Raw genomic sequence first — 56313 nt, forward strand, 5'->3', positions numbered from 1 at the left:
CCCCGGCGCCCCCCGCCCCGGGTCTTGCCCCCCCCCCCCCCCCCCCCCCCCCGGCCCCACCGCGGGCGGGGGCGCACCCCGTTGGGGGGGCGCCGCCCCGTCCTCGTCCTCAGGGGGTGCCCCAGTTCCCCGGGGGCCAGATCGTCGCGAACACCTCGCCGACGATCTCTTCATGCGGGACGAACCGGGCACAGTCCCCGGCTGCAGCCAGGCCCCGGCACGCGATCACCGAGTCCGCGGAGTTGGAGCGGTGATCACCGAGCACCAGGTGGTTGCCCTCCGGCACCGTCAGCGCCGGAAAGCACCGCGGGGACCGCGGCTCGGTGGTGCAGTCAAGGGAGCCGGGGAGGAAGGGGAGGTCCTGGTGGATGTAGGGCTCGTCCAGGGGGGTGCCGTCCACCACGACCGCGCCGTTCGTGGAGCAGCACTCCACGGTCTGCCCGGGGGTGCCGATGACCCGCTTCACGAGGGCCTGCTCGTGCGAGACGCCGATGCCGGTGATGTCCCCGAAGGTTTTCACCACGGCCTCCAGCGGCCCGTCTGGGCCCGTGGGCTGCGCCCAGGCCTCATCCGCCGTGAACACGACGACATCCTGGGAACCGGCCAGTCCGTCCGGGTAGGCCATGCGGTTCACCAGCATGCGGTCGCCCACATTGAGGGTCTGCTCCATCGAGCCCGAGGGCACCGAGTACACCTTCACGAAGAAGGCCTGCACCACGGAGACCACCACGAGGGCGACCACCACGTTCAGGAGCACGGACGCCCAGCCGGGCAGGCCCCGACGGGCCCCTCCCACGGCGCGCGAACCGGTGCCGCCCACCGTGGCGGTGCCGGCGTCGTCAGCGGTCTCCGGGCGACCCCCGGGAAGCTGGTGCGCCACCGCTCAGGCGTCCCCGTCGAACAGGCTCGTCACGGAGCCGTCCTCGAACACCTCGCGGATGGCGCGGGCGATCAGCGGGGCGATGGAGAGCACCGTGAGGTTTTCGAAGCGCTTCTCGACAGGGATCGGCAGGGTGTTGGTGACCACCACCTCGCGGGCACCGGAGTCGCCCAGACGCTGGGCGGCCGGGTCGGAGAACACCGCGTGGGTGGCGGCGATGATGACGTCCTTCGCGCCAGCCTCCTTGAGGATCCGCACCGCACCGGAGATCGTGCCGCCGGTGTCGATCATGTCGTCGATCAGCACGCAGACACGGCCCTCGATGTCCCCGACGACGGTCTTGGACTCCGCCTTGTTCGGCACCGTGAGGTCACGCGACTTGTGCACGAACGCCAGCGGCACACCGCCCAGGCGGTCCGCCCACTGCTCGGCCACGCGGACGCGGCCGGTGTCCGGGGAGACCACGGTGACGGGCTCGCCGTCGACCCGCCCACGGATGTAGTCCGCCAGCAGCGGGATGGCGAACAGGTGGTCCACGGGGCCGTCGAAGAAGCCCTGGATCTGCGCGGTGTGCAGGTCCACGCTCATCACACGGGAGGCACCGGCGGTCTTGTAGAGGTCCGCGACGAGGCGCGCCGAGATCGGCTCACGGCCGCGTCCCTTCTTGTCCTGGCGCGCATACGGGTAGAACGGGGACACAACCGTGATGCGGCGGGCCGAGGCACGCTTCATGGAGTCGATCATGATCAGCTGCTCCATGAGGTGGTTGTTCAGCGGAGCGGGGTGGGACTGGATCACGAACACGTCCTTGCCGCGCACGGACTCGCCCGAGCGGACGTAGATCTCCCCATTCGCGAAGTCGTACGCGCTCATGGGCAGCAGCTCGGTGCCGAGCGCTTCCGCGATCTCCTGCGCAAGCTCCGGGTGTGCCCGGCCTGCGGCCAGCACCAGTCGCTTGTCCTCGCTGCGGCTCAGCTCCGTCATGAGGTGGTCCCCTGTCCTCGGTTCTCTGACACGTGGCCCCCGCCATGTCGGGTGGGGCACATCCATCCTAGGGGCAGAACGGGCCTCAGTCCCGCCCTGCACCGGCGGCGTCGGCGGCCGCCGCGGACCCGGTGCCCGCACGTCGGGAGCCCACCCAGCCCTCCACGGTCCGCTGGTCCGCGGCGCTCACGGCCAGCGCACCGGCCGGCACGTCCTCGCGCACGGTCACGCCAGCGCCGGTGTAGGCACCGTCCCCGACGGTCACGGGGGCCACGAACACGGTGTTGGAGCCGGTGCGCACGTGGGCGCCGATCACGGTGCGGTGCTTGTTCACGCCGTCGTAGTTGGCGGTGATGTTGCCGCAGCCGATGTTCGTGTACTCGCCGATCTCGGCGTCCCCGGCGTAGCCGAGGTGGGAGAGCTTGGCGCCGCGGCCCACGGTGACCTTCTTGGTCTCATAGAACGCGCCGATCTTGCCCTCCTCGCCCAGTACGGTGCCCGGGCGCAGGTAGGTGAACGGACCCACGGTCGCGTCCGCACCGATCACGGCCTCGGTGGCGTCGGTGCGCTTGACGACGGCGCGCTCACCCACCCGGGTGTCCGTCAGGGTGGAATCCGGGCCGACGACGGCGCCGGAGGCCACCTGCGTGGTGCCGTGGAGCTGGGTGCCGGGCTTGAGCGTGACGTCCGGGGCGAGCTCGACGGTGACGTCCACCCAGGTGGTGGCCGGGTCCACGACCGTCACGCCCTCCTTCATCCAGTGGCGCAGCACGCGGTCGTTGAGGCGGCGGCCGAGGTCGGAGAGCTGGCGGCGGTCGTTGGCGCCCTCGACCTCCCAGACGTCCTCGGTGCCCACGGAGGCCACCCGGCCGCCTTCGGCCCGGGCCAGGGCGAGCACATCCGTGAGGTACTTCTCTCCCTGCACGTTGTCCGTGGACAGCTGCGGCAGGGTGCGGCGCAGCAGCGCGGCGTCGAAGGCATAGATGCCGGAGTTGACCTCGGCGATGTCCACGAAGGCACGGTCGCCGGTGGTCTCTGCGTGGGCGAGTGCGTCCTTGTGCTCCATGATGCGCTCCACGAGGCCCTCCTCGTCCCGGACGATGCGCCCGTAGCCGGTGGCGTCCTCCAGGGTGGCGGTGAGCACGGTGACGGCGTTCGCCTCGCCTTCGTGGACCGCGACGAGGCGGGCGAGGGTCTCGGGGGTGAGCAGCGGGACGTCCCCGTAGGTGACGACCACGGTGCCGTCGAGGTCCTCCGGCAGGGCGGCCAGACCCAGCTCCACGGCACGGCCGGTGCCCGGAACCTCGTCCTGGTCCGCGATGGCCAGACCGGTGATGCCCAGGCCCTGTGCGGCCTGTTCGATGTGCGTGGCCACACGGTCCCGCTCGTGGCGCACCACGGCCACGAGGTGCTCGGGCGCGAGCGACCAGGCGGCGGCGAGGGCATGGCCCACGAGGGAGCGGCCTCCGATGGCATGCATGATCTTCGGGGTGGCCGACTTCATGCGCGTGCCCTGACCGGCGGCCAGCACGATCACGGCGGAGGGACGGGCATCGGGCTGCTGCATGAGGGCTCCTCGGAGGGGTCGACGTGGCACCGGGCATCCGGCGGGCGGCAGTTCCGCCCCTAGGACTCGAACCTAGACTGCACGGCTCCAAAGGCCGGCGTGCTGCCATTACACCAGGGCGGAGGGTGCCGGGGCGGGAGCCGCACGGCGACGCCCCATTCTTCCACAGGCTTCCAGCATCCCTGTCGGGGCCGGGAGGCCGGATTGGAGGGAGGTCAGTAGGCGCCTTCGGCGGCGGTCACCGCGCGGACGGTGCGCGCGAGGATCACGAGGTCGCCGAGGATGGACCAGTTCTCCACGTAGTAGAGGTCCAGACGCACCGCGTCCTCCCAGGAGAGATCGGAGCGGCCGGAGACCTGCCACAGCCCCGTGATGCCCGGCTGCACGAGGAAGCGACGGTTGACGTAGGCGCCGTACTGCTCCACCTCGTGGGGCAGGTGCGGGCGCGGCCCCACGAGGGACATGTCCCCCCGGAGCACGTTGAACAGCTGGGGCAGCTCGTCGATGCTCGTGCGGCGGATGAGCTTGCCCACCCGGGTGACGCGCGGATCGTCCTTCATCTTGAACAGGACGTTCTCCTCACCGCTGTCGGAGACCAGCTGCTGCTTGATCTGCTCGGCATTGACCACCATCGAGCGGAACTTGAGCATGGTGAAGTGCTCGCCGTGCAGACCCACGCGCTCCTGCCGGAACAGCACCGGACCCGGGCTCGAGACCTTCACGGCCACCGCCACGGCGAGCAGCAGCGGGGAGATCAGCACGATGCCGACCCCGGCAGCCACCAGGTCGAAGACGCGCTTGGTGAGCGCCTTGGAGCGGGACAGCCGCGGCGTGGACAGGTGGATGAGAGGCAGACCGGCCAGCGGCTGGGTGTGCAGGCGCGGCCCGGCCACGTCCACGAGGGCGGGCACCATGATCAGCGAGATCTCCCGCTCTTGGAGCTCCCAGCCGAGGCGGCGCACCTCGTCCGGCACGAACGGGTGGCCGGAGGTGATCACGACCGCCTCGATGTCCATGGCGTCCACCTCGGCCACGAGCTGATCGACGTCCTCGACGGAAGTGTCCACGGGGATAGGCAGGAAGTCTTCCCCGCGCGGCCGGTATCCGGGCAGCACGGCGGCGACAGGCGCATAGGCCGCGCCACCCTCGGAGTCCAGGGCCTGGTGCACATGGACCACAGCCTTGGGGCCTCCCACGATCAGCAGCCGACGCCGGAAGTCTCCACTTGCACGTCGACGCCGGGCCACCCAGCCGCGCACGAGGAAGCGCCCGAGCAGCAGAAGGACCACACCCAAGGGGAGTGCGAGGCCGATGTAGCCGCGGGCCACCTCGATGCCGAAGGCGAAGGAGACGATGGCGACGAATCCGAAGAGGTACAGGGTGGCTCGCAGCACACGCTTGTACTCCTCGGCGCCGACACCGAGGATGCGGATGTCACGGGACCCGTCGATCGCGAGGGCTCCCACCCAAGCGATGCTGAGCAGGGCGCTGACCATGCCGTAGTCGAGGAAGTCGACTCCCGGCAGCTCGGCGAAACCAGTGCCGCCGAAGCGCAGCGAAGCCGAGAGAAAGGTAGCGGCCAGCACCGCGAGCACGTCTGCGGTGAGTACGAGCCGCGGAAGGCCCCGCTCCCAGGAAGCTCCCATGAGGCGCGTGCGCCGATGCGACCCACGCCGCATTCCTGCGCCGAGGTCTCCGCCTGCTGCCGACATGCGCGCGCTCTCCTCATCCGACTCCACACGACCCCCGCCGCAGGCCGTCCGCCGAGTGAGGCCTCACGGGCCACCCTACCCGCCGGTTCAAAAGCGGACGGCTACCGACCGGTATGTCACAGACGACGGCTTTCTCACCCCTCGAGCTCGGCCGCAGCCAGCCATTCCTCCTCAAGCCCCTCCAGGTCAGCGGCCACGGCGGCGGCCTCGGACGTCACCGCCGTCAGCTCCTCGAACCGCCCGGCCTGGCCCAGCTCGGCCATCTGCGCCTCGAGCCCTGCGTGGCGTTCGCGCAGCCGCTCCATCTGCCGTTCAATACGAGCCATGTCCTTGCGGGCCTGGCGGCGTTCGGCCTCGCTGACCGTCGGCCCGGCGGCGTCCGTGGAGCCAGAGGCGGCCGCCGTCGTCGTCGCCACACTTCGACCCCGCGAGGCTCCAACGGCCGGGGCTGCGCCGGCGTCCATGGCCTCCCGCAGTGCGAGGTACTGGTCCACACCCCCGGGCAGGCCGCGCACGGCGCCGTCGCCGAGCAGGGCCACCTGATGGTCCGTGACGCGCTCGAGGAGGTAGCGGTCGTGGGAGACGACCACGAGCGTGCCCGGCCAGCCGTCGAGCACATCCTCCACCGCTGCGAGAGTGTCGGTGTCGAGGTCGTTGGTGGGCTCGTCGAGCATGAGCACGTTCGGCTCCCCCACCAGCAGACGCAGCAGCTGCAGCCGCCGCCGCTCGCCGCCGGAGAGTTCGGACACCTGCGTCCACTGCCGGGAGGTCCCGAAACCGAGCATCTCCAGCAGCTGCCCCGCGGACATCTCCCGGCCACCCACCTGGAACGAGCTGCCCTCCCGGGCCATCACCTCGGCCACGCGCAGGTGAGCGACCTCCTCGAGCTCCTTGACGTCCTGGGTGAGAGTGGCCGAGACCACCGTCTTGCCGCGGCGCACCCGCCCGGAGTCCGGCTCCACCTGCCCGTCGAGCAGGCGCAGCAGCGTGGACTTGCCCGCACCGTTGACGCCCACCACACCCAGGCGCTCGCCGGGGGCCAGGCGCAGGGTGACATCCCTGAGGATCGGCTTCTCCCCCAGGGTGAGACTGACGCCCTCGAGGTCGATCACGTCCTTGCCGAGGCGGGCGGTGGCCATTCGCGCCAGGGAGACGGTATCTCGGGGCTCTGGCACGTCCGCGATGATCGCGTTGGCTGCCTCGATGCGGAACTTCGGCTTGGAGGTGCGGGCGGGGGCGCCGCGCCGCAACCAGGCCAGCTCCTTCTTCATGAGCTGCTGCCGCTTCTGCTCGGTCACCTGCGCCTGCCGGGCACGTTCGGCGCGGGCGAGGATCCAGGCCGCGTAGCCGCCGTCGAAGGGGTCCACCGTGGCATCGTGGACCTCCCAGGTGCGGGTGCACACGGCGTCGAGGAACCAACGGTCGTGGGTGACCACCACGAGGCCCCCCTCACCGGCCCGCCAACGGGAGCCCAGGTGGCGGGCCAGCCAGGCGACGCCCTCGACGTCGAGGTGGTTGGTGGGCTCGTCGAGGAAGAGGACGTCGTCGTCGCCGGCGAGCAGGCGCGCCAGGGCCACCCGTCGGCGCTGACCACCCGAGAGACCGGCGACCTGTCGGTCCAGGTCCAGCCCGTCCAACAGACCGCCGAGCACGTCCCGGACCTTCGGGTTGGACGCCCAGATGTGATCGTCCACGTCCCCGACGACGGCCCGGCGCACGGTGTCCTCCGGGTCCAGCACGTCCTGCTGGTCGAGCACCCCCACCCGGACGCCGCCGCGGCGGGTGACCCGGCCTGTGTCCGGCTCCTGGCGGCCGGCAAGGATCCGCAGCAGTGTGGACTTGCCGTCGCCGTTGCGGCCGACCAGGCCGATCCGGTCCCCCTCGTCCACTCCGAGGGAGAGCCCCTCAAGGACGGTGCGGGTGCCGAAGGAGATGCCGATGTTCTCGGCTCCGAGCAGGTGGGCCATGGGGGTCCTTTCAGGGTGGCCGCGCGGGGCGGTCCGGGAGTCGTGGGGCGGCGCCGGGCAGGTCAGAGCGGGCGGATCAGAGCACGTGGGCTCCGGGCACGGGGCCGTGGACGGGCAGGGCGGTCACACCGGCGCGCTCCTCGATGGCGGTGGCCAGGCGGAGGGCATTCTGCTCCGAATGCGCCACGAACAGCAGGGTGGGCCCGGAGCCGGAGACCATCGCCCGCAGAGCGCCCTCGTCCATGCCGAGGTCCATGACGTCCGAGAGCTCCGGGAACAGGTGCACGGCGGGGGCCTGGAGGTCGTTCTCCATGGACAGGGCCAGGGCGCGGGGGTCCGCGCGGGTGAGGGCACGCACCACGTCCTCGTCCACCGCAGGGGGTGTGGAGCCCTCGGGCAGGCGGCCGTCCCGCCGCAACTCGTCCAGGGTGCGGAACACCACGGGGGTGGACAGGCCCGCCGAGGCGGGCACGAGCACCAGGTGTACCCGGTGGCGGGCAGCGACAGGGGTGAGCTCGGTTCCGGTGCCCAGCCCCACGGCGGCCCCTCCCACGACGGCGAACGGTACGTCCGCGCCCAGAGGCGCGGCCAGCTCGGCGAGCTCTGAACGGCTCAGACCCGTCTCCCACAGGGCGGCGCAGGCCAGGAGCGCGGCGGCCGCGTCCGCGGAGCCCCCGCCCATTCCCCCGGCCACGGGCACCTGCTTGGCGACCTCGAGGTCCACCCCGTGGGTGGCCGGATCCAGGCGGAGGGTCTCCCGCAGGTGGACGGCAGCACGATGGGCGAGGTTGCGCTCGTCCCAGGGGACGAGGGCGTCGTCCACGGTGGAGACCTGCCGTGGGGAAGGCCCCACGGTGATCCGGTCGTCCTGACGGGCGACCGCAGTGACGGTCTCGGACAGGTTCACAGCCAGGTACACGCTGGTCACCGGGTGGTAGCCGTCCGCACGGGGCGGACCCACCCTCAGGGAGAGGTTCACCTTGCCGGGGGCGCAGGCAGTGACGTGCCGGAGGGGCAGAGCGCTCATACCCGGGGCTCCGTGCCCTCGATACCTGCCGCGCGGCCGTGCTCGGCAATCCTCGCGAAGGCGGCGATGTCCAGGGCCTCGCCACGGGTCCGGGGATCCACACCGGCGGCCCTCAGGGCCTCCTCAGCCGCTGGGGCGGAGCCGGCCCAGCCGGCCAGGGCAGCTCGCAGCGTCTTGCGGCGCTGGGCGAAGGCAGCATCCACCACCGCGAACACCTCTGCCCGGCTGACGGCCTGAGTGGGGGGCTCCCGCCGGGTGAAGGCCACCAGACCGGAGTGGATCCGGGGGGCTGGCCAGAACACCTGGGTGCCGATCACACCGGCCTTGCGGACCTCCGCATACCAGGCGGCCTTGGCCGAGGGCACACCGTAGGTCCGGGAGCCAGGAGGCGCGGCGAGCCGGTCCGCGACCTCGTCCTGCACCATCACGAGCCCGTGGCGCAGCTCGGGCAGCTCCGCGAGCGCGTGCAGCAGCACGGGCACAGCCACGTTGTAGGGCAGGTTGGCCACGAGGGCCGTGGGCCCGCCCTGGGCCGCCGCGGGACGCACGGCGTCGAGGGACTGGGCGGTGATCGTCATGGCGTCCCCGTGGAGCACGCCGAGGGCGGACTCGCGGCCGGGGCGGTGCTCGGCGACGGTGCGCGGCAGGCGGGCAGCGGTCACCGGGTCGATCTCCACAGCGGTGACGGCACCGGCGGCGTCGAGCAGGCCGAGGGTGAGCGAGCCCAACCCGGGACCGATCTCGAGGACGTGCTCCTCGGGGCCGACCTCCGCAGCGGCCACGATGCGCCGGATGGTGTTGGGGTCGATCACGAAGTTCTGGCCCCACTGTTTGGTGGGGCGCAGGTCCAGCTCGGCGGCGAGCCGGCGCACGTCGGCGGCACTGAGCAGGGGCGCGGGCACGGCGGCGTCGAAGGGCTGGACCATGCCCGGGAGTCTACCGGCGGCCCGGACGCGACAAACGGGCCGGCCCAGTCAGGAGGAGAGGTCCCCGAGGCGCACGAGCTCCCGGAACTCCGGGCTGGTCTGCTGCAGGCCCTGGAAGGTGCCCTCCCCCACGATCCGCCCCTGGTCCATGAGGACGATCCGGTCCGCGTGCTTCACCGTGGAGAGGCGGTGCGCCACGATGATCACCGTGATGCGCCCCTTCAGGCTCTCGATCACGTCGGTCACCCTCCGCTCGGTGGCGTTGTCCAGGGCCGAGGTGGCCTCGTCCATCACGAGCAGGCGGGGGTTGCGGTGCAGGGCGCGTGCGATGCCCAGGCGCTGGCGCTGCCCTCCGGAGACGCCCACGGCGCCCTCGCCGATCACGGTGTCCAGCCCGTCCTCGAGGCTGTCGAGCCATTCGCCGAGCTGGGCGTCTCGCAGGGCCTGCTCCACATGGGCACGGTCGGCGTCCCGGGCCGCCGCCACGTCCAGCAGGACGTTCTCCAGGACGGTGCCGTTGACCACGGTGACGGACTGGGGAACGAAGGCCACATTGTCCCACCAGCCTCGAGGGTCGTCGCCCAGTGCGGTGCCGTCCACCAGCACGGCCCCGGTCTCCGCCTGGTGGAAGCCGATGATCAGGTCCACGAGGGTGGTCTTGCCGGCACCCGAGCCGCCGACGAAGGCGATGGTCGCGCCGAAGGGGATCTCCAGGGTGATGTCGTGCAGCACGGGTGCCTCAGCTCCCGGGTAGGAGAAGCTCGCATGGTCCACACGGACGGACTCGGTGAAGGGCAGCGTCTCATAGGGGGTGTCCGCCCGGGCCAGCACCGGCTGGGCATCACGGAGCTCGGCCACGGTGCGTTCGAAGGCCGGCCAGGAGGTCTTGATCTCGTTGCTCGTGGCCATGATGGCCGCCATGGACGGCAACACGCGGAAGCCGGCCATCGCCAGCAGAGCGAGTGACCCGAACGCCTCCGCACCACGGCCCGAGAGGAACGCAACGGCTACGAGCAGCGCGATCGCCAGGACGAAGGCCACCTCCAGCACATAGCGAGGCATCATCGTCAGCAGCATCTTCAGGCGGGTGGCCGCAGCCGCTTCGGTGCGTGCAGCCCGGTACTCGCCGGTGAAGGCCGAGTCGTTGCCACGGATCCGCACGTCCTTGTAGTTCTCCAGCCCCTGTAAGGCGGCGGTGTTCGAGCGCTCCCCCGTGGTCACCAGAGCCCAGCCCAGACGCGAGGCCGGGCGGCGGATGAAGTGCCGCAGAACGAGGGCGATCACCGCGAAGTACGCGGCCATTCCGAGAGCGGTCAGCGGCATGCTCACCCCGAGCACGATTGCCACCGCCACGAGAGTCACCGCCTCGGTGAGGAGGGTGACGGAGCCGTTCACCACCCCGGTGTAGGCCATCGCGGAAGTGCCGGTCACATTGTTCACGAGCGTGCCGACCGTACGCGTCAGGTGCACACCGTAGTCGGCCCGCAGGTAGTAGCGAAGCAGTCGGGTGGAGGTGCGGATCAGGTTCCGGTTGGTGAAGCCGAGTGTCCACCAGCGGAAGGCGAGCACCAGCACGGCCTTGAGCAGGAACGCGACCACGATGACCACGGAGAACGCCACGGCCTGGCCCTCCGTGGAGCCCGCCCCCCAGGAGGTCAGCAGGTCCTCCAGGAAGGGAACCCCCGCGCTGCCCGTGGTCAGGATGTTCACAAGCGGGACGATGGAGGCCAGGGCCACCATCTCCAGCAGGGCCACGAGGACGGAGCCGACCACCACGAGGGCGAGGCGGATCCGCATCCCCCGGTCGATGAGGTACTGGGTACCCTCGGGCAGGCGGGACGACAGGAATCGGGTGAGCACGTCCCCCATCGTAGGGTGCACCGGGTCCCGGCAATTCTGCCCGCCTCAGAATTCCCCGTACACCCGCCGGGTGCTCTCCCCCACACATCGGCCCAGGTCGTCGAGCCCCTGACCACGGGTCTCGGCCATGGCCCGCAAGGTCAGCGGCACCAGATAGGGGGCATTCGGGCGGCCCCGGTGGGGGTGGGGGGTGAGGAACGGGGCGTCGGTCTCCACGAGGAGCAAGTCGTTCGGCAGCAGACGCAGAGCCTCGCGCAGGGCGTCATTGGCTTTGAATGTGACCGGCCCGGCGAAGGAGGCGAGCCATCCGTGCTCGGCGCAGATGCGGGCCAGCTCGGGGCCTCCGGAGAAGCAGTGGAACACCACGTGCGGGGGCAGACCGTCGTCGGCCTCCTCCTCCAGCAGCACCCGGACGACGTCGTCATGGGCATCCCTGTCGTGGATCTGCAGGGCTTTGCCCAGCCTCCGGGCGAGCCGGATGTGCCGCCGGAAGGACGCCTCCTGCGCGGCGTGGCCGGCCTCGTCCCTTGTGCGGAAGTGGTCCAGTCCGGTCTCCCCCACCGCCCGCACCCGCGGGTGCTCCGCGAGGCGGGCGATCTCCTCGAACGCCTCCTCGAAGCGTCCGCACTCGCTCAGGCGGGCGGCCTCGTTGGGGTGCAGGGCGACCGCTCCGAGCAGGCGCGGTTCGGTCTCGATCGCCTCCACCGTGAACCGGGCGGAGGGTAGGTCGCAGCCCACCTGCACCGCCCCGACGACGCCCACCGCCTCCGCAGCGTCCATCGCCCGGTGCACGTCCACCGCCACGAGGCCGTCGCGCATGTCGAGGTGGGTGTGGTTGTCCACCACGGGAACGGGCAACGGCTCGGGCGCCGGCGGGTACTCGAGGCGGCGCGTGCGGCCGGAGCCCTCCTCACGGGCGTCCCGGCGGGGTCCGCCGTCGTCCATGGCCGGTTCAGCGGGGGTGCGGTAGGCGGCCGGGGCGAGCCCGGCGTCAGCAGCGTCGGTGCGCATGGGACCGATCCGGGGCCGCTCAGGAGGCCGGGGCCGAGGGCGCGGCCCAGGGGTCGGCGATGCCGATGTACTGCACGGAGGTGTACTCCTCGATGCCCTCGGCGGCACCCTCACGACCCAGACCGGACTGCTTCACGCCGCCGAATGGGGCGGCCGCGTTGGAGATGACGCCCGCGTTGAACCCGATCATCCCGTACTCGAGGCGCTCGGTCACCCGGAACATGCGGGTGAAGCCCTGCGTGAACAGGTAGGCGGCGAGCCCGTACTCGGTGTCGTTCGCCAGGCGCACGGCCTCCTCCTCGTCAGCGAAGGTGGTCACGGGAGCCACCGGACCGAAGATCTCCTGGCCCAGGATGGGGTTGTCGTTGCCCACGGTCAGCACGGTCGGCCGGTAGAAGTAGCCCTCGCCCTCGACCTTCTCACCACCGGTGACGACCTCGCCGCCGGCGGCCACCGCCTCGGTGACGAGCTCGTGGATGCCCTCGCGCGCGTCGGCGTCGATGATCGGGCCGACATCCACGCCGTCCTCGGTGCCGCGCCCGGGAGTGAGGCCGGCCATCCGCTCGGCGAACCTCCGGGTGAACTCCTCAGCCACGGACTCGTGCACGAGGAAGCGGTTGGCGGCGGTGCACGCCTCACCCATGTTGCGCATCTTGGCCTGCACCGCACCCTTGACGGCGGCGTCCAGGTCCGCGTCCTCGAAGACGAGGAACGGGGCGTTGCCGCCGAGCTCCATGGAGGTGCGCAACACGTTGTCCGCGGCGTCCTTGAGCAGGCGCCGGCCCACCCCCGTGGAGCCCGTGAAGGACATCTTGCGCAGGCGGGAGTCCTGCAGGAGCGGTCCGGAGATCTCAGAGGCAGCGGAGCTCGCCACCACGTTCAACACACCGGCGGGCAGCCCGGCCTCCTCAAGCACCTGAGCGAAGAGCAGGGTGGTCAGCGGGGTGAGCTTGGCGGGCTTGACCACCATGGTGCAGCCGGCGGCGATCGCCGGGGCGATCTTGCGGGTGGCCATGGCCAGCGGGAAGTTCCAGGGGGTGATCAGCAGGCAGGGGCCGACCGGCCGGTGTTGCACGAGGATCTTGTTCTTGCCCTCGGGAGTGGTCACGTAGCGCCCGTAGTGGCGCACGGTCTCCTCGGAGAACCAGCGCAGGAACTCGGCCCCGTAGACCACCTCGCCGCGGGACTCCACCAGGGGCTTGCCCATCTCGAGGGTCATCAGCAGGGCGAAGTCCTCGGCACGCTCGTTCACGAGGTCGAAGGCCCGGCGCAGGATCTCGGCGCGCTCGCGCGGGGCCGTGCGCGCCCAGTCCGCCTGTGCGCGGTCGGCGGCATCGAGGGCCGCCAGAGCGTCCTCCGTGCCGGCGTCCTGGACGGAGGTCAGAACCTTCCCGGTGGACGGGTCGACGACGTCGAAGGTCCTGCCGGTGGAGGCCTCACGCCACTGGCCGTCGATCAGCACGCCGGTGTTCAGGGAGTCCAGCAGAGCCTTCTCGCGCTCGGGGGTCACGGTCATGAGTGGGCACCTCTCTCCGGAAGGGGACGGTGCCGATCCTAATCACACGCCCCGGACATGACACGGGCAGATCCTCGCCGCCGGTGGACTGTCGACTGCTGCGGCGGCGCGGACGCTCAAGCCCGACGGGCCGCCAGTACGGCGTCATACAGGGCGCGGCTACGCAGCCCGTGCGCGCTCGCGACGGCGGCCACCGCCTCCTTCAGGCGGGTCCCCGAGGAGGCGAGGGCCTCGACCTCGGCGACCGGGTCGGCGTCGTCGTCCACGGACTCCTCGCCCGAGGCGGGGCCGACCACGAGCACGACCTCCCCGCGCAGCCCCTCCCCCGCGGTCCGCTCCTCGGCCCACGCCAGGACCTCCTCGGCGGTGCCGCGCACGACCTCCTCGTGCAGCTTGGTCAGCTCCCGCGCCACGCACACCGGCCGGGACGGGCCGAGCACGTCCACGACCGCCGCGAGCGCCGCGACGGTCCGCTGGGGTGACTCGAAGTAGACCACCGTGCGCGGATCCGTGCGAATCTCCTCGAGGCGCCGCCGGCGTTCCCCGTCTCGGCGCGGCAGGAAGCCGTCGAACGCGAAGCGGTCGGTGGGCAGGCCGGAGAGGGCCAGGGCGGTGGTGACCGCCGAGGCCCCGGGGGCGCAGGTGACGGGCACCCCCGCCTCCACCGCTGTGGCCACAAGGCGGAACCCCGGGTCGGAGACCGTGGGCATCCCGGCGTCTGAGACCATCACCACGGTGGCCCCCTCCCGCACCTGCTCCAGCAGGCCCTGGGCGGAGGCGGCCTCGTTGTGCTCGTGGTGGGCCATGAGGCGGCCGGCGGGGGTGATCCCCAGCCCCTGGCAGAGACGCCGGGCAGTGCGGGTGTCCTCGGCTGCGATGACGTCCGCGGTGGCCAGCAGCTCCCGCAGGCGTGCGGTGGCGTCACCGAGGTTGCCGATGGGGGTGGCGGCGAGCACGATGCGGCCGGCGTGCCCGGCGTTGCCGTTCTCCGTGAAGTTCATGGGCCGACCCTAGTCCGAACCCGTCGAAGCCCCCTGTGGGAGGATCGGACCATGACCACCATCCCCCGCATCGGAATCGTCTCCGGCGGAGACGAGATCCGCCTCCGCTCCTACGTCAACCATGCGATCTACGCCCGCGAGCATGGTCTCGACTACCGCGTAGAGACGGGGATTGATCCCCACATCATCACCAAGTTCGACTACAAGATCTCCATTATCCGCCGCCTCCTCCCTCACTATGAGTGGCTGGTATGGATGGACGACGACGCCTTCTTCACGGATTTCGAGGCCACCAACATCACTGACCTGGTGGCGGCGGCCGAGGAGGATGGCAAGGACCTGGTCATCGCCGAGGGCCCCCTGGAACCCAACGGCTTCTGGTCCCGCATCAACACCGGCGTCATGATCATCCGCAACTCGGACGTAGGCCGGGCGTTGGTGGAGGCCATGGCCACGGCCGACCTCGCCACAGTGCGCGCTTGGTGGGACGACGACCGGGACGGACTGTTCACAAACGGTGACCAGGACCAGTTGTGGTGGGCCATCCGCACCGGCGGATTCGAGGACCGCGTGCGGGTCGTCGGGCACCGTGAGCTGAACTCCCGCGGGCACTACTACGAGAATGACCTCTCAGACGCGTTCGTCATGCATTTCACCGGCTACCCGGACAAAGAGCTCGGGGTGGCCCGGTTCGCTGACCGCTTCGGTGTGGGCCAGGAACTGGTGCCCGAAGCCCTGCTGGACAAGTACCACGTCCGCACCCGCAGTCCGCTCACCGGGGCCGCGCGGCGCCGTCGTGAACTCACCACCGATACCGTGAGCGCGGTGAAGTACCGGCTGCGCCCGCACAAGGAGCGCATCCTCGCGGTGGTCAACCGCCTGCCCGCCGGGGTGCGACGCCGACTGCCGATCGCATCGTGAGGCGGGTGTCTTCCCCGACCCGCCCGGACGCCCCCGCGCGGGGGCCCCGCCCACACCCGTTCTCCGTGGAGGGGCTGCGGCTGCGCCTGGGGGTGGAGCCGACGCTGTGGACGCGGTGGCATTGGATCGTCCCGTTGGCGGTCACACTGGTGGCCGGAGTGCTGCGCTTCTGGAACCTCGGCCACCCGGAGCAGCTGATCTTCGACGAGACCTACTACCCCAAGGACGCCTACGCGCTCCTGGACTCCGGCTACGAGCGCCAGTGGGGCGAGGGAGTGGACGAGGCCTTCGCCCGAGGTGAGGCCGAGCCACTGCCCGAGGCCGCGTATGTGGTGCATCCGCCGCTGGGCAAGTGGATGATCGCTGTGGGCATGCTGGTCTTCGGGCCGGACAACGGCTTCGGGTGGCGGTCGAGCGCAGCCCTGACGGGCACGCTGTCCGTGCTGCTGGTGGCGTTGATCGCCCAGCACCTGTTCCGCTCCGTGAGCCTGGGCGCGCTGGCGGGTCTGCTCACGGCCACGGAGGGCCACCACCTGGTGATGTCCCGCATCGGGCTGCTGGACATGCACCTCTCGTTCTTCATGATCGCCGCGTTCGGGGCGCTGCTGCTGGACCGCGCCCAGGGCCGGCGACTGCTGGCTGAACGCCTGGGCGCACAGGTGACCGCGTACGACGCCGGCACACGCCGCGCGGATCCCCTCACCTTGGGCCCGTGGCTGGGCTGGCGGCCCTGGCGGGTGCTCGCCGGGGTGCTGCTGGGCGCCGGCTGCGCCGTGAAGCTCTCCGGGCTGGCGTTCATGGCCGTATTCGGCCTTCTCACCGTGCTGTGGGACATGGAGGCCCGGCGGACGGCGGGCATTCGGCGTTGGCTGCGGGCCGGCGTCGTGCGGGACGGGCTGCCGGCCTTCGTGGCCGTGGTGGGTGTGGGGGCCGCGGTGTACCTGGCCACGTGGACGGGCTGGTTCCTCTCCGACTCCGCCTACTACCGGCAGTGGCACCGGGACAACCCGCCGGAGGGGCCCCTGGGGGCCCTCGTGCCTGGGCCGCTGCGCTCGCTGTGGCACTACCACTCCGAGTCCTTCGCGTTCCACGAGAGCCTCACCAGCCCGCACGACTACGCCTCGAGCCCGTGGACCTGGCCGTTCATGGGCCGCCCGGTGAGCTACTACTACGAGGGCGGGGACCCCGGGCAGAACGGGTGCCCGGCCGACGCCGTCGAAGCGTGCTCGTCCGCCATCACGGACATCGCCAACCCGTTCGTGTGGTGGACGGGACTGATCGCCGTGCTCGTGTGCGTGGCCGTGCTGCTGCGCCACCGGGACTGGCGGGCCGGGGCCCTGCTGGGCGCCTATGTGGCCGGGCAGGTCGTGTGGTTCCGCTGGCCGGACCGCACCATGTTCTTCTTCTACTCGATCGCGTACGAGCCGTTCCTCATCCTGATGATCGTGCTGGCGCTGTCCCTGCTGCTGCGGCGTGGGCATCGCCCCGGGCCACGCTGGGGAGGGGTGATCGTGGCCGCGTATCTGGTGGTCGCGGTGACGGTGTCCTTGTTCTTCCTGCCCGTGTGGATCGGGGACACGATCTCCTATCCGCAGTGGAGCCTGCGCATGTGGCTGCGCAGCTGGATCTGAGCCGGGAGGGTGCGTCCGGGGGTGGGACTGTCGGACCCACCCCCGTTTCCCGGTACCGCGGGTCTCTGAAGTGGCCCGATAGGCTCGTCGGGTGCAGCCTCAGACATCCCTCACCGAGTCCGCCACCGAGCTCGTGGGCATGCCCGCGCCGGACACCAACGTCACGGACCTGATCCTGTCCTCCGCCGGCCAGGACCCCCAGGCCGCGGTCTACGCGGTGCGCAACGGGGCCGGCGGCTGGCTGGATGTGCGCTTCGACGCCTTCCTCGAGCAGGTCCGCGCGGTGGCCGCCGGCCTGATCGCCCGCGGGGTGCGCCCCGGGGACCGGGTCGCGCTGTTCTCGGCCACCAGCTACGAGTGGGCCGTGATGGACCAGGCCGTGTGGTTCGCCGGGGCGGTGTCCGTGCCGATCTACGAGACCTCCTCCGCGGCGCAGGTCGCTCACATCCTCGCGGACTCGCAGACCACCCTCGTCGGGGTGGGTTCGGCCGAGCTCGAGGCACGCACCGGCGAGGCCGCAGCCCAGGCCGGGGTGGAGGTGAGCACCTTCCCGATGACCTCCGCCGGCCTGCGCACCCTGGCAGCGGCCGGGTCGGACGTGGACGGGGCCGCCGTCGAGGAGGCCCGCTCCCGGGCAGGGATGCAGGACCCAGCTTCGATCGTCTACACCTCCGGCACCACCGGGCTGCCCAAGGGTGCGATCATCACCCACGGCAACTTCGCGGCCGCGGCGGTCAACGTGCTGCACTTCGCCGCCGACGCCATCGGGTACCGCACCCGCGGCGCGGACGCCCGCACGCTCATGTTCCTGCCGCTGGCGCACGTGCTGGCCCACGCCGTCCAGGTGATCTGCCTGCACGCCCGCATCCAGGTGGCCCATGCCCCGTCCCCGAAGACCCTCCGCGAGGATCTGGCCTCCTTCCACCCCACCTGGCTGCTGGGGGTGCCGCGCGTGTTCGAGAAGCTCGAGGCCGGCATCGCGGCCGCGGCCGAGGACGGCGGCAAGGGGTTCGTGTACGCCGCCGCCAAGCGGACCGCGATCGCCTGGTCCCGTGCTGTGGAGGCCGAGGCCCGCGGGGAGGGGCCCGGCCCGTCCCGGCTGCTGACCGCGCGTCGTGCGCTCTTCGACCGGCTCGTCTACCGCACGGTGCGCCGCACCCTCGGCGGAGAGGTGGGCTCGTTCATCTCGGGGGCCTCGGCCCTCTCCCCCGACCTCAACCACTTCTTCCGGGGCATGGGCCTGCCCGTGTTCGAGGGCTACGGCCTCACTGAGACGACGGCGCCGGCCACCGTGAACATCCCGCAGGCCTGCCGTGTGGGATCCGTGGGCCTGCCTGTGGCCGGGGCCCGGGTGCGGATCGCCGAGGACGGCGAGGTGCTGGTGGCCGGGCCCATCGTGTTCGGCGGCTATTGGGGCCAGCCGGAGGCCAGCGCCGAGGCCCTGACAGAGGACGGGTTCCTGCGCACCGGGGACCTCGGTGCCCTGGATGCGGACGGGTTCCTGCGGATCACCGGCCGGAAGAAGGACGTGATCGTCACCGCCGGCGGCAAGAACGTGTACCCGGCACCCCTGGAGGAGACCATCCGTGAGCACCGGCTGGTGGAGCATGTGGTGGTCGTCGGGGACGACCGCCCCTACGTGGGGGCACTGATCGTGCTGGACCATGAGGAGCTGACCCGCTGGAGCCTGGACCGCGAGCGCAGCCTGACCCTGGCCGAGGCCGCCACGGACCCGCAGGTGCTGAAGACCCTCCAGGCCGCCGTCGACCGCGCCAACGCGAGCGTGTCCCGTGCGGAGTCCATCCGGCGCATCCGGGTGTTGGACCACCCGGTGACCGAGGCCACCGGTCATGTGACGCAGTCGCAGAAGCTCAAGCGCGCCCAGGTGATCGCCGACTTCGCCGATGAGGTGGATGCCCTCTACGCCGAGCACTGAGGCGGCACCCCTCATGTTCCGGGGGCGAAAGGGGCCGGAATTCACGAGGAATTCCGGCCCCTTTCGCCCCCGGAGCGCTGGTTGAGGGAGCGGTTGCGCTGGTGGTGGTTCGCCCCTCGGAGCGCTGGTGAGGGTGGAGGGGGTCAGAGGGTGGAGGGGGTCAGCGCGTGTGGGCGTCCTCTCGGGCCCAGCGCAGGCGCGTGGCCTCCAGCTGGGTACGGCGGTCGCGTGCGAGTTCACGACGACGCCGGCTCGGCCACGCCGCCACGAGCGTCGCCAGCGCGGGCAGCACGCAGAGCAGCCCGACCGTCAGTGCGGCGTCCAGCCAGAACTGGCCCGGGTAGAGCCGGATGAGGGCATCCCGCGGGGAGAACGTCCACGTGCCGTCGGCGAAGAACAGCGAGTGGAAACCCGCGAAGAAGCCCTGCCAGTTCAGTGCGGCCAGCACCGCGAACACCACGAGGGCCACGAGCATCCACGCAGCCCCGGCGAACAGCGCCCGACGCACGCCGCCGGGGCTGGTGCGGTGCAGGTACACGGCCAGGGCCACGCACACCAGGGTGAGCAGCACCCCGACGGCGGTGGTCCAGAGCATGACCGTCTTCACGTCCGTCATGTGGGCCACCTCCTGCGCGGTGAACAGCGGGGCGCCCTGGTGGGTGAGCGAGGACAGGTACCGCGGCCCAGCGAGATTGTGCAGGAAGTCCAGGCCGGCGGAGCCGTAGTGCATACGGTCCGCCGTGCTGAATCCGAACCCGTCCGCCGGGAACCCTGGACGGTGGTACTCCAGCCACAGGAACAGCGGGGTGGCCACGAGCCGGACGGCGGCGATCAGCAGCACGAACGGGGCGAGCACCGCGAGGGCCACCTGCGCCGCGCGGGGTGCGCCCACGGGCAGGCGCGAGGCCTCCCGCAGCCGCACCTCGTCCGGGACGACGGCGGCCCCGTCCCCGGGGCACCGGTCCGCCGGGTGCGACCCCGCGGCGGCCGCACCGAAGCCGGCCGGGACCGCGCCACCCGACGCCGATGCCGACGCCGACAAGGCGCTCGCACCCGAGGCAGCGGCCGGGCCCGACGCAGCCGGCCCCGAGGCGGCGGCCCCCGGCACCGTGAAGGACCCGGAGGCGGGCTCCACCCGGCGGGTGGCGACGACCGGCTCCGGCCCGGAGGCCTCGGCCCGGCGGCCTCCGGCCCGTCCGGCGTCCTGGCCACGCAGGGCGGCCAGGTCCTCCGGGCTCAGCGCGGAGGTGTGCTGGTCCCGGTGCGTGTGGGGGCCGGCGTCGCCGGGGCCCTCCTCCGCCTGCCCGAGCACCGCGGTGCGGTCGAGCGAGCGGGTGGGCTCGGCGTCGTCGTCCTCGACGAAGGCCCCGTAGTCCAGACCGGATTCGAAGTCCTCGGACCCGGCCCGGCCGGTCTCGTGAGAAGCCATGGTCGTCCTTCCTCGCCGGCCGCCAGGGGCGGCCGCTCAGTACCGGTAGTGGTCGGCCTTGTAGGGGCCGGCCACGTCCACGCCGAGGTACTCGGCCTGGGACTTGGTGAGCTCGGTGAGCCGGACGCCGAGGGCGTCCAGGTGCAGGCGGGCGACCTTCTCGTCCAGCACCTTCGGCAGCACGTACACCTTCTTCTCGTAGTGCTGGCCGGTGAGGGCGCCGGTGCCGGTGGAGCCGCCGAACAGCTCGATCTGCGCCATCACCTGGTTGGTGAAGGACGCGGACATCACGAACGAGGGGTGGCCGGTGGCGTTGCCCAGGTTCAGCAGGCGGCCCTCGGAGAGCACGATGATCGAGCGCTCGGACTCGGTGCCGGCCTCGAACGTCCACTCGTGCACCTGCGGCTTGATCTCCGTCTTGCGAACCCCGGCCACCCGGTTCAGGCCGGCCATGTCGATCTCGTTGTCGAAGTGCCCGACGTTGCCGACGATCGCCTTGTCCTTCATGGCGAGCATGTCCTCGGCCATGATGATGTCCTTGCCGCCGGTGGTGGTGATGAAGATGTCACCCTCGGAGCGGACGTCCTCCAGCCGGGCTACCTGGTAGCCGTCCATCGAGGCCTGCAGCGCGCAGATCGGGTCGATCTCCGTGACGATCACGCGGGCACCCTGGCCGCGCAGCGCCTCGGCCGCGCCCTTGCCGACGTCCCCGTAGCCGCAGACCACGGCCACCTTGCCGCCGATCAGCACGTCCGTGCCGCGCATGATGCCGTCCGGCAGGGAGTGGCGGATGCCGTACTTGTTGTCGAACTTGGACTTGGTGACGGAGTCGTTCACGTTGATCGCGGGGAACAGCAGGCGGCCCTCGGCGGCCAGCTGGTAGAGGCGCATGACGCCGGTGGTGGTCTCCTCGGAGACACCGCGCAGGGTGGCGGCGGTGCGGGTCCAGTGCTGCGGGTCCTGGGCGAAGACGGCGGCCAGGCGGCCCAGCACGTGGCGGTACTCCTCGGAGTCCTCCTCCGTGGGGGTAGGGACGGCGCCGGCCTGCTCGAACTCGAGGCCCTTGTGGACGAGGAGGGTGGCGTCGCCGCCGTCGTCGAGGATCATGTTCGGGCCGCGCTGAGGGTCCTCGGCGGCACCGGGCCAGGTGAGGATCTGCGAGGCGGTCCACCAGTAGTCCTCGAGGGACTCGTTCTTCCACGCGAACACGGGCACGCCCTGGGGCGCCTCCGGGGTGCCGGAGCCCACCACGACGGCGGCCGCGGCCTCGTCCTGCGTGGAGAAGATGTTGCACGAGGCCCAGCGGACCTCGGCGCCGAGCGCCGTGAGAGTCTCGATGAGCACGGCCGTCTGCACCGTCATGTGCAGGGAGCCGGCGATGCGGGCGCCCTTGAGCGGCTGGGAGGGGCCGTACTCCTCGCGCAGGGACATCAGGCCGGGCATCTCGTGCTCGGCCAGGCGGATCTGGTGACGGCCGGCCTCCGCGAGGGAGAGGTCGCGGACGGCGAAGTCGAAGGGGGCCCCGGGCACGGTGGCGCGGTTGGCGAAGGAGGGGTCGACGTCCGGCGTGAGGCGGGAGGCGGAGGTGTCAGTCATGCGGGTCAGCCTACCGACTGGGCCGGACACGTCAGGGGCGGGCCGTCACTGTTCGTCCGGGAGCGGAACGCGCAGCACCTCCCACCCGAGCGGCGCGGTGATCCGGCGGGCGTGGTCGAGGCAGAGGTCGTAGATGTGGGGCTCGGCGCGCTGGGCCAGGGGGCCGATGACCACCTGGGAGTCGGCGTAGTTGTACGTCAGCGTGGCCCGGGCTGGGCTCTGGCATCCGGTCTTGCTGCATCGACGCATGGCTCCCACGGCAGACCAGCGTACCCGCGCCGGTGCCCTAGCATGACCGCATGCCCGACGACCCCTCGGCCCGCCCCGACCCCCTGGCCCCGCTGCCGCAGCCGCTCTCCGGCCGTGTCCGGGGCAGGGGCCGCCGCCCGGGGCGCCGCCGGGACGTGCGGGGCCGGGGCCTGCGCAGCCCGCTGCCGTTCGGCCCCCGCGCGGACCGCGGGCGCACGGCCCAGCTGGTGGCCGCCGTCGAGAAGGCCGTGGACCGGCTGGCGGGGCTGGACTCGCCGGCGCTGCGGCACGTGACCGCGCGCGTGGAGCGTGTGCCGGACCGTCTGGAGCAGCGCCTGGCCCTGTTCGAGGCCGGCGCTGGGCACGACGACGAGGAGCTGTTCGCCCGCGCCGAGCGGGACGGCGCCCACGGGGTGAGGCTCACACTCTACGAGCGGCCGCTGCGCGAGGCCGCCGAGCCGGCGGATCTGGAGGAGGCGATCTACGCGGTGGCGCTGAGCCGGGTGGCCGAGGCGCTGGCCGTGAGTCCACACACCCTCGACCCCACATGGGGCAGGGCCTGAACCCTAAGACCCGTCAGTGGCCGCGGCGCAGGCGGCGGCGCTCACGCTCGGAGAGCCCGCCCCAGATGCCGAAGCGCTCGTCGTTGGCCATCGCGTAGTCGAGGCACTCGGCGCGCACGGTGCATGCGGCGCACACGCGCTTGGCGTCCCGGGTGGAGCCGCCCTTCTCGGGGAAGAACGCCTCGGGGTCGGTCTGGGCGCAGAGCGCGTCCACCTGCCAGGCCAGCTCCCCCTCGACCGGCTCCACCGTGACACCGGGCAGCGGGGCCCAGTCGAGTCCCGGACGCGTGGGCTCGGGCTCGGCGCCCTCGGCCGTCTGCGGCGTCTCGGCCGACGACAGGAGGTCCGTCGGCTGCAGGGTCTCGGGGGTGCGCGGGCGCAGGGGGGTCACGGTGGCGACGGGCGTGCCGGCGCCGTCGAGCCCCGTGCCGCCGAGGCCGTCGGCGTCGGTCCCGGCGGTGCCCTCATGGGCGGCGAGGAAGGCGGTGGCGAGGTCCTCGAGGGCGTCGGGCTCCTGCCAGGCCCCGGCGTCGGCCGGGTCCACGTACCAGTCGTGGGGGACGCCGCGGCCGCGGGAGAGCCCTGCGGGGCGCTCCGGGAGCGCCGCGTCCTCACGTCGCTGCGTGTTCTCCATGGTGGTCCCCTCCCGAGGGTGGTCGTATGTGCGGCGGCGTGGCACGGCCAAGATTACACCGGTGTGATTCGCCCCTCCACCGGGCCCCGGCAGGCCGCCGGATGCCACACTGAGGCCATGGTCTCCCTCTCATCCCCCCGCACCGCAGGCCCTCTGCTGCTGCGCCTGGCCTCCTCCCCCCGCCCGGCCCTGATGCAGGCCCCCGACGCCGGCCCCGACGCCCCCGCGGGCCCCGCACCCGGGAGCGTGGACGAGCGGATCGAGCTCTCCGGGACCGTGCTGGTGAACTGGGCGGCCAAGACCGCCGGGCTGCTCGCCGACGAGGGCCTGACCCCGGGCGACACGCTCCGCGTGGACCTGCCCGAGCACTGGCTCTGCCACGCCCTGACCCTCGGGGCGCTCGTGGCGGAGGCGAGGCTCGGCTTCGGAGGGCCGCAGGGCCCGGCCCCGGCGTTCGTGCTCACCGACCGCCCACAGGCCTGGACGGACCCGTCCGTGACGGTGCTCCACGTGCGGCTGCCCCGGGGCCTGGCCCCGCAGGCGGAGGGGGTGCCGCACCCCGACCCCGCCGTGGTGGACGTCGCCACGGAGATCCGCGCCCAGCCGGACGCCCTGCCCGGGCCCGCGGCCCACGTGCACGCGGACAGCCTCGACGCACCGGACGGCCTGGACGTCCCGGGCACAGCCGACGACGCCGGCCCGCGCCTGGACCGGGCCCGGGCGGCGGCGGCGCTGCGCACCTGGGGCGCCGGTGGCACCGTCACCGTGCGCGGCTGACCGGCGGGGGTCAGTGGGCGGCGTCGTGCCCCTCGGCGTGCCGGTGGCGGTGGCGGACGTCCGCGGCGTCCTCCCGGTGGGCGTACACGACCGGGATCTGCCCGGTGAGCACGGCGATGTCGTTCTCGAAGCCGGGCTCCTCGTCCAGCTCCTCGCGGAACACCCAGAAGCGGTAGGCGAAGTACCGGAACACGGTGCCGAAGAACAGGCCGATCACGTTGCCCGCCACGAACAGGCCCATCGGGTCCGTCACACCCATCGCGTACTGCGCGATCCACACGCACCCGGCCTGGATGCCCAGGCCGATCGCGTTCATCACGAGGAACATCACGAGCTCACGCGTCTTGTTGGTGGAGCGCTTGTCCCGGAAGGTCCAGTAGCGGTTGGCGACCCAGCTGAAGAGGGTGGCCACCACGCCGGCCACGATCTTGGCCTTGACGTTCGAGCCCTGCATCGGCCCGTGCATGAGCCACCAGAACACGCCGGAGTCGATGACGAACGCCGCCGCGCCGACCGTGCCGAACTTCGCCACCTCGCGCCACAGCATCCGCACCATCACGACGGCGCGGCCCCAGAGATCGTTGTGCATGGGCAGAGGACACCTCGTGGTCGTCAGGCGGGGAACGGTGGGAACACTGTAGCCCTCCCGACGGGCGCTCGAGTCCGTGCCGCGGCGTCGGACGCCGACACCGGAGCGGATCGTGAGCGTCCTCCCAGCCGCCGCCGCTAGCCTGGTGCGGTGACTTTCCCTCGACTCGGTGTGATCGGCGGCGGGCAGCTGGCCCGCATGATGGCGGCCCCGGCCGCGGAGCTCGGCGTCCCCTTCCGTGTGCTCGCGGAGGCGGAGGACGCCTCGGCCGCGCAGGTGGCCCCCCATGTGGTCGGCGACCACACCCGGGTGGAGGACCTGCGCGCCTTCGCCGCCACCGTGGACGTGGTGACCTTCGACCACGAGCACGTGCCCACCGAGCACCTGCGCGTCCTCGAGGCTGAGGGGGTGGCGGTGCGCCCCGGCCCCGACGCCCTCGTACACGCGCAGGACAAGCTCGTGATGCGGGCCGCCGTCGAGCGCCTGGGCCTGCCGAACCCGGCCTGGGCCCCGGCCTCCGACCTCGAGGACGTGCTCGCCTTCGGCCAGGCCCACGGCTGGCCGATGGTGCTCAAGACCGCCCGCGGCGGCTACGACGGCAAGGGCGTGCTCGTGCTCGCCGACGCCGACGCCGCCCGTACCTCCGCCGAGGAGGGCACCCTCGGGCAGTGGCTGGCCGCCGGCGTGGCCCCGCTGCTCGCCGAGGCCCACGTGCCCTTCACCCGCGAGCTGTCCGCGCAGGTCGCCCGCACCCCCTCGGGGCAGGTCGCCGCCTACCCGGTGGTCGAGTCCGTGCAGACCGACGGGGTGTGCGATGTCGTCACCGCCCCCGCGCCGGACCTCGACCCCGCCGTGGCCGAGGCCGCCAGCGCCGCCGCCGTGCGCCTGGCCGAGGCCCTCGACGTGACCGGCATGCTCGCCGTCGAGCTGTTCGAGACCCCCGGTGTGGGCCCGGGCTTCCAGGTGAACGAGCTGGCGATGCGCCCGCACAACTCCGGCCACTGGTCCATGGACGGCGCCGTGACCGGCCAGTTCGAGCAGCATGTGCGGGCCGTACTGGACCTGCCCCTCGGGGACGTCACCGCCCTCGGCCGGGGCACCGTGATGAAGAACCTGCTCGGCGGCACCCGCAAGGACCTCCACACCGGTTTCGCCGAGGCCCTGGCCGCCCACCCCGAGGCGAAGGTGCACACCTACGGCAAGGGCGTGCGCCCGGGCCGAAAGGTCGGGCACGTGAACGTCGTGGCCCTGGGTGAGCGCACTCTCGCAGACGCGGCGTCCGCCGCCGAGTCCGCCGCCGCCGTCCTGCGCGACGGCGCCACCCCCTCCGACCCCACCCAGGAGCCCCGCCCGTGAGCACCCCCGCCCCCCTCGTCCAGCCCCTCCAGGACCAGACCCCCCTGGTCTCCGTGGTGATGGGCTCCGACTCCGACTGGCCCGTGATGCAGCAGGCCGCCCTGGCCCTGCGCGAGCTGGGCGTGCCGGTGGAGGCCGGTGTGGTGTCCGCCCACCGCATGCCCCACGAGATGGTCGCCTTCGGCCGGGACGCCCACGAGCGCGGCATCCGGGTGATCGTGGCCGGTGCCGGCGGCGCCGCCCACCTGCCGGGCATGCTCGCGGCCGTCACCCCCCTGCCGGTGATCGGCGTGCCCGTGAAGCTCAAGAGCCTGGACGGCATGGACTCCCTCCTGTCCATCGTGCAGATGCCCGCAGGCGTGCCCGTGGCCACGGTGTCCATCGACGGCGCCCGCAACGCCGGCCTGCTGGCCGCCCGCATCCTCGCCGCCGGGGACACCCCCGAGGCCGAGCACCTGCGGGGCCGCCTCGCAGCGTTCGCCGAGGACCTCAACGCCCAGGCGCGCGCCAAGGGCGCCCGCCTGCGGGACCGCCTGACCGACGAGGCCTGAGATGGCCCGCCCCGACCCGCTGCGCGACCCGGTCCGGGACCCGCGCTGCGCCAGCGCGCCCGAGCGCACCCGGCGTGCGGCGATCCTCCTGCTGCTCACCGCCCTGGTGCCCGGCGGCGCCCAGGTGGTGGCCGGAAACCGCCGTTGGGGCCGGCTGATCCTGCGCGTCACGCTCACCGTGTGGGCCGCCATCCTCGTGGCACTGCTGTGGGCGGCGTTCTCCCGGGGCTCGCTGCTGAACATGCTCGCCTCCGACGGCGCACTCGCGGTGCTCTCCGGGGTGCTGGTCGCGCTCGCGGTCGGCTGGGCCGTCGTGTGGGTGGACACCTTCCGGCTGATCCGCCTGCACCTGCTGGCCCCCGGGGCACGCCTGATCACCTCGGCTGCCACTGTGCTGGTGCTCGTGCTCACCACCGGCGGTCTGCTCTACGGCGGCTGGGCCGCCCATGTGGGGCGCGGCTCGCTCGGGGACGTGTTCGGGGACGGCCCGGCCCTGGAGGTCGCCGAGGGTCGGTACAACATCCTGGTGATGGGTGGCGACGCCGGCGAAGGCCGCGCCGGCCTGCGCCCGGACTCCATCCATGTGGCCTCCGTGGACGCCCGCACCGGAGCGATCACGATGTTCTCGCTGCCCCGCAACATCCAGAACGCGCAGTTCACCGAGGACTCCCCGCTGTGGACGGTGTACCCCACCGGTTTCGACTGCGGCGACGAGTGCATCCTCAACGCCCTCTACGTGGACGTGGAGGAGAACCACCCGGATCTCTACCCCGGTGCCGAGCACCCCGGGGCGGAGGCCATGATGGACGCCGCCGGCGGTATCCTCGGGCTGGACGTCACCGGCTACGCGCTCATGGACATGGGCGGCTTCGAGCAGCTCATCGACGCCATGGGCGGGGTGGACATCATCTCCGGCGGGTATGTGACCCACCGCGGCACCCGCCCGGACGGCACCTGGGGCAACGCCTGGTGGGCGCCCGGTCGCCACCACTTCGACGGTGCCGACGCCCTCGCCTTCGCCCGCTCGCGGCACTGGGCCACGGACTACTCCCGGATCCGTCGCCAGCAGTGCATGCAGGCCGCGATGCTGCGCCAGTTCACGCCGGCGACCGTGCTCACCCGCTTCGAGGAGATCCTGCAGGCGGGCACGCAGATCGTCACCACCAACATGCCGCAGAGCCAACTGGGCACCTTCGTGGACCTCGCCGAGCGCTCCCGCGGGTACGAGATGCGGCGCCTGACCATCGGTGCCCCGGACTTCGGCACCGCCGCGGACAAGTTCAGCACGCACCCGGACTTCGACCTCGTCCACGCCCGGGTGCAGGAGCTGCTGGACCAGGAGCCAAGTCCCCAGGCCGCCGGGATCGGCGCGGACACGGCTCTGGCCGGGCCGGGCACCGGGTTCTCCGCACTGCCGCTGCTGACGGCGGCGACCCCCTCCCCGAGCGCCTCGACGGGGGGGCCCTCCACGTGGCCGGACCCGCCGACCCGCCCGGACGGCCAGCCGTTCACCCTGGAGGATCTCATGCACGCCGAGGACGCCGGCCAGGAGGACGTGCTGATCCACGCCTCCTCCACGAACGACCTCTGCGCCCCCGCCCGCTGAGCACAGCACAGATCCCCTCCGGCCTGCCCTAGGGTGGTGCCCATGTTCGTGCTCTCCCCCATCGTCCGTGACTACGCCTGGGGCTCCCCCATCCTCCTGGCCGAGCTCGAGGGGCGCGAGCCCACGGGCGCCCCCGAGGCCGAGATGTGGCTGGGGGCGCACCCGGGGGCCCCGTGCGCCGTCGTCGCCGAGGACGGCACTCGCCGCGGCCTGGACGAGCTGATCGCCGAGAACCCCGAGCGCATGCTCGGCCCTGCCGCCGGGGCGGGCCGCCTGCCCTACCTGATGAAGCTGCTGGCCGCGGCCCGGCCGCTGTCCATCCAGGCCCACCCCACGCTCGAGCAGGCCCGGGCCGGGTTCGCCGCCGAGGAGGCCGCGGGTGTGCCCGCCGACGCCCCCCACCGCAACTACAAGGATGACAACCACAAGCCGGAGATGATCGTGGCGCTCACGCCCTTCTCCGCCCTGTGCGGATTCCGGCGCCCCGAGGAGGCCCGCGCCACCTTCGAGCGCCTCGCCCAGGCCCTCACGGAGTACAGCGACGGCGATGCCACCGCCGTGGCCGTGGCGGCCCGGCGCCTGGCCGTGCTGCTGCAGGACGAGGACGTGGAGGGGGCCTTCACCGCGGTGCTCGATCCGGCGTCGGTGTGGACGGCCGAGGGCGGGGTGGACGAGCTCGTCGAGGCGCTGCGGGCGATGCCCGAGCTCGTGGCCCAGGACGAGGCGCTGGCCACCGCGCTCGAAGCCGCCGAGCACTTCCCCGGGGACCCGGGTGTGTTGGTCACGCTGCTGCTCAACCGGGTGGACCTCATGCCCGGCCAGGCCATCCACCTGCCGGCCGGCAACGTGCATGCCTACCTCGAAGGCCTCGGCGTGGAGGTGATGGCGGCCTCGGACAACGTGCTGCGCGGCGGGCTGACGCCCAAGCACGTGGACGTGCCGGAGCTGCAGAGGGTGGTCGCGTTCGAGCCGCTGCCGGTGCCGTACACGGGCCCGGAGGAGGAAGGTCCGGGCGTCCTGTGCTACCGCCCGCCCTTCGAGGAGTTCGAGCTCGCCCGGCTCAGTGCCGCTGATGCCAGCCCCGCCGAGGCCCTGCACCGGGTGAACGGCCCGGCGGTGGCCGTCGCGGTGGCCGGCCGGGCGGTGCTCGGCTGCGGCGGCCGCACCGTGCGGCTGCGTCCGGGCCAGGCCGTGTTCGTGCCCGCCGCCGAGACCGCCGGAGCCCCGCTGCGACTCACTGCGGAGGGGTCCGAGGAGGCCGTGGTCTACGCCGCCTCGCTGCCGAGCGTGCGCTGACGCGACCGCCCCGGGTCCGACGGCGCCGGCGTCGTCGGACCCGGGGCGCGTCGGCCCCGGGGCGGGCTCAGCGGACTGCGGGGCTCAGCGGGCCAAGTGGCTCAGCGGCCTGAGGGCAGCCACTTGCTCCACTTCTCGGCGTGGTGCTCGGCGTCCACGGTGCGCACGGTGCCCGAGTGGGAGCGCATCACGATGGACTGGGTGTGCACCCGGCCCCCACCGAAGCGGACCCCGCGCAGCAGGTCGCCGTCGGTGATGCCGGTGGCGGCGAAGTAGCAGTGGTCCGAGGTGACCAGGTCGTCGGTGGCGAGGACGGCGTCGAGGTCGAGGCCGGCGTCGAGGGCCTTCTGGCGCTCCGCCTCGTCCGTGGGGGCCAGACGCCCCTGGATCACACCGCCGGTGGCCTTGATGGCGCACGCGGTGACGATGCCCTCGGGGGTGCCACCGATGCCCATCATCATGTCCACGCCGGTGTCCGGGCGGGCCGCGGCGATGGCGCCGGCGACATCGCCGTCGAGGATGAACTTCACCCGCGCCCCGGCCTCGCGGATCTGGCGCACGAGGCCCTCGTGGCGGGGGCGATCGAGCACGCACACGGTCACCTGGGAGACCGGCTTGTCCAGGGCCTTGGCCACCAGGGCCACGTTCTGCTTCACGGGCAGGCGCAGGTCCACGAGGCCCGCGGCTGCGGGACCCACCACGAGCTTGTCCATGTAGAACACGGCGGAGGGGTCGAACATGGTGCCGCGCTCGGCCACCGCGAACACGGACAGGGCGTTGTTGTAGCCCATGGCGGTCAGGCGGGTGCCGTCGATCGGGTCCACGGCGACGTCCACGGTCGCCCCGGTGCCGTCGCCCACGTGCTCCCCGTTGAAGAGCATCGGGGCCTCGTCCTTCTCGCCCTCGCCGATGACGACGACGCCGTCCATCGCGACGGTGTCCATGAACGCGCGCATCGCGTCCACGGCGGCGCCGTCCGCGGCGTTCTTGTCACCGCCGCCGACCCACGGTGCGGCGGCGATGGCCGCGGCCTCCGTGACACGCACCAGCTCCATGGCGAGGTTGCGGTCCGGCACATGGGACTCGTAGTCGGTCTTCTCCGAGGACGTCGTCGTCATCGTGTCTCCGGTTCCTTCGATCGCGGTGCGCCGCACTCTGGCCTGCGCCGGGGCCACTCTGCCCACGGCGCCATCCTAGTCCGGGAGTTCGGCACCGAATGGCACAATGCTCAGGTGAGTACTCCCGCCCCCGAGGCCGACGGCCACGCCGCACGGCCCCTGGCCCCCGCGCCCCGGCCGGTGCTGACCGCGAAGCAGTCGATGCGCGCCCGCCAGCCGTGGATCGCCATGGTGCTCTCGGCCCTGGCCGTGATGGGCGTCGTCCTGGCGCTCGGGGTGCTGCACCCCTCCCCGGCGCAGCCGCCCCTCGAGGACCGCGTGGACGTCGCCGACGCCGCCGGCACCGTGCCGCGGGGGGCGGGACTGCCGGCCCTGGCCCCGGACGTCCCCGAGGGCTGGACCTCCAGCTATGCGCGGCTCGTCCCGCTCGACGGCGTGCAGACCTGGGACGTCGGGTGGGTCGTGACCCCGTCCGTGTTCGCCGGGCTCCACCAGGCCGACGACGCCGACCCCACCTGGGTGGGCCTGCGCGTGGGCACCGCCCCTGCGGTGGGCACGCGGGAGGTCGACGGGATCGTCTGGAGCCACCACGCCCCCCGGGACTCCCGGGACCAGCACCTCGTCGCGGAGGTGGACGGCACCACGGTGGTGCTGACGAGCAACGGCGGCCTGCCGGTGCTCGAGGACCTCGCCCGCGCCGTCGCCAAGGAGACCCAATGAAGACCGACAGCACCCGCCGCCCCACCCCCCAGGAGGCCTGGGAGGTCCTCGCGGAGGGCAACCGGCGCTTCGTGTCCGGGGCCCCCGGGCACCCCAACCAGGACGCCGAGCACCGGTACGGGCTCACCGCCGGGCAGGAGCCCATGGCGGCGATCTTCGGCTGCGCCGACTCCCGGCTGGCCGCGGAGATCATCTTCGACGTGGGCCTGGGCGACGTGTTCGTGGTCCGCACCGCCGGCCACGTGATCGACGACGCCGTGCTCGGCTCGCTCGAGTACGCGGTGGACGCCCTGAGGATCCCTCTGGTGATCGTGCTCGGCCACGACTCCTGCGGCGCCGTCACCTCCACCGTGGAGTCCTACATCTCCGGGGACATGCCCCCGGGCTTCATCCGCTCCCTCGTGGAGCGCATCACCCCCTCCGTGCTGGCCGGCCGCCGTCGCGGACTGGAGGAGATCGACGACTTCGTAGCCGAGCACGTGGACCAGACCTGCGACCGCCTCATGGAGACCTCGCAGTCGGTGCGGTCCGCCGTGGAGGAGGGGAGGACCGCCGTCGTCGGGCTCACCTACTCGCTCTCCGAGGGCACCGCACGTGCGGGGCGGGTGCGCGGCGACCTGAAGGTGTGACGTCCGCCATGGTGTCCTCCTAGGATGACCCCATGACCGCACAGAACCCTGAGCAGACCTTCCGCATCGAACACGACACGATGGGCGAGGTGAAGGTCCCGGTGGACGCCCTCTACCGCGCCCAGACCCAGCGTGCCGTGGAGAACTTCCCGATCTCCGGCAAGACCCTGGAGCCCGCGCACATCCACGCCCTCGCGCAGGTGAAGAAGGCGGCCGCCAAGGCGAACGCCGAGCTCGGCGTGATCTCCCAGGAGAGGGCGGACGCGATCGTCGCCGCCGCGGACGAGGTCATCGCAGGCCAGCACGACGGCGAGTTCCCCATCGACGTGTTCCAGACCGGCTCCGGCACCTCCTCCAACATGAACACCAACGAGGTGCTCGCGACCCTCGCCACCCGGCGCCTGCAGGAGGCCGGCTCGCAGGAGGAGGTGCACCCCAACGACCACGTCAACGCCTCCCAGTCCTCGAACGACGTGTTCCCGACCTCCGTGCATGTGGCCGTCACGGGGGCGCTGGTGAACGACCTCATCCCCGCTCTGGAGCACCTGGCGCAGTCCCTCGAGCGCAAGGCCGAACAGTTCTCGGGCATCGTGAAGGCCGGACGCACCCACCTGATGGATGCCACCCCGGTGACCCTGGGCCAGGAATTCGGCGGGTACGCGGCGCAGGTGCGCTACGGCGTCGAGCGGATCGAGGCCTCCCTGCCGCGCGTGGCGGAGGTCCCCCTGGGCGGCACCGCCGTGGGCACCGGCATCAACACCCCGAAGGGCTTCTCTGCCCGCGTGATCGAGCTGCTCGCCGAGGAGACCGGCCTGCCGATCACCGAGGCCCGTGACCACTTCGAGGCCCAGGCCAACCGCGACGGGCTCATCGAGGCCTCCGGCCAGCTGCGCACCATCGCCTACGCATTCATGAAGATCAACAACGACCTGCGCTGGATGGGCTCGGGACCGAACACCGGCCTCGGCGAGATCGCTCTGCCGGACCTGCAGCCGGGCTCGTCGATCATGCCGGGCAAGGTGAACCCGGTGATCTGTGAGGCCGCGATCATGGTGGCCGCGCAGGTGATCGGCAACGACACCACGATCTCGCTGTCCTCCACCAACGGCGCCTTCGAGCTGAACGTCGGCATCCCGGTGATGGCCGCCAACCTGCTGGAGTCCATCCGCCTGCTCGCCAACACCTCCCGCGTGATGGCGGAGAAGATGGTCGACGGCATCGAGGCCAACGAGGAGCGCTGCGCCTTCCTGGCCGGGGCCTCCCCCTCGATCGTGACCCCGCTGAACAAGGTGATCGGCTACGAGGCCGCCGCCACGATCGCCAAGCACGCCGTGAAGAACAAGATGACGGTGCGCGAGGCTGTGGTGGACCTCGGCTACGTGGAGCGCGGTGAGGTGACCGAGGAGCAGCTGGACAAGGCCCTGGACACCATGTCCATGACGCATCCGGGCGAGTGACGCTCCGCCGGCTCACCTGAGCCTCTGGCACCGCTGAGGGCCCCTCCCCCACCGGGGAGGGGCCCTCGTCCATGGTGAGGGCCGGGACATCCGCAGGCGTGCCGGATATCACCCTCCCAGGAGTGATGTCCTACTGACAGGTATCTCCCTGGATGCACAGCATGAAGAGCGGACCAGGTCTGAAGAAGTGCATATTTCAGGCCGATGACCCTCATCGAGAAGGGCACCGGGACACATGTAATACAGGATTCACGTACATTCCGCATCACCAGGCGACATGCAGTTTCGGAATACTGAGCCGGTCATCACGTCGCGCGGCAGAGTCGCCCATCCCCACCCACGCCTCCCGCGCGGGCACGGTGCCGAACCCGCGCGGACGCCACGTCTCACGAAGAGGCTCCGACTGTGAACGATCAGCACCCCTCCGGCACGGTTGCGCAGGCCCGTACCGTCTCCCGCCGCACCGTCGCCACCGGGCTGGCCTGGGCCGCCCCCGTCGCCGTGGCGATCGCCGCGGCTCCCGCCCAGGCCGCCAGCCCCATTCCCTGCGATCAGGCGGGCGCCTGGACGGACTTCTTCTCCGACGCCGGCATCTCGTTCACCTCCTCAACGGGAGCGTGGTCCCTCCCCGTGGCCAACATCGACCCCGGCACCAGCCTCACCACGACGCTCATCCTCACCTTCACCGACGGTACCTCCGTAACAGCACCACCGCTCACCCTGGGCCCGGCAGGAAGCGACGGCACCCCCACGGAGGGCTCCGTGGACCTCCCCCTCGACGGCGACACCCATGCGCTGCGCAACCTCGAGGAGATGACCATCGTGGAAGAAAGCGCGTACAGCGGCGCGCTCCCCTCCTTCTATACCTTCGACGCCTCCTCGTGCTCCATCGACGTAGACAGTCAGTCAGGGGGCCGTCAGTAGACGCGGCCCGAGCCCGGACCACCGCCCCGTCCCGCGCACGAAGAGTGATGCGGCCGACGCCCCTCATGCCCCGTTCGACAAGGAATGACCACCATGACCACGCCCTCGCGCATGATCTCCCGCCGCACCGTCGCCACCGGGCTGGCCTGGGCCGCTCCGGCCGCCGCCGCCGTGGCCGCCGCGCCGGCCTACGCCGCTTCCCAGTCCCAGCTGACAGCGTCAGACGTGCGTGTCAACATGTGGGTCTACCGCTACTATCGTCTGCCCCCTGAAGGCTGTGCGACTGGGGGTGGCTTCATCGACCTCCAGGGGTGCACTTCCGCCAGCGGACCTGCCAACGCCACCAGCACTGTCAGCGACTGCCTGCGAGACCCGAACGCGTCCACCGGCTACTGGCTGGAGACCAGTAACTCCACCTCGGGCGTCGCACGGGTCGACTCCATCACCGCCACATACACCTTCAGCAACCCGATCGTGATCGACCCTTGCCCCAATGGGACCTACAATCAGGACACCACTGCCACCTGGCAGTGGACGGAGTGCACCACGCTCAACGGCTGGACCCTCACCCTCTCCCCAGACGGGAAGACGCTGACCCTGCAGTATTCGATCCCGACCCTGGTCAACACCTCCACAGACCTCCCCGGCAGCGGCGACTACCTGCCCGGCTACTTCATCAACTACCACACCGCAGATCCGTGCATCGCCCGCCTCACAACGGTCTCCACCCGACACTCCATGACGTACGCGACGGCCACTGATCCGAACGGCGTCGTCTACACCCGGTCCACTTCCGCTCGACGCCTCATCTGACACTCCCCCGCATCCACTTACACGAGCGGCCCGCCGGCGGCCCCTACCACCATCGCGGGGCCGAAGGGGATCGCGGTGCGACGGCCTACGCCGCTTCCCCGTCCCAGCTGACAGCGTCGAACGTGCGTGTCACCATGTGGGTCTACCGATACTATCGTCTACTCCCCTGAAGGCTGTGCGGCTGGGGTTGGCTTCATCGACCTCGGGACTGATGCCTGAGCATCTGATTGCTTGAGTTTTAATTCCAGCTTGACCTCACATACCGGCGGGGGCAGGAAGCCGTTTGAATGGAGTTCTTCATGGCGGGTTCGGTACCGATTCACGGAGCGCGCAGCGCGGCTGTGGCTTGGTTGGCTGAGTCAGGAGTGGATCCGGCGGTGTTTACACCGCAACAGATTCCGGTGTTCAGCGAGAATTCATTCTCCGCGGGCCGTGACGAGCTGGATGACCTGTGGAGTACGGGCGCACATATCAACTGGCTGGGCGGCCCGGCTGTCTCTATCGGAGCATGGCCCCGGAATGCTGCAGGGGTGGCCATGGCCCATGTCGCGACCTTCCACCTGAGTGACGCCCACGCTGCGCTCGGGGACCCGAAGGAGCGCGGTTGGCCCGATGAAGCCGCGGAATCATTGCCGGATCACGGGTACATCCAGGTTTTCCACGATTTGGAGACCTATGGATATGAGCCGGACGACATGGAAGCAAGAGGCTGGCAGGTGACGTGGCATATGGACGACACCAGTCAGGCTCGTCCGCCTCTCGTTGAATGCGAGAACGCCAATGCGCCCGACTCAACAGCCCAGCTCGGGTTGTTCTATCCAGGCTGGACGATCCCCTCGCCTCTCGACCTTGGAGGTCTCACGGAGGGGGCCTTCGCGGCGGCTGACGCGGCCATCCATGAGTTGGACTCTGCATGGGTCGCGCAACGTTGCCTTGAGCAGCGGGCACCTCACCCCATTCCGTCTACTCGTCTGCTGGGCCATAGTTCCACCGGCAACGTGGGGCCACGCGAAGAGATCCTGCCCGCTGCATTGCCATTGTCGTCGCGGGGCGACGATTACGTTCTCCTCGCTGAGATTGAATCGTGGACCACCCTCAATGGCTGGTTCGGTGACGCCTCCAGTCTTGAAGTCTGGATGCGGCGGGACGATCTGCGTGAACGACGGTTCAGTGAGTGCTGGTGCATCATCCGCACAGACTGAGTGGGAGGCTGTTCCCCCGTTGGTCTTCGGGGCCTCGATCGCGCCTGCGGGAAGCAACAAGGGAGAGAGCAGCCTCAAGGCCGTCGACGCGTACATCCACCTTCATGGGACGCTCAGCGGCACCCTGCCCGACAGGGGCTACAACCACCTCGAGACTGATGCACGTATAGGTGACATACGATCTGTGGTGTTCCCACACCGCAGGGAAAGATATTCACCATGCCCGCCCCCTACCCCCAAGAGTTCCGCGATGGCCTCGTCCGCCTCGCCCAGAACCGTGAGCCCGGCACACCATGACGTACGCGACGGCCACCGATCCGAACGGCGTCGTCTTCACCCGGAGCGTCTCCCGCCGTTCCTTCATGTGAACACCCGACGCGAGCCCCGAGACCCCGCCGGCGCACCGGTGGGGCCGCCGTCGTCCATCGGTGGACGATTCGCCTGAATTGACGGTCTGACCTGGGAAGATATCCGCTCCCGGCTCACATCGAACGCATACGGAGAACCGGCAGGTAACCCACGCGGCGGTGGAAGAGTCGCCTGGTCAGCGCGCCGTACGAACTCCTCGCACATCCCCCCGACGCTCGCATCCCGCGAGGGCACGGAGCGAGGATCCGCCCGGCGCCCCATCCCAGGAAGAACAGGCTCCGACCATGTATCAGCGCCCGACCACCTCCCCTCACGCGGCGCACACCGTCTCCCGCCGTGCCGTCGCCACCGGCCTTGCCTGGGCCGCCCCCGCCGCGGCCTTCGTGGCAGCCTCCCCAGCCCTCGCCGCCTCGCGCAGTCAGCTCACCGCACAGAACACGACGCTGCAGATGTACCAGAAGGTGTACACGAAGACCCCGACATCGTGTAGCGCGGGGTCGAACCCCCAGGTGGGCTACATCAACACCCTGTGCTGCAACTCGCCCGCACGGGACACCGCGATGGGCAACCGCAACGACTCGGACTGCAGGCAGGATCCCGCCTCCTCCATCGGGATCTGGGTGGAGGGCGGCACGGGTGGCCAGGCGAGCATCGACTCGGCCCGCATCACCTACTCGTTCAACTACCCGGTGAGCTTCGACAACGCCTCCGTGGGCACGGCAGGGACGAGCTACTTCCGAGGCACCACCGTGTGGTCGGGCGGCAACATGCTCCAGCCGGGGTGGTCCATCGAGTCCACCACCAGCACCTCGATCACCCTGGTCTACTCGGGCAGCGGCGCCGTGGACGTCTCCACCTCGGCCGTGGGCAGCGGCTTCTGCACGGGGTACTTCATCCCCTTCCACGCCACCAGCGGGTGCTACCTCTCCGGAGCCCTCAAGGTCACCACCACCCGTCAGGTCTACTGGTCGGATGCCAACGGTCAGCACCTGTACTCCAGGACGACCGGCCCCTCCGGGATCTGAGCTACCGCTCGCCGGGAAGCGCCCCGCGCAGGGGCGCTACCCGGCGTCCACCTAGACCAGCATCCCGACGGCGGCCCCCGCCGCCATCGCGGGGCCGAAGGGGATCGCGGTGCGACGGCCGGCCCGGCGCAGCAGCACGAGCACGAGCGAGGCGGCCCCGCCGAGCAGCACGGCGGCCAGGCCGGCCAGCACCACCGCGGCGGGCCCGCCCAGCCCGCAGTAGAGCCCCAGGCCGATGGCGAGCTTGACGTCCCCCATCCCGAGGCCGCCCTGGCTGACCAGGTGCAGGCCGAGCATCGCCGCCGCATACCCCGCCCCGCCGAGCAGGCTGGAGACAGTCAGATCCCAGCGGCCCGCTGCAGCAGCGCCGCCGGCCATCAGCACCACCCCGGCCAGCGCCAGCCGGCCCGTCCACCGGTTCGGCAGACGGTGCTCGCGCAGGTCGGTCCGCACCAGCACGGCCAGGCAGACCACCGCCCAGACCAGGCCGACCCCCCACATCGCCAGACTCGCCCACGCCTGCTCTGCCACGGCCCATCCCCACCAGCTCATGCCTCCACCGTAGGCGGCGCGGTCGGCGCCCTGCAGCACCGTCCACAGGCCATGGGGCCTCCCACCCCCGCCCCTCCCTTCCTGCGGGCTGTCCGATGGTGCCGCCGGGCCATCCGAAGGTCGTGCCCGGGGTGGCCAATGGTGCCATTGCAGCAATCCCGAATCGGTGCTACGGTGAACAAGTCGTCCTCCCCTGACCGGGTCGAGGATGACCCTGAGACCCATGGCCTCGATCCCGTTTCAAGGGGCCATGGACGCGGGCTTCCTCGGTCCCCACACCCCCCCTCCGCTGGGGCCGAGCACCCCCGCCGGGGGCCGCTGCCATGCAGCGGCCCCCCACTTCTTTCCCGGGTCTCCCGCCGGAACCGCCCACGCCCCGCCCCGTCAGGCCTCAGCCCAGGCCCTCATCCTCGAGCAAGTCCGTGACGAGCGCCGCGATCGCCGAGCGCTCGGACCGCCTCAGGGTCACATGCCCGAACAGCGGATGCCCCTTGAGCCGTTCCACCACCGCTGCCACACCGTCCTGCCGTCCCACGCGCAGGTTGTCCCGCTGGGCGACGTCATGGGTGAGCACCACCTTCGAGTCCTGCCCGATCCGGGACAGCACCGTCAGCAGCACATTCCGTTCGAGGGACTGCGCCTCGTCCACAATCACCCAGGCGTCGTGCAGGGACCGGCCCCGGATGTGCGTGAGCGGCAGCACCTCCAGCATCCCGCGGTCCACCACCTCGTCGATCACCGAGGGGGACACCAACGAGCCGAGCGTGTCGAACACCGCCTGCGCCCACGGGAGCATCTTCTCCCCCTCCGTGCCCGGCAGGTACCCGAGGTCCTGCCCGCCCACCGCGTGCAGCGGCCGGAAGACCACGATCCGCCGGTGGTCCCGGCGCTCCATCACCGCCTCCAGCCCGGCGCACAGGGCGAGGGCAGACTTGCCCGTGCCGGCCCGGCCACCCAGGGAGACGATCCCCACGGACGGGTCCCCGAGCAGGTCGATCGCCAGGCGCTGCTCGGCCGAGCGCCCGTGCAGGCCGAACACCTCACGGTCCCCGCGCACCGCTTGCGCCGTCCCACCCTGCCGCACCCGGGCCAGGCCGGAGGCGCGGGTCCCGGCGAGCACGATCCCCGTGTTCACGGGCAGATCCGCCGCTGTCGGGGCCGGCTCTCCCGGGCGGACGTCCACTCCGGTGCCGGACAGGTCCGTCAGGGGGACCCGAGAGAGGTCGAGGCCGCCGTCGTCGTAGAGGGCGTCCAGCTGGGCGTCGGCGACCTGCAGGCTCACCACTCCACGCCACCCCGAGTCGCGCACGAGCTCGTGGCGGTACTCGTCCGCGCTCAGGCCCATTGCCGCGGCCTTCACGCGCATAGGCAGGTCCTTGGACACCACGGTCACCTGCCGGCCTTCGTCCGCAAGCGCCTTGGCGACGGCGAGGATCCGTGAATCCGCGTCCGTGCCGCGGATCCCGGTGGGCAGCACCTCCGGGGAGGCGTGGTTGAGCTCCACCTGCAAGGTGCCGCCCTCGGGGGTGAGCGGCAGGGGCCGGTCGAGGGCACCATGGCGCAGACGGAGGTCATCGAGCAGGCGAAGGGCGGTGCGGGCGAAGTAGCCGAGGTCCGGGTCCGCGCGCTTGCGCTCCAGTTCGGAGACGACGACGAGCGGCAGCACCACCTCATGTTCGGCGAAGCGGAGCATGGCACGGGGGTCGGAGAGCAGGACGGAGGTGTCCACCACGTAGGTGCGCCGGCCCTGGGGGGCCGCAGGTGCACCGGTCGCCCCGTCCTGTGCGTCCCGTGCGTCCGCTGCGACGACGTCGGTCGGGGTGGGGGTGTGCTCCGGCATGGCGGCCTCCTGGGGTCGGGGCCCGCGGGCGGGGCCCGGTGCCCCCACGCTAGGCAGGCGCCGTCGACGCGCGGCGGGAGGGGGCGTGAACGCGGCGTGAAGAGCTGGTGGCGGCTCGTCGTGGGCACCGCATGGCCCGCCCCGTGGGCACCGTACGGGCGGGCGGCCGCTAGGCTGGCGCGGACCGATCCGGCCCGCGCTCAGGAGGACCGCCGTGACCCCGACCCCGCCGAACGACGCCGTCGCCCACGGGACCGCCGACGGGCTGCCCGCAGGTGCCCCCGGGCCTGCACCGCGCCTGCGCCTCGTGGACCGTGCCGGCCGAGGCCTGCTGCGCGCCGTGACACCCACGGCCGTGCTGCTCGTAGCCATGTGGGTGCTGTTCCTGGTGAGCGTGGTGGCCGGGCGCTGGCTCCTGCCGGGGCTGGGGCTGATCCCCCGCCGCCTCGACGGCCTGGACGGAGTGCTGTTCTCCCCGCTGCTGCACACCGGCTGGCGGCACCTGATCGGGAACACCTCGGCACTGCTGGTGCTGGGGCCGGTGGCCGCGCTCGTGTCCGGCCGCCCGCTGGCGCTGATGGCCGGTGCGTGGCTCGGCTCCGGCCTGCTGACCTGGGCGATGGGCAGCCCTGGCGTGCATGTGGGCGCCTCGGGGATCGTGTACGCCCTGATCGCGTTCCTGCTGGTGTACGGCCTCGTGGCCCGGCGGGTGCTGGCGGTGGCGGTCTCGCTCGGGGTGGCGTTCCTGTACCTGGGCTCCTCGCTGGTGGGCCTGCTGCCGCAGCCGGGGGTGTCCTGGACGGGGCACCTGGCCGGGGCGCTCACCGGGGTCGGGCTGGCCCTGTTGTGGGGCCGGCAGGACCGCGCCGCCCGGCGGCCCGGCGCCCTCGGTCGGCACGGTGTGTTCAGCCGGCACGGTGTGCTCAGCCGGCCTGAGGCGGCCCGCTAGACCGACCGGTTCTCAGGCCCCGAAGCGGCGCTGGCGCTGGCCGTAGTCGCGCAGGGCGCGCAGGAAGTCGGTGCGCCGGAAGTCCGGCCACATGGCCTCGCAGAAGTAGAACTCGGAGTATGCCGACTGCCATGTGAGGAACCCGGAGAGCCGCTGCTCCCCGGAGGTGCGGATCACGAGGTCCGGGTCTGGCTGGCCGCGCGTGTAGAGGCGTGCGGAGATCTGGTCCACGGTGAGCTCGGCGGCCACCTGCCCGGCGGTGCGGCCGGCGTCGTCGGCCTCGCGGAGCAGCTCCCGGACGGCGTCGACGATCTCCAGGCGCCCCCCGTACCCGACCGCCACGTTCACATGCACGCCCTCGTTGTCCGCGGTGCGCTCGGCCACCTCGGCCAGGCACCGGGCCATGCGCTCGGGCAGCAGGTCGACGGCGCCCACCGGCTGGACCCGCACGGGAGCCCGGCCCTCGTGGGGCTGTGCCAAGCGCTCGGCCGTCGTCATGATGATCTCCAGCAGGGGGGCGAGCTCCTCGGCGGGGCGGCTGAGGTTCTCCGTGGAGAGCATGTAGAGGGTCACCACGGGCACGCCGACGTCCTCGCACCAGCCGATGAAGTCCAGGATGCGCTCCGCGCCCGCCTGATGCCCTTCCTGGGTGGTGGCTCCGAAGGCCCGCGCCCAGCGGCGGTTGCCGTCCACGAGCACGCCCACATGGCGGGGCAGGCGCTGCGGGTCCAAACGGGAGGCGAGGCGGCGCTCATACAGGCGGTAGAACGCATCCGGACGACGCACGGCGCTCCCCTTCCTCCGGTGATAGTGCCGAGAGACTTCAGGATACGCGGCCCGGGCGCGCCCGCGCAGTCACCGCAGCGCGCGGCAGCGGCCCGCCCCGTCACCGGGCCGATCCCGGTCCGAGGCCGTGCCCCGATGCGGGAGGATGGGCCCATGGCCCGTCAGACCCCCGCCCCTCGGCCCCCGGCCGCGGAGACGGCCCCCACCCCCACCGCCCGGCGGTGGCGCCTGGACCGGATCCGCGACCCCGACCACCCGCTGTTCAAGCCGCGCCTGCGCGGATGGATCCACGCGGTGATGGCCCCGCTGGCCCTGGTGGCCGGGATCGTGCTGATCGTGCTCTCCCCCACCCCGGGGCTGCGAGCGGCGTCCACGGTGTACGCGGTCACGGGGGTGCTGCTGTTCGGGGTTTCGGCCACCTATCACCTGGTGCAGTGGAATGCGTCCGTGGCCCGGGTGCTCAAACGCCTGGACCACACCAACATCATGCTCGTGATCGCGGGCACCTACACGCCACTGTCGCTGGCGCTGCTGGCCCCGGACCAGGCCCGCACGCTGCTGACACTCGTGTGGGCCGGAGCCGCGGCCGGGGTGGCCTTCCGTCTGCTCTGGACCGACGCCCCGCGCTGGCTCTACACCCCGGTGTACGTGGCCCTCGGCCTGGCGGCCCTGCTGTACCTGGGCGAGTTCTTCGCCGCCAGTGTGCCTGCGGCCGTGCTGATCTGCGCCGGCGGTGCGGCGTACATCGTGGGCGCGGTGTTCTACGCGGCCAAGGCCCCCACATTCCACCGGGAGTGGTTCGGGTTCCATGAGCTCTTCCACGTGTTCACGGTGGGCGGGTTCGTGTGCCACTACGTGGCGGTGGCGATCGCCGTGCTCAGCCGTTAAGGGCACCCGGCCGGCGCGCAGAGCCTCCTCGGCGGCCGGCGCGGCGCCGGTTCAGCGGCCAGCGCGGCGCCGATTCAGCGGCCGGAGTCGGGGGCCTGCGGCTCCGGGGTCGGGTCCTGCAGGTAGCCCGGGTAGGTGCGGCGCAGGCGTTCAAGGCGCTGGTCGGCGTCGGCGTCGAGCGGGTCCCCCGCCGTGCGCGCCTCGGCGGGGAGGTGGGCCTGGTGGCGCTCCACCAGCATCTGTTCGGCGTCCGGGGAGCGCTGCTGCACCCGGCGCACGGACCGCACCATCAGGCGGAACACGAGCAGCGCCATCGCCACCATGAGCGCGGTGAACAGGAAGCCCTCGATGCCGGGAGTCACGTCCTGCTCACTCAGACCCGGGCGGAGAGTGGGCTCCGGCACGGCCGGCAGCGGCGTCGCGGCGGCCGCCGAGGCGAGGAAGAGGGAGGGCGCGGAGAGGCTGATCACAACACCGCACTCTACCGGCCAGAGCCTCAGCGCAGCCCGGCGAACAGGTCGTCCTCCGGGGGTTCCGTTGCCACACGGGAGTCGATGAGCACGTAATCCTCCCACGGCCAGGCTCGGCGCAGCAGCGCGTTGTCCGCGGCGAAGAACAGCCCCCGGGGATCCACCTGGGTGCGGTGAGCGAGCAAAGCCCGGTCCCGCTGCTCCAGGAATGCGGACACGTCCACCTGAGTGGTCACGGGATGGTCGGCCGACAGCCACCCCGGGGCATCCTCCGGGTCCGGGAGGTCCTCACCGGCGGCCCGACGGCGGCGCACCTCGCGCAGCCGGTCCATCGCGTCGTACATGCCCAGGCGCTCGGTGAACGGGGAGGCCGCCCCCGCCTGGCGCAGCGCGGCGTCGAGCGCGCGGAACTTCTCCGCGTGGAAGCCGCGGTCGTAGTAGAGCTTGCCGACCTCCCAGGCCGGTCCGGCCTCCGGGTACTCGTCCGCCAGGCCGGCGGCCCGGTAGGCCTCCACGGCCACATGGTGGGCCTGCACATGGTCCGGGTGCGGGTAGCCGCCCACCTCGTCGTAGGAGACGAGCACGTGGGGGCGGAAGCGCCGCACGAGCGCCACGAGCGGGGCCGCGGCGGTGCGCAACGGGGTGAGGGCGAAGCAGTGGTCCGGCAGCGGGGGCAGGGGGTCCCCGGCGGGCAGGCCGGAGTCCAGGAAGCCCAGCCACGCATGCTGCACCCCCAGGACGTCGGCCGCCTCGGCCATCTCCTCGCGGCGCACCCCGGCGATGTCCCGGTCCGCGCGGACCGAGTCCCCGTAGGAGGGGTTGAGCAGGGAGCCGGCCTCCCCGCCGGTGCAGGTGACCACCATGACCTCCGCGCCCGCAGCGGTGTAGGCGGCCATCATGCCGGCACCCTTGGAGGACTCGTCGTCCGGGTGGGCGTGGACGGCCATCAAGCGCAGCCCGGAGGAGTCCGGCAGGGGCCGGGGCGTCCCCGGCTCGGCGGTGGCGCGGGAGGTGGAGAAGGGCTCGGTCACGGGGGTCCTTCCGGAGGGGCGGCGGCAGCCCCGGAGCTGGGGCCGGCTGCGGTGGGGCGCAGTTGCACCGGGAGGCTAGGCTGAAGGCGATGTCCACCCCCGCCGATCCCGCCGTGCACGCGCAGGAGTCCACCTTAGCCAACCGCTACGGGCGCCCCCGGCGGCACCTGCTGGGCCGCACCGGCCGCCGTGTCCTGGCCGGGGTGGCCCTGGCGGCGGCCGTGATCCTCGCCGTGGTGATCGCCCTCGACCACTCGGTGGGCCGGATCCAGGCCAAGACGGTCGGCTACGAGATCCTCGGCGACGACGACGCTCAGGTCACCTTCACCGCGACGGTCCCCGCCGGCACAGCCGTGGAGTGCGACCTCGTGGTCCTCGACGCGCAGGCCGCCCCGGTGGGCTTCCGCACGGTGCGCCTGGGAGCCGTGGCCGAGCAGGACCGCGCACTGCCCTCGGACGCCGAGCAGCGGTACACCGCGCACGTGCGCACCGTGGTGAGAGGGGTCAGCGGGCTCGTGGACGTGTGCCGCCCCGCCTGAGCTGAGCGGCGGCCCGCCTCTGGCCTGGCCTCCTCCCGTCGCCGCCCCCGCCTCCGGGCGGTTCCCCTCCTGACGGGGCACGGATAGGATGGACCGAGTTTCCGCCCCGCCGACAGGGCAGGCACCGCAGGGCCCACAGCCCTCGGACGGCCCGGACGGCGGGGTTCGTCGCATGCGCAGGGGCGGGCGGTCCTCCACGGTTGTCCCGGCCCCCGCGTCCACGCCCGTCCCCGACAGAAGAAAGGCGGCCAGATCATGGCGACCCACCAGTCCGACGCCCCGTGGCTCACGCAGGAGGCGTACGACCGCCTCAGCAAGGAGCTCGAGCACATCTCCGGCCCCGGCCGCCAGGAGATCATCGACCGCATCGAGGCCGCCCGTGAGGAGGGCGACCTCAAGGAGAACGGCGGCTACCACGCCGCCCGCGAGGAGCAGTCCAAGAACGAGGGCCGCATCGCCGAGCTCAAGCACCTGCTCGAGACCGCCCGCGTGGGCGAGGCCGCCGAGAACGACGGCGCCGTGCACCCGGGTGCCGTGGTGACCGCCGTCGTCGCCGGGGACGAGATGACCTTCCTCTTCGGCAACCGTGAGATCGCCGCGGACGACGAGGACCTCGAGGTCTACTCCGAGCGCTCCCCGCTGGGCGAAGCCATCAACGGCGCCGCCAAGGGCCAGACCGTCTCCTACACGGCCCCCAACGGCAAGGACATCTCCGTGGAGATCGTGGACGTCAAGCCGTACAACGGCTGATCCACCCCGCATCCGCGAACGGCGGCGGCTCCGCACGGGGCCGTCGCCGTTCGCGTTGCTAGGCTGTGGCCATGCTCACCGCCGAGAAGCTCCACCTCCTGCTGACCCGCCCGGACGGCCGCTCCGAGGCCCGCCGCCTCCACGGTGTGGCCCTGGCCGCCGCAGCCCTCGCGGACCTGCGCGCGGCCGGCGTGGTGGACTTCGAGGACGCCCGCCCGGCCGCCGAGGCCCGGATCCGCGTGGTGGCCGGCGGCACCGCCGGGCACCCCGTGCTGGACGCGCTGCTGCCCCAGGCGGACGCGCTCGCAGGCACCCCGGTGGCCGCCGCCGTCGGCAAGGGCCGTCCCCGGGCAACCAAGCCCGTGATCGCGCACCTGGTGGAGACCGGTGTGCTGCGCACGCGCCCGGCCTTCCTGGACACCCGCCACGTGCCGGCCTCCCCCACCACCCGCGCCGAGCTCGTCACGGAGCTGACCGCCGTTGTCCGGGGCGAGCGCGAGGGCTCCGAGCAGGACCTGCTGCTGCTGGGCCTGCTGCACCACCTGAACGTGCTGCGGCGTCTGCTGCCCGAGGCCCAGGGCGATCAGTCCCGCCGGGACCTGACTCGGCGCCTCGAAGCCCTCAGCCGGGAGGACGTCCTGGCCCAGGCGGTGCGCCGCAGCGTGAGCACCACGGCGGCCACCGCCGCCGCAGCCCCGCTGAGCACTGAGCGCCCCGTCGGGCCGGGCGTCACCGTCGTGCGCGGCTGAGGGGCCGGGCACGACGGCGCCGCCTGACCCGCCGGCTGAGGCCCGGCACGGCGGCTCAGCCGGGCACGCCGACTCAGCAGGTCACGGCACCACGCGGGCCCGGGCCGAGCCGTGCTCGCCCTCGCCGCGCGGCGGGATGCCGGGGAGGTCATCCGGGTCCATGTCCGGGTCCAGCTGGGCGTCCTCACGGGCACCCTCCACAGCCTCCTCCACGGGGCGGAACACCTCCTCGCCGGCCTCGACCGGCTCATCCTCATCTTTGACATCCAGGGCCCGGATGAACGCGTTGAGGAAGGCGAGCAGCGGCACCGCGAACACCGCGCCGACGATGCCCATCACCACGGAGCCGGCGGCCACGGCCAGGAACACCGCCAGCGGATGGAGCGAGACGGCCTTGCCCATCACCAGCGGCTGCAGGACATTGGACTCCAGCTGCTGCACGAGCAGCACCACCACGAGCATGAGCACCGCGTTCAGCAGACCGTTGGACACCAGCGCCACCACCACGGCAAGCGCACCGGTGAGCACAGCACCCACCATCGGGATGAACGAGGCCAGGAACACGAGCACGGCGATCGGCAGGGCCAGGGGCACGCCCAACAGCCAGGCACCGACACCGATGCCGACGGCGTCGATGAACGCCACGAAGATCTGCACCCGCACGTAGGAGCCCAGGGCCTCCCAGCCCGAGCGGCCGGCCACATCCACGCGGGCACGATTGGCCTTGGGCACGAACAGCAGGGCGAAGCGCCACACGCGGTCGCCGTCGAAGAGGAAGAAAACCAGGGTGAACAGGGCGATGAACGTGCCCGTCACGATGTTCGCGGCGGTGGACCCGAAGGACAGGGCGCCGTCCACGATGGTGGAGGAGTTCTGCCGGGCCGTGTTCCACACCGCGTCCAGGGAGGAGGCGTCCAGCTGGAACTGGAAGCCCTGCTCAGCGAGCACCCGGGACAGCCACTCGGCGAACTGCTGGGCACTGGAGACCAGCTGGTCGCCGAGCGCGGCGAAGCCGTTGACCAGCTCGTGGCCGGCCACCCAGAACAGGCCCACCACCACGGAGATCAGCAGCAGCACACAGGACAGTGCCGCCAGGACCGCCGGCACGCGGCCGCGCCGCAGCATCCGGTAGATCGGGGAGAGCAGCACCGCCAGCAGCATCGCGACGATGACGGGCACGACGATCAGACTGACGAAGCTCGCCAGCCACCACACCACCCCGACCATCACGACGATGGCCACGAACCGCCACGACCAGGCGGCGGCGACGGTGAGCCCGTAGGGGACGTCCTTGTTGATCTTGGTCTGCGCGGCGAGCGTGGAGCTCATGCCCCGGTCTCCTTCGTGGAATGGGTGGTCAGGTGCGCGGTGATCCCCCACCGCGCCGTCAGGGTGTGGCCGGGCTCCAGCCAGGCCAGGCCCTCTCCCGTGTTGAGGGCGTTGGCCGGGGCGGTGAGCGGCTCCACAGCGACCGCCGTCGGCCGCTGCGGCAGACGGTCGGTCACGAACACGTGTGTCCAGGCGAACGCCGGCTCGGACCAGAGTGTCACGGATCGGCCGTCGGGGGCCACCAGATGCGCTCGGTGCAGCCCGTCTGCGTCCGGGACGAGCCCGGTCAGGGCGACGTCACGAGCCCCGGCACCCAGGACTCGGCCGGAACGGAAGTCGTCCTCGGTGCCCTCCACGGGACCGGTGCCGGTGGGGATGAGGTCCTCCCCCGTGAGCACCCGCTCGGCGGCGTCCACGCGCAGGCGCAGCTGGTCCGAGGGCACCTGCCCCAGCCGCAGGAACGGGTGGGCGCCGAACGCGGCCGGGGCGGGGCGGTCGGTGAGGTTCGTCAGGGACATGGTCACCGTGAGTCCGCCGTCCTCGGCGAGCTCGTACCGGACCCGGTGGGTCATGCGGAACGGCCAGCCGTGCTGTGGGTGGATCTCCCCGCGCAGGGTCACGGCGTGCTCCTGCCGCTCCTCGGCCACGAGGTGGGTGTTGCGCAGCAGGCCGTGGCTGGCGTTGCCGCGCGCGGGCTCGGTGATGTCCAGCTGCTGCTCGGCGCCGTCGAGGGTCCACCGCCCGCCGGCCACCCGGTTGGGCCACGGGCTCATCTGGATCCCGTTGCCGGCCGGAGGGATCTGATCCGGCCCGTAGGGCTCCACCAGGTCGACGCCGTCCACCCGGTAGGTGCGCAGCGCGGCGGCCAGGCCGACCACCACGGCCTCGGCTGCCCCGCGGACGAGGCGGTGCTGGGTGCCGGTGGCCTCGGGGCCGCCGACCAGCCCGGCCAGGGGGTCGGCGGCGGCCACCGTGGGGTGGTTCTCCGGGGGCGGTCCGGGGGTGAGGTGCGAGGGCACGGTTCCTCCTGGGAGCGGAAGCGGGACGGGATGACACGGCGACGCCCCCGCCGGGGGCGGGGGCGTCGTCGGAGTGGTGCGGGTCAGTCGTTGCTGCGCAGGATCGAGATGATCCGCAGGATCTCGATGTACAGCCAGATCAGGGTGACGGTCAGGCCGAAGGCCACCGACCACGAGTACTTCTGCGGGACGCCGGCACGCACGCCCTGAGCGCCCTGCTCGAAGTCCAGGGTGAGCGAGTAGGCGGCCAGGCACACGGCGATGGCACCGATGACCAGGCCGAGCCCGCCCTCACGCAGGTTGCCCACACCAGTGAAGCTCAGCACCAGGTTCAGCAGCATGAACAGCATGTAGCCGAGCATGGCGCCCATGACGATCTTGGTCATGCGCGGGGTGGGGCGGAACCGGCCCGAGGTGTACAGGGCGAGCATCACGGCGAACACGGAGAACGTGCCGAGCACGGCCTGCATCACGATGCCGCTGTACGCGCCCTCGAAGTAAAGCGAGATCCCACCGAGGAACAGGCCCTGGGCGATGGCGTAGAGGCTGATCAGCAGCGGCGAGGGCTCACGCTTGAAGGCGTTGACCAGGCCCAGCACGAGGCCGACGATGGCGCCGATGAACATGAGGCCCGGCATGATCCACCCGACGACGGCGCCGGCCACCACGAGGCCGAGCATCAGGGCGGTCTTGCCCACGATGTCGTTGTAGGTCATGCGGCCGGTCTGCTCGGCGCCGGCGGCCGGGGCGCGGAAGGCGTCCTCCATGGACTGCTGGTGCCCGGCCTGCTGTGCGGCCTGGCCCGCGCCGAAGGCCTGGGCGCGTCCGTAGGGGTCCTGGCCACCGAAGGGCGAACGGGTGTCCTGCTGCGTGCCCTGGTACCAGCCGGGCTGGGCGTCGCCCGCGCGCATCTGCTTCTGGAAGTTCTGGGAATTCATCACCGGGTTGGCCACGGCGTTCTCCTCTGGGTCGGTCTCGGCCCGAACGCGCCGCCCGGTGCCGATCGGCGACCAGCAGACGCTTCGAGGGGTCCGACCAGTCTAACGGCGGCAGCCGCCTGCATGTTCCCGGGCGGAACCGGCCGCCCTGTGGTACCCCCGGCGGGACTCGAACCCGCACCACGCCGATTTTAAGTCGGATGCCTCTACCGATTGGGCCACGGGGGCGCGACGGGCCGCCGCCCCGCTGAAGGGCGGCAGCCCGTGCTGCTGCACCGCAGGAGCGGTGCTCCGGCGCGTCAGGGCGCCGGGGAGGTCACTTCGCGTCGGTCAGCTGGAGGTCCAGCTTCTCCTGGCGGCCCGGCTCCGGGTCCACCCCCGCGGCGATGCGGAACGCGTTGTACGGGGTGTCCTGGCCCTCCACCTCGGTGGAGTCCCGGCCGAACAGGGTCTCCGCGATCCAGCCGGAGACAATGCGGAAGCGGCGCTCCGCAGCCGGCATGGCATAAGCGTGGTAGCCGCGGTGAGCCAGCCAGGCCGGCACACCGAACAGCTTGACGCCCATCGGGTTGCCGACACCCTTGAAGAAGCCCAGGCCGGCGACGGCGCCCAGGGACTTGTGCACGTACTCCTGCACCTCGCCCTCACCGTGGCGCACGGCCATGTAGTTCTTGGCCAGACGGTCGGCCTGGCGGCCGGCGTGCTGGGCGTTGGGCACGCAGAACCCGCCCGGGCCGGCACCGGTGAGGTCCGGCACGGCGGCGACGTCGCCGCAGGCCCAGGCGCCCTCGAGGGCACCGTTCTCGCCGTCCTTGACCTGCAGGGTCGGCAGCACCTCGATGCGGCCGCGCTCCTCCACGGGGAAGCCGGTCTCCTTGGCCACCGCGTTGGCAGCCACACCCGCGGCCCACAGGAGGGTGTCGGCACGGAAGGAGCCGGCCTCGGACTTGTCCTTCATGTCCGTGAGCGTGAGGACGCCGTCGGTCGCATCGCCGAGGGAGGTGTTCAGCAGCACCTCGATGCCGCGGCCGCGCAGGTGCTCGACGACCTCCTCGGCCTGGTCCGCGGAGACCTCGGGCATGATCCGGCCGGCGGCCTCGACCAGCACGAGGCGCACCTCGCCCTGGGACAGGTGCTCGTTGCGGGCCACGGCGGTGCGGATGATGTTCTCCATCTCCGCGATCGCCTCGATGCCGGCGAAGCCGCCGCCGACGACCACGAAGGTCAGGGCGGCACGGCGCTGCTCGGCGTCGGTCATCAGCGAGGCGGCGTCCAGGCGCTCGAGGATGCGGTTGCGCAGGGCCACGGCCTCCTCGACGGTCTTCAGGCCGATGCCGTGCTCGGCCAGGCCCGGGATCGGGAAGACGCGGGTGGTGGCACCGGCGGTCACGACGATGTCCTGGTAGGGAATCTCGAACTCGGCGCCGTCCTCGCCGCGCACGGTGGCGGTCTTGCGGCCGTGGTCCACGGAGGTCACGGCACCGCGGACGACCTCGGCGTCCTTCAGGTGGGTCTGGTGGTCCACGATCACGTGGCGGCCCTCGATATGCCCGCCGACGACCTCCGGCAGGAAGGGCTGGTAGGTCATGTACGGCCGGGGGTCGACCACCGTGACGACGCCGCCGCGGTCCTTGACCTTCTTCTGGAGGGTCTTGGCGATCGCGAAGCCAGCGTAGCCGCCGCCGACGATCAGCAGACGCGGCTGAGGGGACAGATCAGGAGTGAGAGACATGGCGACATACTAAGCCCCCACCCCGCCCCCGCCGCCACGCCCGGCAGGCCGGGAATCCTGACCCGTTCCAGACCGGCTCCGGCCCGGACCCCACCCCGATCAGGGCGCGTCCGGGCGCAGGGAGAGCACGATGCCGTCGAGGATGTCGTGCTCGCTGGTCACCGCCTCGTCCACCCCGCTCACCGCCGCGACCCGCTCCAGGATCGCGGACCACAGCAGCGCCCCGGCACCGATCACGTCCACCCGCCCCGGGTGCATGAACCCCCGCTCGGCGCGCTCCCGGCGGGACGCGGAGAGCAGGCCTGCGGCAGCCTCCTCCACCCGGGCCAGTGGAAGCACCGTCCCGTGGATCGCGGCCGAGTCGTACTCGGCCAGGCCCAGCGCCTCGGCGGTCACGGTGGTCACGGTCCCGGCCACGCCCACCACGCGCCGCACGCGCTCGAGCGGGAGGCGGGCGGCGGCGTCGTCGAGGAGGGCGTCCGCGGCCGCACGCGCCGCCGCAGTCTGCTCCCGGGTGGGCGGGTCCGAGAACGCGAAGCGCTCGGTGAAGCGCACGCACCCCATGTTCAGGCTGACGGCGTCCACCACCTGCCCGGCCGCGGTGCCCACCACGAACTCGGTGGACCCGCCGCCGAGGTCCACCACGAGGATCAGGTCCTCGGGGTCCAGGCCCGCCACGTCCACCGCGGAGACCGCCCCGGCGAAGGACAGGCGCGCCTCCTCCTCACCGGTGATCACCTCGGGCTCCACACCCAGACGCTCGGCGACGCCGGCCACGAACACGTCCCGGTTGGCCGCGTCCCGGCTCGCGGAGGTCGCCACGAACCGCACCCGGCCGGCATGGTGGCGGCGCACCAGGCGCGCGTACTCGTCCACCGCGGCGAAGGTGCGTTCGAGGGCCTGCGAGGAGAACGCCCCGGTGGCGTCCACCCCCTCGCCCAGGCGCACCACGCGCATCTCGCGCACGACATCCACCAGCGGGGCCGCCGGGTCCGCGGCCTCCCCGGCGGGCCGGCCGTCCTCACCGATGTCCGCGGGCCGGGCCACGAGCAGGCGGATCGAGTTGGTGCCACAGTCCACCCCGGCGAGGGTGACGGCCTCGAAGCGGGCGACGCGCTCGAGGTGGCGCACATGCCGGGACAGGTCCCGAGTGGGCACATCCGCGGACTCGTCCCAGGCGCCCGCACACGCACACACCTCGGCGGTCCACCAGGGGCGCACGAGTTCAAGGGCCTCATCGCCGATCGGGTCCACCCCCGGCCCGGCGGCCAGGGCGTGCCCGACCAGCGCATGCAGGCACTTGACCCGTTCGGGCAGGCCGCCGGCCGAGACGTGCGCGATCTCCGGGACCTCCCCCGTGCCGGCGGCCCGGGCCACCCGGGCGCGCTCGTCGAGGTAGGCCTCATGGGCGCGCCGGTGGGCGGCCGCGAGCTCCGGGTCCTGGGCGAGCCGCTCGTTCATGCGGTTCATCTCGCCATCCGCCTCGAGCCGGGACACGGCCGCCGTGAGCACCGGGTGGGTGAGGTAGAAGGTCGTGGGGAACGGGATCCCGTTCGACAGGCGCGGCGCAGTGGTGGCCACCAGCGGATTCCCGCACACGCAGCGGGCGCCGATCTCGACGACGTCGCGCACCGGGCGGCCCAGCTGGCGGGAGAGGGTGTCGAGGTCCTCAGCGGTGACGGCGCGAGGGTCCTCGGGGTGCGTGGCGGGCTGGTCGGTCACGGGGTCTCCGTCCTGGGAGGCGTCGGGGCGGGGGCGGTCATGCGGGGTGGGGTCACTCGGCGCCGGCGCGGACCACAGAGTCCCACAGGCCCTCCGCCCACGGCAGGCGGTCGTTCACCGGCGCCACCGGGGACTCCTCGGCGGGAGCGCTCTGCTCCGCCGGGGGCAGGTTGGCCACCGAGTACAGGGTCTCACCGGGCATCACGAGGTCCAGCCGGTCACGGGCCTGCTGGGCCACATAGCTCGGATCATCCCAGCGGCGCAGCTGGTCCTCGTAGTCCTGCTGGAGGGCCTGCTGGGCCACGATGTCCTCCCGCACAGCCGCCATCTCCAGCTGCTGGTTGAGGTAGTTCCGCAGCGTGGGGGCCACGGCCATGGCCACCAGCAGCATGGCCACGAGCACGATCAGCGAACGCCCGGTGACCTGACGGGCCGGCACGGGCTCGGGCAGGGCGGGGCGACGCCGGCCTGCCGGGGCCGGGCGGGACCCGGCCGTGCGCCGGGCGGAGGCACGACGCGCGGGCGCGGCACGGCGAGGCGCAGCCACCTGGGCAGGCCCAGGCTCACGGACCGACCCCGCCTCACGGGCCGGCCCAGCCTCACGAATCAGCTCTGCGGCACGGCGCGGCACGGCGCGAGGGGGGATCCGGGGGGCTGAGGCCGAAGGCACCGTCGGCAGCGGCCCGGTGGGCACGTCCTCCTGGGAGACGACGGTGGGCGCGGGGGCCTCGGAGCGCGGCACCTGCGGCACACGGGGACGGCGAGGGCTCATGCGCGGGCTCCCTTCGAGGAGGTGGGATGGTCGGTGGCGCGGGGCGCACTGGCCCCGGCTGTCCACCACCAGCCTAGTGGCCCCGCACGCACACCCGCGGCCCCGCGCGTCGTGGTCCACGACGGGCGGGGCCGCAGGGCGCAGGGCGGATCAGCCGCGGAAGCGCGGGAAGGCGGAGCGGCCGGCGTACACGGCGGCGTCGGCGAGGTCCTCCTCGATGCGCAGCAGCTGGTTGTACTTGGCCACCCGGTCCGAGCGGGCCGGGGCGCCGGTCTTGATCTGGCCGGCGTTGGTGGCCACAGCCAGGTCCGCGATGAACGTGTCCTCGGTCTCTCCGGAGCGGTGGGAGATCATGCACGCGAAGGTGCTGCGCTGGGCCAGGGCGATGGCGTCGAGCGTCTCGGTGAGCGAGCCGATCTGGTTCACCTTCACCAGCAGGGCGTTGCCGGAGCGCTCCTCGATGCCGCGGCGCAGGCGCGAGACGTTCGTGACGAACAGGTCGTCGCCCACCAGCTGCACACGGTCACCGAGCTGCTCGGTCAGGTGCTGCCAGCCAGCCCAGTCGTTCTCATCGAGCGGATCCTCGATGGAGACGATCGGGTAGTTGTCCACGAGCTCCGTGTAGTACGCGGCCATCTCCTCGGAGGAGCGCTTCTGACCCTCGAACACGTAGTGGCCCTTCTCGAAGAACTCGGAGGAGGCCACATCCAGGGCGAGGGCGATGTCCTGACCGAGGGTGTAGCCGGCCTTCTTCACGGCCTCCGCGATCAGGTCCAGGGCGGCACGGTTGGACTCGAGCGAGGGGGCGAAGCCGCCCTCGTCGCCCAGGCCGGTAGACAGACCCTTCTCCTGGAGCACCTTCTTGAGGCTGTGGTAGACCTCCGCGCCCCAGCGCAGAGCCTCCTTGAAGGAGGGGGCGCCGACGGGGGCGATCATGAACTCCTGGATGTCCACGTTGGAGTCCGCGTGGGCGCCGCCGTTGAGGATGTTCATCATCGGCACCGGGAGAACATGGGCGTTCGGGCCGCCGAGGTACTTGTACAGGGGCAGGTCCGCGGACTGCGCGGCGGCCACGGCCACCGCCATGGAGACGCCGAGGATCGCGTTGGCGCCCAGCTTGCCCTTGTTCTCGGTGCCGTCGAGGTCCAGCATGAGGCGGTCCACGGCACGCTGGTCCGCGGCGAACTCGTCCTCGAGCTCCTCGGCGATCTCGTCCACGGCGGCCACGGCGTCCTGCACGCCCTTGCCGAGGTAGCGGCCCTTCTCACCGTCGCGGCGCTCGACCGCCTCGAACTCGCCGGTGGAGGCACCGGAGGGGACGGCCGCGCGGCCGAGCGAGCCGTCGGTGAGCAGCACCTCCACCTCGACCGTGGGATTGCCGCGCGAGTCGAGGATCTCGCGGGCGTGGATGGCATCGATCAGGGCCATGGAGGGGGTCTCCTTCAATCGAGTCTGGGCGTGCCGCGTCGTTGCGGCGCACACTCCCAGCCTAACCGCCGTCAGCGGCGCCGCCGACGGGCGATCTCCCCGCGCAGGGCACGCTCCGGGTCGAGGCCGGCCGCCCGCGCCCGGCCCACCAGCGCGAACAGCTCCGCACCCAGCGCCGCCTCGTCCGCCCAGGCCGGTGCGTCACAGTCCCGGGAAGGAGCGCCCCCACCCTGCCGTCCGGCCCGGTCCACCATGAGCGCGGCCGCAGCCAGGGCGGGCAGGCGCGCCGGGATGCCGCCGTAGGGGTCCGGGTCCGGACCCGGACCCGCGGAGGGCCCGTCCCCTGCGGACCCGCCGGCGCCGGCGTCGTCCGGTCCGTCCTCCGTGCCGCCCTCCGCCGCGGCGCGCTGCTCGGCCTGCTTGGCCCGCTGCCAGGCGCGCTCGACGTCCTCGGGGGTGATCCCGGCCAGCTCCTCGGCTGGGCGCAGATGCCCCTGCGGGGTGAACACCAGGGGGTTGCGCCGGATCATCTTGGCGGTGAGCGCCTCCGCCACCGCGTCCAGGTCGAACCCGGCGGCAGAGGCCGGGGCACCGGCAGGCCGGGACACGGCCGCGTGCAGCACCACCTGGAACAGCACGTCTCCCAGCTCTGCGGCCAGGGCGGCGGTGGACCCGTCCGCACGGCGGGACTCGGCGTCACGCCAGCCCTCGGCGTCATGGGCCTCCACCTGTTCGAGGGCCTCGTAGGACTCCTCCACGAGGTACTCCCCCAGGTCTGCGTGGGTGAGCGCGGCCGTCCACGGGCAGTGGTCGCGCAGGGCGTCCACCACCGCCACCAGCCGGTCGACCGCCTGACTCATGCGGCCGTGCCCTTCCGACGCCGAGCCGCGACCTCCCGACGCCGACCCCGCCCGCGCATCAGGCGCCGGCGCCCGGGGCGTCGTCCTCGTCGTCGATCGGGGCGAGCTCGGCAGCGC

At 72.2% G+C, this 56313-nt stretch carries 52 protein-coding genes and 2 tRNA genes (1 of these 54 only partly in view); 21 read left to right on the forward strand and 33 right to left on the reverse strand.

Annotation, left to right across the window (positions count from 1 at the left end; all coding sequences use genetic code 11):
* Window positions 1-109 precede the first annotated feature (109 nt).
* The 12 genes from lepB to rsmI form a co-directional block, all read right to left on the reverse strand.
* A complete protein-coding gene (gene lepB / locus SPI96_RS05505; RefSeq protein WP_321081360.1) occupies window positions 110-880 on the reverse strand; it encodes a signal peptidase I in 771 nt (256 codons plus the stop codon).
* A 3-nt stretch (window positions 881-883) separates the two neighbouring features.
* On the reverse strand, window positions 884-1864 hold the full coding sequence (locus SPI96_RS05510) for a ribose-phosphate diphosphokinase (RefSeq protein ID WP_321081361.1): 981 nt from the start codon (window positions 1862-1864) through the stop codon (window positions 884-886).
* An 85-nt stretch (window positions 1865-1949) separates the two neighbouring features.
* On the reverse strand, window positions 1950-3431 hold the full coding sequence (gene glmU, locus SPI96_RS05515) for a bifunctional UDP-N-acetylglucosamine diphosphorylase/glucosamine-1-phosphate N-acetyltransferase GlmU (RefSeq protein ID WP_321081362.1): 1482 nt from the start codon (window positions 3429-3431) through the stop codon (window positions 1950-1952).
* Between the two features lie 51 nt (window positions 3432-3482).
* A tRNA-Gln gene (locus SPI96_RS05520) sits at window positions 3483-3554 on the reverse strand.
* 92 nt (window positions 3555-3646) lie between these two features.
* Window positions 3647-5077, reverse strand: a complete 1431-nt coding sequence (locus tag SPI96_RS05525) for a sugar transferase (protein ID WP_321081363.1) — start codon at window positions 5075-5077, stop codon at window positions 3647-3649.
* 200 nt (window positions 5078-5277) lie between these two features.
* Entirely contained in the window at window positions 5278-7110 is a 1833-nt protein-coding gene (locus SPI96_RS05530; protein WP_321081364.1) for an ABC-F family ATP-binding cassette domain-containing protein, read from the reverse strand.
* Window positions 7111-7186: 76 nt separating this feature from the next.
* A complete protein-coding gene (locus SPI96_RS05535; protein ID WP_321081365.1) occupies window positions 7187-8137 on the reverse strand; it encodes a 4-(cytidine 5'-diphospho)-2-C-methyl-D-erythritol kinase in 951 nt (316 codons plus the stop codon).
* Complete coding sequence (gene rsmA / locus SPI96_RS05540) at window positions 8134-9063, reverse strand: 16S rRNA (adenine(1518)-N(6)/adenine(1519)-N(6))-dimethyltransferase RsmA (RefSeq protein WP_321081366.1); 930 nt, start codon at window positions 9061-9063, stop codon at window positions 8134-8136. The genes SPI96_RS05535 and rsmA overlap by 4 nt, the downstream gene beginning before the upstream one ends.
* Window positions 9064-9111: 48 nt before the next feature.
* Window positions 9112-10923, reverse strand: a complete 1812-nt coding sequence (locus tag SPI96_RS05545) for an ABC transporter ATP-binding protein (RefSeq protein ID WP_321081367.1) — start codon at window positions 10921-10923, stop codon at window positions 9112-9114.
* A 45-nt stretch (window positions 10924-10968) separates the two neighbouring features.
* The gene (locus SPI96_RS05550; protein WP_321081368.1) at window positions 10969-11934 is read right to left on the reverse strand and encodes a TatD family hydrolase; all 966 of its coding nucleotides are present in this window, start codon (window positions 11932-11934) and stop codon (window positions 10969-10971) included.
* 19 nt (window positions 11935-11953) lie between these two features.
* Complete coding sequence (locus SPI96_RS05555) at window positions 11954-13450, reverse strand: NAD-dependent succinate-semialdehyde dehydrogenase (RefSeq protein ID WP_321081369.1); 1497 nt, start codon at window positions 13448-13450, stop codon at window positions 11954-11956.
* A gap of 116 nt (window positions 13451-13566) precedes the next feature.
* The gene (gene rsmI, locus SPI96_RS05560; protein WP_321081370.1) at window positions 13567-14451 is read right to left on the reverse strand and encodes a 16S rRNA (cytidine(1402)-2'-O)-methyltransferase; all 885 of its coding nucleotides are present in this window, start codon (window positions 14449-14451) and stop codon (window positions 13567-13569) included.
* 51 nt (window positions 14452-14502) lie between these two features.
* On the opposite strand from rsmI, the gene SPI96_RS05565 reads away from it, so the two are divergent.
* The 3 genes from SPI96_RS05565 (at window position 14503) to SPI96_RS05575 (ending at window position 18939) form a co-directional block, all read left to right on the forward strand.
* A complete protein-coding gene (locus SPI96_RS05565) occupies window positions 14503-15372 on the forward strand; it encodes a hypothetical protein (protein ID WP_321081371.1) in 870 nt (289 codons plus the stop codon).
* 5 nt (window positions 15373-15377) lie between these two features.
* Window positions 15378-17003, forward strand: coding sequence for a dolichyl-phosphate-mannose--protein mannosyltransferase (locus tag SPI96_RS05570; protein WP_321081372.1), 1626 nt, complete (start codon window positions 15378-15380; stop codon window positions 17001-17003).
* A 139-nt stretch (window positions 17004-17142) separates the two neighbouring features.
* Window positions 17143-18939, forward strand: a complete 1797-nt coding sequence (locus SPI96_RS05575) for an AMP-dependent synthetase/ligase (RefSeq protein WP_414601918.1) — start codon at window positions 17143-17145, stop codon at window positions 18937-18939.
* Between the two features lie 160 nt (window positions 18940-19099).
* Here SPI96_RS05575 and SPI96_RS05580 read toward each other — a convergent pair whose 3' ends face one another.
* Genes SPI96_RS05580 through SPI96_RS05590 form a run of 3 tightly spaced genes read right to left on the reverse strand, consistent with a single transcriptional unit; the run spans window position 19100 to window position 22213 of the window.
* A complete protein-coding gene (locus SPI96_RS05580) occupies window positions 19100-20368 on the reverse strand; it encodes a TIGR01906 family membrane protein (protein ID WP_321081374.1) in 1269 nt (422 codons plus the stop codon).
* Between the two features lie 36 nt (window positions 20369-20404).
* Window positions 20405-21964, reverse strand: a complete 1560-nt coding sequence (ahcY, locus tag SPI96_RS05585) for an adenosylhomocysteinase (protein ID WP_321081375.1) — start codon at window positions 21962-21964, stop codon at window positions 20405-20407.
* A gap of 45 nt (window positions 21965-22009) precedes the next feature.
* Window positions 22010-22213 (reverse strand): DUF3499 family protein, encoded by a 204-nt coding sequence (locus SPI96_RS05590; protein WP_321081376.1) that lies wholly within the window; start codon window positions 22211-22213, stop codon window positions 22010-22012.
* Window positions 22214-22263: 50 nt separating this feature from the next.
* Here SPI96_RS05590 and SPI96_RS05595 point away from each other — a divergent pair, with 50 nt between their 5' ends.
* Window positions 22264-22776 (forward strand): hypothetical protein, encoded by a 513-nt coding sequence (locus tag SPI96_RS05595; RefSeq protein ID WP_321081377.1) that lies wholly within the window; start codon window positions 22264-22266, stop codon window positions 22774-22776.
* A gap of 13 nt (window positions 22777-22789) precedes the next feature.
* Here SPI96_RS05595 and SPI96_RS05600 read toward each other — a convergent pair whose 3' ends face one another.
* Entirely contained in the window at window positions 22790-23410 is a 621-nt protein-coding gene (locus SPI96_RS05600) for a WhiB family transcriptional regulator (RefSeq protein ID WP_321081378.1), read from the reverse strand.
* Window positions 23411-23527: 117 nt separating this feature from the next.
* On the opposite strand from SPI96_RS05600, the gene SPI96_RS05605 reads away from it, so the two are divergent.
* The gene (locus tag SPI96_RS05605) at window positions 23528-24187 is read left to right on the forward strand and encodes a TIGR03089 family protein (protein WP_321081379.1); all 660 of its coding nucleotides are present in this window, start codon (window positions 23528-23530) and stop codon (window positions 24185-24187) included.
* 10 nt (window positions 24188-24197) lie between these two features.
* On the opposite strand, the gene SPI96_RS05610 is transcribed toward SPI96_RS05605, so the two are convergent.
* Entirely contained in the window at window positions 24198-24776 is a 579-nt protein-coding gene (locus SPI96_RS05610) for a GtrA family protein (protein ID WP_321081380.1), read from the reverse strand.
* Between the two features lie 150 nt (window positions 24777-24926).
* On the opposite strand from SPI96_RS05610, the gene SPI96_RS05615 reads away from it, so the two are divergent.
* From SPI96_RS05615 to manA, 4 genes are read left to right on the forward strand one after another with little or no spacing between them, the layout of a single operon-like run.
* Entirely contained in the window at window positions 24927-26132 is a 1206-nt protein-coding gene (locus tag SPI96_RS05615) for a 5-(carboxyamino)imidazole ribonucleotide synthase (protein WP_321081381.1), read from the forward strand.
* Window positions 26133-26191: 59 nt separating this feature from the next.
* Window positions 26192-26683, forward strand: coding sequence for a 5-(carboxyamino)imidazole ribonucleotide mutase (gene purE, locus SPI96_RS05620; protein ID WP_321081414.1), 492 nt, complete (start codon window positions 26192-26194; stop codon window positions 26681-26683).
* Between the two features lies 1 nt (window position 26684).
* Window positions 26685-28289 carry an LCP family protein gene (locus tag SPI96_RS05625; RefSeq protein ID WP_321081382.1) on the forward strand — a complete coding sequence of 535 codons (1605 nt, stop codon included), beginning with the start codon at window positions 26685-26687 and terminating at the stop codon, window positions 28287-28289.
* A 42-nt stretch (window positions 28290-28331) separates the two neighbouring features.
* A complete protein-coding gene (manA, locus tag SPI96_RS05630; protein ID WP_321081383.1) occupies window positions 28332-29585 on the forward strand; it encodes a mannose-6-phosphate isomerase, class I in 1254 nt (417 codons plus the stop codon).
* 101 nt (window positions 29586-29686) lie between these two features.
* Here manA and glpX read toward each other — a convergent pair whose 3' ends face one another.
* On the reverse strand, window positions 29687-30703 hold the full coding sequence (gene glpX / locus SPI96_RS05635; RefSeq protein ID WP_321081384.1) for a class II fructose-bisphosphatase: 1017 nt from the start codon (window positions 30701-30703) through the stop codon (window positions 29687-29689).
* A gap of 114 nt (window positions 30704-30817) precedes the next feature.
* Between glpX and SPI96_RS05640 the strand changes: the two genes are divergently transcribed.
* From SPI96_RS05640 to SPI96_RS05670, 7 genes are all read left to right on the forward strand, one after another.
* Window positions 30818-31423 (forward strand): DUF4245 domain-containing protein, encoded by a 606-nt coding sequence (locus tag SPI96_RS05640; protein WP_321081385.1) that lies wholly within the window; start codon window positions 30818-30820, stop codon window positions 31421-31423.
* Window positions 31420-32052: a carbonic anhydrase gene (locus tag SPI96_RS05645; protein ID WP_321081386.1), complete on the forward strand. Its 633-nt coding sequence runs from the start codon at window positions 31420-31422 to the stop codon at window positions 32050-32052. Before SPI96_RS05640 ends, SPI96_RS05645 begins: the two co-directional genes overlap by 4 nt.
* A 32-nt stretch (window positions 32053-32084) precedes the next feature.
* Window positions 32085-33509 carry a class II fumarate hydratase gene (locus tag SPI96_RS05650; RefSeq protein ID WP_321081387.1) on the forward strand — a complete coding sequence of 475 codons (1425 nt, stop codon included), beginning with the start codon at window positions 32085-32087 and terminating at the stop codon, window positions 33507-33509.
* Between the two features lie 405 nt (window positions 33510-33914).
* On the forward strand, window positions 33915-34433 hold the full coding sequence (locus SPI96_RS05655; protein WP_321081388.1) for a hypothetical protein: 519 nt from the start codon (window positions 33915-33917) through the stop codon (window positions 34431-34433).
* Window positions 34434-34526: 93 nt separating this feature from the next.
* On the forward strand, window positions 34527-35246 hold the full coding sequence (locus SPI96_RS05660) for a hypothetical protein (protein WP_321081389.1): 720 nt from the start codon (window positions 34527-34529) through the stop codon (window positions 35244-35246).
* A gap of 287 nt (window positions 35247-35533) precedes the next feature.
* Complete coding sequence (locus SPI96_RS05665) at window positions 35534-36448, forward strand: DUF1963 domain-containing protein (protein ID WP_321081390.1); 915 nt, start codon at window positions 35534-35536, stop codon at window positions 36446-36448.
* Between the two features lie 653 nt (window positions 36449-37101).
* A complete protein-coding gene (locus tag SPI96_RS05670) occupies window positions 37102-37842 on the forward strand; it encodes a hypothetical protein (protein ID WP_321081391.1) in 741 nt (246 codons plus the stop codon).
* 51 nt (window positions 37843-37893) lie between these two features.
* Here SPI96_RS05670 and SPI96_RS05675 read toward each other — a convergent pair whose 3' ends face one another.
* Both SPI96_RS05675 and SPI96_RS05680 read right to left on the reverse strand, forming a co-directional pair.
* Window positions 37894-38394 carry a prepilin peptidase gene (locus tag SPI96_RS05675; protein WP_321081392.1) on the reverse strand — a complete coding sequence of 167 codons (501 nt, stop codon included), beginning with the start codon at window positions 38392-38394 and terminating at the stop codon, window positions 37894-37896.
* Window positions 38395-38785: 391 nt separating this feature from the next.
* Window positions 38786-40234 (reverse strand): PhoH family protein, encoded by a 1449-nt coding sequence (locus SPI96_RS05680; RefSeq protein WP_321081393.1) that lies wholly within the window; start codon window positions 40232-40234, stop codon window positions 38786-38788.
* Between the two features lie 214 nt (window positions 40235-40448).
* On the opposite strand from SPI96_RS05680, the gene SPI96_RS05685 reads away from it, so the two are divergent.
* The gene (locus SPI96_RS05685; protein ID WP_321081394.1) at window positions 40449-41183 is read left to right on the forward strand and encodes a rhomboid family intramembrane serine protease; all 735 of its coding nucleotides are present in this window, start codon (window positions 40449-40451) and stop codon (window positions 41181-41183) included.
* A 12-nt stretch (window positions 41184-41195) separates the two neighbouring features.
* Here the strand turns inward: SPI96_RS05685 and SPI96_RS05690 are convergent, their stop codons facing one another.
* Window positions 41196-41969, reverse strand: coding sequence for an isoprenyl transferase (locus tag SPI96_RS05690; protein WP_321081395.1), 774 nt, complete (start codon window positions 41967-41969; stop codon window positions 41196-41198).
* A 153-nt stretch (window positions 41970-42122) separates the two neighbouring features.
* Between SPI96_RS05690 and trhA the strand changes: the two genes are divergently transcribed.
* On the forward strand, window positions 42123-42857 hold the full coding sequence (gene trhA, locus SPI96_RS05695) for a PAQR family membrane homeostasis protein TrhA (RefSeq protein ID WP_321081396.1): 735 nt from the start codon (window positions 42123-42125) through the stop codon (window positions 42855-42857).
* Window positions 42858-42931: 74 nt separating this feature from the next.
* Here trhA and SPI96_RS05700 read toward each other — a convergent pair whose 3' ends face one another.
* Both SPI96_RS05700 and mca read right to left on the reverse strand, forming a co-directional pair.
* Complete coding sequence (locus SPI96_RS05700) at window positions 42932-43327, reverse strand: hypothetical protein (RefSeq protein ID WP_321081397.1); 396 nt, start codon at window positions 43325-43327, stop codon at window positions 42932-42934.
* 26 nt (window positions 43328-43353) lie between these two features.
* Complete coding sequence (mca, locus tag SPI96_RS05705) at window positions 43354-44274, reverse strand: mycothiol conjugate amidase Mca (protein ID WP_321081415.1); 921 nt, start codon at window positions 44272-44274, stop codon at window positions 43354-43356.
* A gap of 173 nt (window positions 44275-44447) precedes the next feature.
* On the opposite strand from mca, the gene SPI96_RS05710 reads away from it, so the two are divergent.
* From SPI96_RS05710 to SPI96_RS05720, 3 genes are all read left to right on the forward strand, one after another.
* A complete protein-coding gene (locus SPI96_RS05710) occupies window positions 44448-44897 on the forward strand; it encodes a DUF4307 domain-containing protein (protein WP_321081398.1) in 450 nt (149 codons plus the stop codon).
* A gap of 255 nt (window positions 44898-45152) precedes the next feature.
* The gene (greA, locus tag SPI96_RS05715) at window positions 45153-45647 is read left to right on the forward strand and encodes a transcription elongation factor GreA (protein WP_321081399.1); all 495 of its coding nucleotides are present in this window, start codon (window positions 45153-45155) and stop codon (window positions 45645-45647) included.
* Window positions 45648-45718: 71 nt separating this feature from the next.
* A complete protein-coding gene (locus SPI96_RS05720; protein WP_321081400.1) occupies window positions 45719-46396 on the forward strand; it encodes a GPP34 family phosphoprotein in 678 nt (225 codons plus the stop codon).
* Window positions 46397-46477: 81 nt separating this feature from the next.
* Here the strand turns inward: SPI96_RS05720 and SPI96_RS05725 are convergent, their stop codons facing one another.
* From SPI96_RS05725 to SPI96_RS05770, 10 genes are all read right to left on the reverse strand, one after another.
* Window positions 46478-47725 carry an AI-2E family transporter gene (locus tag SPI96_RS05725; RefSeq protein ID WP_321081401.1) on the reverse strand — a complete coding sequence of 416 codons (1248 nt, stop codon included), beginning with the start codon at window positions 47723-47725 and terminating at the stop codon, window positions 46478-46480.
* The gene (locus tag SPI96_RS05730; protein ID WP_321081402.1) at window positions 47722-48744 is read right to left on the reverse strand and encodes an aldose 1-epimerase family protein; all 1023 of its coding nucleotides are present in this window, start codon (window positions 48742-48744) and stop codon (window positions 47722-47724) included. Before SPI96_RS05730 ends, SPI96_RS05725 begins: the two co-directional genes overlap by 4 nt.
* Window positions 48745-48827: 83 nt before the next feature.
* The gene (locus SPI96_RS05735; protein WP_321081403.1) at window positions 48828-49697 is read right to left on the reverse strand and encodes a Bax inhibitor-1/YccA family protein; all 870 of its coding nucleotides are present in this window, start codon (window positions 49695-49697) and stop codon (window positions 48828-48830) included.
* A gap of 136 nt (window positions 49698-49833) precedes the next feature.
* Window positions 49834-49910 (reverse strand) — tRNA-Leu (locus tag SPI96_RS05740).
* An 88-nt stretch (window positions 49911-49998) separates the two neighbouring features.
* A complete protein-coding gene (locus SPI96_RS05745; protein ID WP_321081404.1) occupies window positions 49999-51414 on the reverse strand; it encodes an NAD(P)/FAD-dependent oxidoreductase in 1416 nt (471 codons plus the stop codon).
* A gap of 99 nt (window positions 51415-51513) precedes the next feature.
* Window positions 51514-53136 carry a DUF501 domain-containing protein gene (locus SPI96_RS05750; protein ID WP_321081405.1) on the reverse strand — a complete coding sequence of 541 codons (1623 nt, stop codon included), beginning with the start codon at window positions 53134-53136 and terminating at the stop codon, window positions 51514-51516.
* Window positions 53137-53188: 52 nt separating this feature from the next.
* Window positions 53189-53908: a septum formation initiator family protein gene (locus SPI96_RS05755; protein WP_321081406.1), complete on the reverse strand. Its 720-nt coding sequence runs from the start codon at window positions 53906-53908 to the stop codon at window positions 53189-53191.
* Between the two features lie 150 nt (window positions 53909-54058).
* The gene (gene eno, locus SPI96_RS05760; RefSeq protein ID WP_321081407.1) at window positions 54059-55336 is read right to left on the reverse strand and encodes a phosphopyruvate hydratase; all 1278 of its coding nucleotides are present in this window, start codon (window positions 55334-55336) and stop codon (window positions 54059-54061) included.
* Between the two features lie 71 nt (window positions 55337-55407).
* Window positions 55408-56196 (reverse strand): MazG nucleotide pyrophosphohydrolase domain-containing protein, encoded by a 789-nt coding sequence (locus tag SPI96_RS05765; protein ID WP_321081408.1) that lies wholly within the window; start codon window positions 56194-56196, stop codon window positions 55408-55410.
* 58 nt (window positions 56197-56254) lie between these two features.
* Window positions 56255-56313, reverse strand: the final stretch of a protein-coding gene (locus tag SPI96_RS05770) for an adenosine deaminase (RefSeq protein ID WP_414601917.1). The gene runs 1171 nt beyond the window's last position; only the last 59 of its 1230 coding nucleotides appear in the window; its start codon lies off the right edge, out of view; its stop codon occupies window positions 56255-56257.

Origin of the sequence: Micrococcus sp. (genome assembly GCF_034179925.1) — a bacterium.
In the GTDB taxonomy this organism is placed as follows: domain Bacteria; phylum Actinomycetota; class Actinomycetes; order Actinomycetales; family Micrococcaceae; genus Micrococcus.

Excerpts from the sequence above, each read along its gene's own strand:
- SPI96_RS05525 (WP_321081363.1), bottom strand. The coding sequence starts at position 5,077 with ATGGGAGCTTCCTGGGAGCGGGGCCTTCCGCGGCTCGTACTCACCGCA.
- trhA (WP_321081396.1), top strand. The coding sequence starts at position 42,123 with ATGGCCCGTCAGACCCCCGCCCCTCGGCCCCCGGCCGCGGAGACGGCC.
- eno (WP_321081407.1), bottom strand. The coding sequence starts at position 55,336 with ATGGCCCTGATCGATGCCATCCACGCCCGCGAGATCCTCGACTCGCGC.
- SPI96_RS05745 (WP_321081404.1), bottom strand. The coding sequence starts at position 51,414 with ATGTCTCTCACTCCTGATCTGTCCCCTCAGCCGCGTCTGCTGATCGTC.
- SPI96_RS05590 (WP_321081376.1), bottom strand. The coding sequence starts at position 22,213 with ATGCGTCGATGCAGCAAGACCGGATGCCAGAGCCCAGCCCGGGCCACG.
- glpX (WP_321081384.1), bottom strand. The coding sequence starts at position 30,703 with ATGACGACGACGTCCTCGGAGAAGACCGACTACGAGTCCCATGTGCCG.
- SPI96_RS05575 (WP_414601918.1), top strand. The coding sequence starts at position 17,143 with ATGCCCGCGCCGGACACCAACGTCACGGACCTGATCCTGTCCTCCGCC.
- mca (WP_321081415.1), bottom strand. The coding sequence starts at position 44,274 with ATGGCCGTCCACGCCCACCCGGACGACGAGTCCTCCAAGGGTGCCGGC.
- SPI96_RS05535 (WP_321081365.1), bottom strand. The coding sequence starts at position 8,137 with ATGAGCGCTCTGCCCCTCCGGCACGTCACTGCCTGCGCCCCCGGCAAG.
- ahcY (WP_321081375.1), bottom strand. The coding sequence starts at position 21,964 with ATGACTGACACCTCCGCCTCCCGCCTCACGCCGGACGTCGACCCCTCC.
- purE (WP_321081414.1), top strand. The coding sequence starts at position 26,192 with ATGGGCTCCGACTCCGACTGGCCCGTGATGCAGCAGGCCGCCCTGGCC.
- SPI96_RS05510 (WP_321081361.1), bottom strand. The coding sequence starts at position 1,864 with ATGACGGAGCTGAGCCGCAGCGAGGACAAGCGACTGGTGCTGGCCGCA.
- SPI96_RS05765 (WP_321081408.1), bottom strand. The coding sequence starts at position 56,196 with ATGAGTCAGGCGGTCGACCGGCTGGTGGCGGTGGTGGACGCCCTGCGC.
- SPI96_RS05665 (WP_321081390.1), top strand. The coding sequence starts at position 35,534 with ATGGAGTTCTTCATGGCGGGTTCGGTACCGATTCACGGAGCGCGCAGC.
- SPI96_RS05565 (WP_321081371.1), top strand. The coding sequence starts at position 14,503 with ATGACCACCATCCCCCGCATCGGAATCGTCTCCGGCGGAGACGAGATC.
- SPI96_RS05720 (WP_321081400.1), top strand. The coding sequence starts at position 45,719 with ATGCTCACCGCCGAGAAGCTCCACCTCCTGCTGACCCGCCCGGACGGC.
- manA (WP_321081383.1), top strand. The coding sequence starts at position 28,332 with ATGTTCGTGCTCTCCCCCATCGTCCGTGACTACGCCTGGGGCTCCCCC.
- SPI96_RS05530 (WP_321081364.1), bottom strand. The coding sequence starts at position 7,110 with ATGGCCCACCTGCTCGGAGCCGAGAACATCGGCATCTCCTTCGGCACC.
- SPI96_RS05645 (WP_321081386.1), top strand. The coding sequence starts at position 31,420 with ATGAAGACCGACAGCACCCGCCGCCCCACCCCCCAGGAGGCCTGGGAG.
- SPI96_RS05610 (WP_321081380.1), bottom strand. The coding sequence starts at position 24,776 with ATGCACAACGATCTCTGGGGCCGCGCCGTCGTGATGGTGCGGATGCTG.
- SPI96_RS05550 (WP_321081368.1), bottom strand. The coding sequence starts at position 11,934 with ATGCGCACCGACGCTGCTGACGCCGGGCTCGCCCCGGCCGCCTACCGC.
- SPI96_RS05600 (WP_321081378.1), bottom strand. The coding sequence starts at position 23,410 with ATGGAGAACACGCAGCGACGTGAGGACGCGGCGCTCCCGGAGCGCCCC.
- SPI96_RS05625 (WP_321081382.1), top strand. The coding sequence starts at position 26,685 with ATGGCCCGCCCCGACCCGCTGCGCGACCCGGTCCGGGACCCGCGCTGC.
- SPI96_RS05675 (WP_321081392.1), bottom strand. The coding sequence starts at position 38,394 with ATGAGCTGGTGGGGATGGGCCGTGGCAGAGCAGGCGTGGGCGAGTCTG.
- rsmA (WP_321081366.1), bottom strand. The coding sequence starts at position 9,063 with ATGGTCCAGCCCTTCGACGCCGCCGTGCCCGCGCCCCTGCTCAGTGCC.
- SPI96_RS05725 (WP_321081401.1), bottom strand. The coding sequence starts at position 47,725 with ATGAGCTCCACGCTCGCCGCGCAGACCAAGATCAACAAGGACGTCCCC.
- SPI96_RS05660 (WP_321081389.1), top strand. The coding sequence starts at position 34,527 with ATGACCACGCCCTCGCGCATGATCTCCCGCCGCACCGTCGCCACCGGG.
- greA (WP_321081399.1), top strand. The coding sequence starts at position 45,153 with ATGGCGACCCACCAGTCCGACGCCCCGTGGCTCACGCAGGAGGCGTAC.
- SPI96_RS05680 (WP_321081393.1), bottom strand. The coding sequence starts at position 40,234 with ATGCCGGAGCACACCCCCACCCCGACCGACGTCGTCGCAGCGGACGCA.
- SPI96_RS05595 (WP_321081377.1), top strand. The coding sequence starts at position 22,264 with ATGCCCGACGACCCCTCGGCCCGCCCCGACCCCCTGGCCCCGCTGCCG.
- SPI96_RS05670 (WP_321081391.1), top strand. The coding sequence starts at position 37,102 with ATGTATCAGCGCCCGACCACCTCCCCTCACGCGGCGCACACCGTCTCC.
- rsmI (WP_321081370.1), bottom strand. The coding sequence starts at position 14,451 with ATGAACTTCACGGAGAACGGCAACGCCGGGCACGCCGGCCGCATCGTG.
- SPI96_RS05710 (WP_321081398.1), top strand. The coding sequence starts at position 44,448 with ATGTCCACCCCCGCCGATCCCGCCGTGCACGCGCAGGAGTCCACCTTA.
- SPI96_RS05580 (WP_321081374.1), bottom strand. The coding sequence starts at position 20,368 with ATGGCTTCTCACGAGACCGGCCGGGCCGGGTCCGAGGACTTCGAATCC.
- SPI96_RS05555 (WP_321081369.1), bottom strand. The coding sequence starts at position 13,450 with ATGACCGTGACCCCCGAGCGCGAGAAGGCTCTGCTGGACTCCCTGAAC.
- SPI96_RS05650 (WP_321081387.1), top strand. The coding sequence starts at position 32,085 with ATGACCGCACAGAACCCTGAGCAGACCTTCCGCATCGAACACGACACG.
- SPI96_RS05605 (WP_321081379.1), top strand. The coding sequence starts at position 23,528 with ATGGTCTCCCTCTCATCCCCCCGCACCGCAGGCCCTCTGCTGCTGCGC.
- glmU (WP_321081362.1), bottom strand. The coding sequence starts at position 3,431 with ATGCAGCAGCCCGATGCCCGTCCCTCCGCCGTGATCGTGCTGGCCGCC.
- SPI96_RS05755 (WP_321081406.1), bottom strand. The coding sequence starts at position 53,908 with ATGAGCCCTCGCCGTCCCCGTGTGCCGCAGGTGCCGCGCTCCGAGGCC.